Genomic DNA, 57,671 nt, shown 5'->3' on the forward strand with positions numbered 1-57,671 from the left:
GATGAAGAGGGGCTACAATAGTAGTTTGTGTCAAAATGTCAAGATTATTTTAGGAAGATTTCCGATATTTAAGCTAAATTTCGTGGATTTCCTTAGCGATATAATTATGTTAACACTACCTGTTCTGCATCGCACCTAGTGAAGCGCGCTCACCATCGTACAGACCGATGAGCTTGTCCATTGCAGTTATAATCTTTTCCGACTCGCCTGCAGTTGAAAACTTAACCGTGACAACACCAGTAGCTGCGATATTTAAAGCATCAACATTACCATTACCAAGCTTGGAAAGAGCAAAATTCTTCATGGTAAGGTCAATGGTATCACCACTGTTTGCGCCTACCTGGAAAGTAATTTTAGCGTCGTCACCGGCGGCATTCTGCTTACCCCACATAGCATTATCCTGCTGGCCATTAAGAATGGTTTTGCCGCCAAAGGTGGTCTTGGTAACGATGCGCTGGACTTCGTTGAGCAGGGAGTTTGCTTCGGCGCTCAGTGCTTTGCGATCATCAGCTGTGTTAGTACCGTTGTTGGACTGAACAGCCAGAGTACGGACCTTCTGCAGCATGTTGGTGATTTCATCCATAGCGCCTTCAGCTGTCTGAGCAAAAGCTATTCCGTCAGCTGCATTACGGTTGCCCTGGTTAAGGCCATTTATCTGGGTGGTTAAACGGGAACTGATCTGAAGGCCGGCTGCGTCGTCCTTTGCGGAGTTGATTCTTAAGCCAGAAGAGAGTCTTTGATAGGTTGTAGCCAATTGGTTCTGAACATTGTTCAGGTAGCGGCGACCATTAAGTGAGCTGATGTTTGTGTTGACGTAAACTGCCATAGTAAATACCCCATAGATCGCATGACGTTAAGTTCCAGGGGCAGGTGGCAATGCCAGTCTTGCGCCCTTTTTCTCTCATTAATTTCTTAACGTCCCTCAGGTCTGGGTTTTTATGAGCATCAGTACTCAGCTTCTCGTGAATAATAAAGGCGTAACTACAATGTTTTGTAGAGCTTGCTAGATGCATACATGTCGATGTTTCGGTGCTGTAGCAAGTTTTCCTTTAATATTCGTTATTTATCATCTTTGTCTGGAGAAAATGCTTGTATGTAAGTGTTGTTATATAGAGCGACTGCTGATTGTGGGATTGTCTGCTGATGTTGGGGTTATCAGCTGTTATCGGTCGATATTGAGAGTATGGGGGGATGGCAGGCGGGAAAAATAACAGCCTCCGGCTGCTGCTGTTGTTTTGCAGCAGGCCGGAGGCCTGGGAAGGATTTATTGCCATGTGGCAGGGCGTAAGGCAGGGACCAGGAGGCCCTTGCTGTTAGGCCCAGCGGCTGTCAGAGAATGCTGGCAGCGGGATTTCCATGGCTGGACCACTGTAGGCATCTGGATTGACTACGTGGTTGATGAAATAGTTACGGATAAGCTCATCTTCCATGATAACGCCAAGGTTCTCGCCGTTGCCTGAGGCATCAGCCCATGGTGAGCCTGGGGCAGTCAGGAACTGAGTGAAAGCTTCCTGAGTAAATCCGGAGAAATTATCTACAGTCTGATCAATCACGTAAATGATGGCAGGCTGAGTAATTCTCTGCTCCAGAGGGCTCTGGGTATCAGTAAAGTTCAGCTGATGATGCATGTGATCGAAAAGAGCGCGAGGGAAGATTGGACCAGCTTCCCAGGTAATAGGACGCTCGTCGGTAAGGCGCATGTCAAAGAGGGCCATGACGCTGCCATAACTGCAGAAAAGCAGGCGCTGAGCCTTGGCCTGATTGATAGGGTAGTTCTTAAGATAGCATCTCTTTATGATGTAGGTTAAGACCTGTGAGCTGCTGAAGAAAATCTCGCGCATAAAACCTTCCTAAAATACGCCCGGATAAATGGTACTGTCCGCCTCATAAGTGCATGGCACGATACCATACTCTTCGGTAGGGGGATCTTCAGATAGTGCATATATTATGGTGATTTTTCAGGGAAAACAAGCAAAAACATGTCAGCTGGTGATATTGGTCATATTGCAACTAAGATACAGCATGACGTTGTTAATACCCCAAAAGAATGCCCACTGCGACGGTCATTTCCGCTAATACACAAAACAAAAGACCCGTAGTTATGTCCCGTGCCATGGGAGTGACTGGCTTTGCTCTGACAAGATGACAATGCAGTCTTCCCTGGAGGGTTGATATGCATACAGCAAGTAACGCGCCAGGTGTTGCCAGGTTGTTTATAAGCCCCATGGAACCGGCCTTTAAACGGCCTCAGTGTCACGATTATTCATGTTTATGGCTGAAAGTTGGATACTGATTTTGGTGGTTTGCCTGAATGTTGTCTGTTTGAAAATGACGTAAATCTGCAATACAAAGAGCTAAGTAAAGTTGCCTCAAACAGGCGGCTTTGCCCCAGACAGACAGCACGGTCAGTCACAGCTTTTTGTATTGTCAGCGTCTGAACTAATATGCTGCAGCGGCTGTAGCAAAGTGCATATACATGCGCGTTTGCATGACCATTTGAGTGTCCGGAGCATGCATTTGCTGGTCACGCATCAGCTGGACGTGCATTAGCAGGGCGTCATGCATTAGCGGTCGGCCGGGCGGCAGTGCTGCAGGGCTGGGCTGGGCTGAGGTGGCGGCTTACTGCTTTGTGCTGGTACAGTTTGCAGTTTTGTTCCTGGTGATACTTTCAGCTGGATTAAGGACGAATGAGCTCCTGGATTTGAGCAAGGCGTTCGTCCTGGTCTTCAGAGCGCAGGCGCCAGCCTATGGCGCACAGGACAACGAGCAGTACTGCCAGAGGTATATTGCCAAAACGCACGAATGGGGTCATTCCCGATGCCGGAGTAAAGGACATAATCAGGGAGCCCTCGATATTGGTCTCAAGACGCTCTCCAATACTTCCGTCAGACTCAATCAGCGCTGTAATGCCTGAGTTGGTGACACGAATCATTGGCTTTTGCATTTCCATGGATCGCATCTGGGCAATGGCCAGGTGCTCCTGAGGACCACGGGTATCGCCATACCATGAGTCATTGGAAATCATGATGATGCCATTGGTGTTCTCATCATGCAGTGAGCTCATGAGCTCAGGGAAAATGGATTCGTAGCACAGGGCTGGAATCAGATGAAGATTGTTACGCTCGATGTAAATCTGCTTCTGGTTGTACTCTCCACGGGTAAAACTCGACATTGGGAAGTTGAAGATTGAGCCGAGCTGCCTTGTGTACTTTTCAAAAGGAACAACCTCGCCAAAAGGCACCAGCTGACGCTTGTCGTAGTACTGGACCTGATCGATGTCATTGCTCTGACCAAGCAGGAACATGGAGTTAAAGCTGTGCTGATCTTCAGTAACGCGCTGCATGCCGATAATCATTGAGGTTTCACTTTCATTAGCATAGCGGTTCATGTCGCGCAGCAGCGGACGTACCTGCTGGAAGTAGACAGGCATGGCTGATTCAGGCCAGACAATAATGTCGTTTTTGCCAAAGTGATCTACTGACAGAGAGATGTACTTGTCGATGCTTGGCATGGTCTGGGACGGATCCCATTTAACAGCCTGAGGGATATTGCCCTGAATGGCGGCCACTTTAACTGGCTGTTCATCGGTGGTGTACTTAACACCATGCAGGAAAATACCAAAGAAGAAGAGTACACCGGCTACAGGCAGGTAGATGTAGCGTCTTTCAATGGCCAGGGCCAGAGAGCCGGCGCAGATAAAGAGAATAAGGGTCAGACCGCGTACACCAATGAGCGGGACATAAGCTGTAAATGGGCCCTCAAGCACGGTGTAGCCAAAATACATCCATGGGAAGCCGGTAAAGAGCCAGCCTGCAATAAAGTCAGCAATGATAAGCGCTACAGGCAGGAAGCACAGCAGGAAGGCATTTTTGAAAAAGCGGTATTGCTGACCATCTTTCATGGTCAGTACAGGGAAAAGGTAGTTCTGCGTAAAGCCCTGAGGGATCATGCTGCCACCCATGGCAGGCTCTGGCATTTCAACAGCGTCCTCGTCATCTTCAGGTTCTTCCTCGGGCTCCTCAGCCTTTGGCTGATATTTCTGAAATGCCAGACGGAAAGCAAACATGCCCATCAGAGCATGAAAAAGTGCCAGATAGGCACCAAATAGACTTTCTACGCCAAAGGAGAGCAGATATGGCAGTCCGCCAAAGTCAGTCATGACGAAGTTAAGCCACTCAAGAGTGATGGTATTGAGGGCACCAAAGTACATGAGCAGTGACCAGAAGACCTGCTTTCTGGTCTTAAGGCTGGCTACAAAGCAAAACTCAAAGGCCAGGGCTACCAGGCTAACCGGCCACATGTTCCATGGGGCATAACCAAGGGTGGAGATAAGACCAAGGCACACTGAGGTTATGACCAGACCTGATTTTGAGTGCAGTACCTTCTGCCAGAATGAACGATCGCTGAAGATTTGAAGCTTGACAAGCAGGGACGACATGATCACCACCGAATTGAGCCAGATGACACACAAAAAGAGGTCGCTGCCGCATCCCCTGCATCCTTGCACTTATTTGAAGGCTCTCAGGCATGTGGCAGTAAAACCGGGAAAAAACGAAAGTGACATTCTAACAAAAGACCTGCAAATCCGCCTGTATTCCGAAAAATATGTCACTTATGCCCCTGTGCGGCGCAGCAGTAATGATGAAATCTGCGCGCAGCGTGGCCGCAGGTGGAGATTTTACCGGCATTGGCTGTTCTGACGCCTCATTTTTTTATGCTCTCAAAGTTCATGGATCTCTGGCGCTACCGTTCCACGGTATGGTGCTTTTCTGAGGCAGGGTGGATGAGGTGATCTGCAGGGATTAGCTGTTTCATGGCATGCTGTGCAGGGCCGGGTATGAGAATAGGGGGGCAGGTGTGAGGCTGGCAGGTCTGTGGCCTGGGCACAGGCGGCAGCCTTTTGGGGGCGCTGTTTTTTGTGTGTGGAGGGATTGTCCGGCATTTGGCGGACTGTTCATGGATTATGTGGAGGTTATATACCTCGTAACTCCGTGTTTATCAGGATAGTGTCAGTTGTTATTGAAATGTGTCTATGGTCGGTATGGATATTACTGAGGTGCAATTGTGTTGGTGTAATGTTCTCTTTTTACGCTATAGCATTTACATATGTGAGTGAAAAAGCTGATAAATAAGAGATCTTATCCAAACTAATGCATCAGCTGTCCGATCATATACAAGCGCAGTATGTAATAATACGCTAAATATTAAGGGGATACTCCTGCCTGCATTCTCCTTAGAAAGCCTGACTTTGCGTCTGATAAAACCATCGATGCCATAAGACTTGTCCAGCCTGTCCAGATTTTTCTGGCTTTGCAGGGCCTTGTTATGGCTTTTTGTGCTTTGGGCCAGGATCAGAGCCTGTTGGGGAAGTGCAGGATTCATTTGTTCTTATAATCAGAAAGAAATGTCAGATCCACGTCCTGTGATGACTGCGCATTTATGTATGCTCATATTACGCTGCGTTGTTGAGTATTTTCATATGCACGGACCAGCTGACATGAAGTCAGGTTCATTTACATGGCCCAGTCCAGTCAGTACATCACTTTTGTAAATAACCATTCCTGTCCCTTATGCGGCTCACGCGATTATGTAGTTGGAGCTGAGCGCAGGGAAATATTGCAGTCAGTGCCTGTAAAGCCTGAGGAGCTCGATACTCAGGCTGTGGTCAGTTTTACACCGGCTTTGTGCAACAACTGCCAGCTTTCTTTTAACGAAACAGGAATCAGCGATGAAACCAGATCATGGATCTGGGGACGTTACAGGTTCTACAAGGCCTCATCCATGGGCGGAGCTAACTATCAGCCCTACATAGATGAGGTAAGAAAGCGCCTTGATAGCAAAAGTGCACGTGTGCTTGAGGTAGGTGGATATGACGGCTATCTGCTGCGCACCCTGAGTAATGAGGGTTACACCAGTCTGACTCTGATTGACCCGGCTGTGGTTACTGACGGAATCGACCAGTGCCGCAACAGGGTAACAACCGTAAAAGGATTCTTCCCTGAAGATGAGCCTGTATATCGCATGCGCGTGGAAAGAGGTCGCTCATACTGTTGTGAATCCAAATGCCCGTCAGTCCTTGAAAATGGCGATATACATGGCCACAGCTGCGAGCCTGGCAACAGTCATACCATGGCTGAAGGGCTTAGCCTGGATACGGTTGGACTTTACGATGTAGTCGCCTGTAAGGAAGTCCTCAGTGTTGTGCCTGACATCATGCACTTTGTAAAGGGACTTAACGCTGTGCTCAGGATGGGAGGCACCCTGGTGCTGACCACTCCGCCATTTAACAGTATGCATGCCATGCAAATCTGGCACTTTAATGCCAATGCCATTGACTGGATTGTCTCCCGTTGTGGCTTTGAGCTTACAGAGCACAGGGTAACCTCTCAGGTAACTTACGAGATCTATGTCCTGACCAAGATTGCAGATGTGCTCTATGATGCTGAAGTTCATGATGCAGCGGATTTAATTAAGCCCCAGAGGAGTGAAAACTCCGGGGGATACGAAGGAAAAGTTTTTTCGCGTCATATTCAAAAGCAGTGCATTGAGCAGCTCGCTCAGTCATCCACTGTTTCTGCCTCCGCAGCAGCCATGCTTAATGAAAAGCTGCGTACTCACGCTGAGCTGGGGCATACCCTGGTCATCTACGGTACCGGTCTGCAGACTTTCAATATCCTGAGCTGCCTTGATAAGACCAGTGCCAGCATGGAGCTGTTACTGGTTAACTCTCTTAAAGACGACGAGGGATCTTTATTCATGCTTCCTGACGGGTCAGTCAAGGAAGTGCACTGGGCCGTTTCGGCCTTAAAAGACAGACATATTCCAGTTCTGATACTTGGAGTGCTGTCTCCACGTTTTATGGAAGAGATCACCGCAGTGTTGCATGAAATCAACTGCACCTGTGATGAACTTATTTCCATGCAGGATCTTATCTGAACTGGTTAGCATTTTCCGATAACTATGCCTGCATGAGCCAGAGCTCAGTCTGCATATGACTGTAAGCCCTGTTGCGCAGCTGTGTATTAACAGTCATGGACAAAAAGCATAAGGAGTCTGCAGACATGATTTGCAGCATATCCATGAGCATTTCCGGAGTATGACAGCCCATTACATCAGGCTGTTATATAACGCAGTCAGAAACCAGGTGCTCTGGCTCTGGCTGATATCAAAGGTAAAAATATGTCTTCTATCAGTATCACAGGCGGCTCACCTGTATCTGAGCCTGTAATTCTGACCCTGGGCGCAAGTGCCGAGGCTGTTCCTTTTCTTTCTCTGCTCATGGATGAGGGACTGTCAGTCGTATGCATGGATCGCAACCCGACGCTCCCTGAAGAGTTTACCGCCCGCCATAAAGGTCAGCTCAAATGTCTGGCCCGTGACTTTGGTGATATCGGTCAGGCTGAGCGTACCGTTGTCGAGGAGGGTATAACTCATACTCTGGCTCTGCCTGTTGGCCGTTCTCTTACCGCTATGGGTAGAATAAATGACCGCTTTGGTTTTGCAGGTCCGTCCTTTGCTGCCATTGACATCATGACTGACAAGCTGAGCTTTCATAATTTTCAGCTGGCCAACGGGCTTAATGACGCGGGCCATATTGTTATTGAGTCAGGTACCAGAGAGGAAACTGTCTCACGCGTTGAGGAAATTGAGGCAGCCCTTGATTATCCTTTCATTGCCAAGCCAGTATGGGGATCAGGCTCTCAGGGTGTACGTGTCATCAAAAACAGAAATGATTTGCTTGCTTACGAGTTGCCTGAGCGTTTTGCCGGCTGCCGTCTGCTGCTTGAGAAAATGATTGGTGGCATTGAGTTTTCAACCAATGTGTTTGTTGATGAGAGCAGCCGCTGTCATATGATGGGCCTGTTCCGCAAGGAAATTACAGCTGCTCCGTACCGTCAGGAGTCATGCTATTTCAGTGACGAGTTCAGCAAACAAAGCGCTATCATCATCAATTACATGAACAGGATCTGCACTCTGCTCAAGCTCAGCAACTGCTTTATCAATGCTGATGTAATTATTGATGGCAATAACAGACCATACATTGTGGATATATCCCCACGTCTTGGTGGCAACAATCTTCTGCGCCTGCTGCGTTTTAATGGCAATAATCCGCTGAAAATCTTCAATCAGGCTGTGATCAGGGGGAGTAAGGATGTAGCTGTTAACACCAGTCAGAAAACAGCTGTGCTTCGTTTCTTCAACTTCATCCGCAGCTTCTGCTATCACCAGCATACTGACGATTACAGTGCTGAGTTAACTGGCAGCTCATCTGCTGCTAAAGGTCAGATTCCAGGCAGTCTGTATAACGAGCGTGAGCGCCAGTGCATTGTAGAGATAGTCAACAGACTGGAGCCGGGTAAGATGTATGGCCCCATGTTCTCAGGCGCTGATACTGCAAGAGGCCACATCTTTGTCAGCCACGAAAGCATCCGTACCGCAGACGAGCTGACTGTGCGCTATCTCAACTGGCTTATCGACAGCTCCAGTGCCGTCGTAGCCTGCTGATTTCACAGCAGTGAAACATGCATGAAAAAAATGGGGCCAGCAGGGCCCCTTTTTTTCTGTTGCGGCAACTGGCCAGCCATTAAAATCCTGTCCCGACTGCCCGCCTCTGCCATACATAATACGGAACCTCTAACAGGCTCATCCGCCCCGTCTTTCCTGCAATAACGACCCCAGCCTCACCCGGTACTTTCAGTGCTTTCCTGTGGCCAGCAGGAATACTGTGCTCATTGCACTCAGAATATAGTCAACAGGTCCATTAACACGCTCTTACCGGCCTCACTGTGTCCAGATACTGTAACCGCATACTCAGAGTAATCTCTGGCCACACATGGTCTCAGTCTGCCTTGCTGATGATATTCCTTGCCATAATGTTTTGTAAAGCGTTGCATCTTTTGGAACGTGCGCTGCAGCCGGGGAAGTGCAAAGCAGTTCGCGTTTTCCTTTAAGCCGCTGCATACAGTATGGATGAGAGCTGTGTCAGCTCCAGGTGGCGCAATTGCTGCAATTGCACTGCAACTTGCTAAAATGACCTCATATTTGTGCTTTACTCCGCAGGGTGAACTTTCAATGGCCAATGAAGAACTGCTCAAAAAACTTCCTTCCTACAGAACTTTTTCAATAGAAGAGTTAAAGGATGGCTCATGGCGCAACAAGCCAGGTGAAACCTGCCTGCGCTCGAGCTTCAGAACTGATGATATTGAGCGTCATTATGAAATCGAAGCACAGAAACGAGAGCTGATTGCCCGTAAAGAACTGGCCGAACGTCAGAGGGCAGTCTCACGTATGGCACCGACGCCAGCGGCGCCCGCACCCGCATTCGCACAGACACCTGCATATGCACCAGCACCTGCATATGCTCCTGGGCCTTCAATTGCACAGCCGCAGCACCAGGGGCAGACATACGCTCAGCCTCAGGGGCAGGCACAGTCACACGTGCAGGCTCAACCACAGGCTCAGCCACAGTATCAGGCTCAGCCATCAGCTCACACTACAGCACCGGCACTGACAGGGCAGTCATTGCCTGCATATGATGCTATGCCAGATACCGGTCATCTTGCAGAGGATGAGATAGTTGAGTATACCCAGTGGTCAGACAGTTCTGATGATGGCCAGGCCGGGGCTGATATCTGGGATGATTTTGATCCTGAGGCCATCATGGCTCACCAGGCTCAGGCAGCTGCAAGTGCTCAGAGTAACGTCCAGAGCAAGGCAGCAGCTGCTCAACCGGCCGCTTCCGGTCCAAAGGTGCGTTTTGAGTTTGCTGAGCGTCCTGCTTCAGTCAGCAATAGCAGTAATGACAGGCAAAATGTCTTTCAGGGACAGCCTGTAAACTCCAGCCCATATTCTGCACCACCTGCACAGAAAGCGGCAGGCGCCCGCACCAGCAGCAAGGCAGGTGCTGGCAGCCGTACCAGCAATGATGGCAATGCTGGCAGCGGCTCAGGTCATGCAGCGGCTGCAGCTTATGCCGCAGGCCGTGCTCATGAGGGGAATATGGGCAGCGCCCGCGCAGCTGCAGACACCCGCGCCGGCAGCCACAGCCACTCCAGTGCCCCTGAATTTGATGTTCCACCAGAGTTTGCAGATCAGTATCACGACCAGCATCAGGCTGATTATGCTTATATGCCTGAGTCCATGCCTGAACCGGCCCCATCACATAAGGGCGGTCATATGCCTGAGCATATGCATATGGGAGCACCAGAGCCGGTTAATCCTTATGCAGGCGACATGAGCAATATATTTGATGTTATGGAAAGCGCCATTGCCAGCAGTGCCTTTAACAGCACCAGAGCTCAGAGCGTTCCTGCAGTGTCCCCTTACGGACAGAGCGGTGTATCAGCAGCCAGAGCCGCATCTCAGGTTAAGACTCAGGCAGCAGTTAATGATGACCTTCCACCATGGTATATCGGTCCTGATGATACCCGTCTAAACCAGGCGGGCAACTCAGCTGCCAGACAGGGCTTACAAACCGGCAGTACTTCTGGCATGAGTTCAGCTGCTCCCGGTACTGCCTCTGAGACCATGACCGGAGGTAAAGCTGCCAGTAAGGCTGGTAAATATGCCGGCATGGCAGGTAAAGCTGCCAGTAAGGCTGGTAAAGATGCCGGCATGGCCGGTAAGGATGCCGGCATGGCTGGTAAAACCTCCAGTATGGCCGGTAGCGCGGCCAGTATGGCTGCCGACAGTGCCGCAGGTAACGGCGCTGCAGCTGAGGTCGCTGCCGGCGCTGAGGGAGCTGGTGCAAGTCATGCCATGAAGTGGGCTGGGGGGCAGGATGAGGAAGATGACAGCGGCTTTAGTTTTGAGTACATCAGTAAGGTGCTTGATGATTACCGCAATAAAGTAGAGCCAGAGCTGTGTAGTCAGCAAAGAGGCAGGTCGGCGCGTAAAAGCAGCACCAGAGCGGCTGCACAGCCTGCAGGATGGGGCGGTGTTGCCGGTTCATCACAGTCAGCGATGCAGGCTCATAAGTCTAATGAATCAAGGGCTTTTGCTTTTGGCAGCTCTGCTCATGCTCCTGCTCATGCTTCTGCTCCGGCTGCGCCATACAGCACTTATGAGCCCGAAGTGTCTGGCAAGTCGGGAGATGACGAGGTTGATCTTTATGATTTTCGTGAAAGTATGGAGGACCTGGTGGCTCCATATGGCATTACTGTGCTTGATGTTGATAACAGACCTTTTCAGGTACTGTGTTCCATGCTCTCAAGAGAGGATGAGCGCTTCAAGCTAAGTGTTTTCTACAGTAAGCAACGTAAGATCAAATATATCCAGTGCGCCTGTACCAGTACTGAGGTCAAGCTCTGCCTGAAGCATCTTGAGGCTCTCAGGGGCAGCTCCATTGATGACATGAAGCTCAGTGAGCAGGAGCCTGATTTTGTAGCTCAGGGCGTGCGCAATAAGGGCATGGCGGCCCGCAATAAAAACATTGCCCTCGTGTCAGCAGAAGTGGCCTCTCAGGTAGTGCATGGCGACAAAATCGACATCCACAGTGCTGCCCGTGCCGGCATGGGCAAGGTAGTAACTCTCAATGACAGGGTCGAAAATATCCTCAAGCCTCTGGGCTTTAAGATACGCGACTGTCAGGAGAAGAGTTACCAGCGTCAGTTCTCAGTAACTACTCCATCAGGACAGAACATTATGCTCATGGTGTGGTACAAGGGTTCGGGCAAGGTCTCCAACGTTCGCTTTAACCTCACACCAGGCGCCGACAGAGAAGCTATAGGAAAGGCCCTGACCCAGCTTAACAGCAGTGTGGTAAATACCATGCTCGAAGAGCTGGTCAGCGGACGGGGCCGCTGAGAGCAGGCAGCCGCCGCACCGCCTGAGGCGGCGCGCGGCTGCCCCTCGAGGCCTTGCCTTTGGCGGCTGCACCCCCTTGCGTACTTTGACATGTCAGGAGTCAGGACTGGATATTATGGTATTTTCACAACAGCGGTAACAGCAGTGCCTGCTGTTACTGGCAAAGCATCACCTTCAGGTGAGCAAGGAGCATTGTTATGCTGAAGCTGTCTGTACGTGCCGGACTGTGTGCTGCAGCCATGACGCTGGTCAGCGCCTGTAACTCCACAGATCCTCAGACTCAGTCGATGATAGACAGTGTGGTTACTGCCCTGCCATCGGAGGTGGAGGGATGTACCTTCCTTGGTAATGTCGACACTGATTACGGCTCATACTCCATACAGGCTGCCCGTAACCATCTGCGTCTGAAAACGGCTCAGCTCGGGGGCAATCACCTGGTGGAGACTCATCTTGGTGTAAGTGCCGGAACAGTGTTTTACTCCCGTCACTGGGGCGGTCCTTATGCTGACCCTGACACCTACCTTCTCTCAGGACGTGCTTACTTCTGCCCTGAGGGTAAGGGGATTACAGGCCCAATGCGTCCGGCTGCCATACCTCTTGAAAAGAGCCCTGGTATTGCTGACGGTCCGTACCGTCCTGAGGGGCATATTCCCCCTGTACGCGACAGCAGTGCCACCCCTCCTGCAGCTGACGGCTCTTTAAAAGCTGCTCCCGTACCATCTGATGAAAATACTGAGGTTCTGGCCTCAGATTCAGATCAAAGACCAGCACCTCATGGATCAGTTAATCCAGGCCCTGTGAAAACATCAGAATACGGTCAGATAATTGAGACAACAGCATATCCTGAGTCAGGGGCATTATCAGGATCACCAGTGAGCATAGGCGTGGGCATAGGAGTACACCTGTAGCAAGGATAATACGCAGCCGGCCATCGCATCTGCAATGCAGCTGCAGCACCTGCCCTCATGCCTGGCACCGGGACGCAGCACCTGCCCTCATGACCTGGCTCCGGGCTGCAACGGCCTGACCTTGTCGCCCCGTCAGGCATTTAATCTTCTTCAGCCTGAAGCTGCACACTCATGCAGATGATAAAACAAAAGGCCTTATCCTTTGCAGGGATAAGGCCTTTTGTTTACGGTCAATACCAGCCACCAGGGGCACGATATCAGCCGTGCCGCAGAGATAATCAGGCAGGGCACGCAGGCAGCGGTCCTGCTGGAGCAACCTGGGCTTCAGGCTTACTCCTCAGGCTGAGGAGTAACAGTTACCTGGATAGTCTGCACCTTGTGGTGATTGGAGCTGAGAATCTTGAAATTGAACTCGTTGAGGGTTACGGTTTCATCCTTGTGAGGGATGTGACCTAACAGATGGATTACCAGACCGGCAACGGTGTCTACATCAATCTCAGGCAGGCTGGTCTTGAAGAACTCTTCAAACTCTTCAAGAGGAGTGATGCCCAGCAGAGTGTATGTGTTCTCATCTGTGCGGGTGATGTAGTTTTCGATTTCTGCCGGATCGTACTCGTCAGTAATCTCACCTACGATAAGCTCAATAATGTCTTCGATAGTTACCAGACCGCAGACACCGCCATACTCATCAATGGCCATGGCCAGATGCATGCGATCTTTCTGGAAGTCGCGGAGCATGACATTGACGCGCTTGGTCTCTGGGACGAATACCGGCTTGCGCAGCAGGTTTTCAATATCGCAGATACGACGGTCGCCCTCATTGGCAAGAGGCAGCAGATCCTTGGCCAGCAAAATGCCCTGAACATGATCCTTGCCTTCGCTGGTGACAGGGTAGCGTGAGTGTCCATACTGCTTGATTGTATCAATAGCCTGAGCCACAGTACTCTCAGCGTCAATGGCCACAATGCGGCTGCGCGGGATCATGATATCGGCAATACGGCGCTGTGAGATATCAAATACACCACGAATCATATCCTCAGTGTCTTCATTGATAATCTCATCGGCACCGGCCTGCTCGATTACTTCGGCAAGCTCCTGCTGGTTGGATGGAAGTGCACGCTTGAGGATAAGGCGTGCCAGGCGCTCGCGGGTACGGCTTATGAAAGACGGATGCGACGGTAAATCAGATCCCATAGTGAGAATTATAAACTCCATGAAAAAAACACAGCTCATTATAGCGTGTATCATGCCCCCGTCATTAACCTGCCCTTATTTAGCGTGAGCATCCTCAAGAAAATCCCCGGTCATAAGCAGCCCAGGTACCACAAAGCCCTCCCTCATAAGCACGCACCATCACCTGTCTTTACGTCAGCCTGCCCATACCTGATATCAGCGCCGTCAACCTCTGAGTTCTCCCGTGCAGACTCATCCAGTATCAGAGACAGGGCAATACCTGTGGCCCTTGTCCGGGACAGAGCAGGGATATGGCCATATACAGCCAAAAGACATATCCCACAGACATACCCCACAGACATAACCCACGTACATATCCAACGGACACACCATACGGACACAACCGCCAGCCCTCACATGGCAAAGGCAGGTGCAGTGCCATTTGCAGTGCCTTTGGCAGAGGGCAGCCCAAGGGCAAGGGCCATAGCAAGAGTTTTGTGCATGGCAGGAGGCATGTGCATGGCAGAGAGCCAGGGGCATTTCATTGCCCGTCAGCAGCCGCTGGAATTTGCGCTGATGAAAGGTTTTGCCTCACCATGTGCATTATCTCTGTAACACGCAATGCCTGGCACTGAGCGCTGCACATCAGGATATGGACTGTGGCGGCCTGCACATCAGCATATGGCCTGCGGAGGCCAGCACATCAGCATATGGACTGCGGCAGGCTGCACATCAGGATATAGCCTGCGGCGGCCTGCACATCAGTATATGGACTGTGGCGGTCTGCACATAATGGCATGCCTGATTGTTCAGTCACAATTTGTTATGACCGACTGTCAAGTATTTTGTGATTGAGAAGGGCAGGTTGCAGTCGGGGAGCCGTTTTTTTGTACCGCACTGCCAGGTCGCAGACTCGATGATAAATATCTGGTTTGCCATCATTGTTTGTCCGGCTTGTGCGTAATTGTCAGTTGCAAAAATCCCATATATATCGCTATTTACCTGTTATTCTGTCAAATATTTTAAATATTTACATATTTTTAAAATTGTGAGGAATTTCACGGAATGGTGCCAGAGAAATGCAGTATTTTGCAGACAGTTGCCCATAAAAATGTCGACATCTGAGCGGGTTTTTCATGGGGCAATCTGCACTCATTGTGAGTTCATGTCCACAGTTTATCTGGAGGGTATATGGGTTTTCTAAATTCTTTAGGCAAGGGGCTGTTAGTAGCTGGAAAGGCAGTAGCTGAGAAAGGCAAGGAGGTTCAGGAGCTCAAGGCCAGCATGAGTTGTGAATCCGACAGCAGTCTTGCCCGTAAAGCAAAAAGCGGTTCAGTGTGGGAAAAGGGTGCAGCCTTAAGTATTCTTAAAGAGCGCGGCTACACCGTTGAAGATATCAAAAAAATGTAGTTCTGCTCTTCTGGAACTGAGCTGCCAGCAGCTCTTTTTCATGAAGGACCAGAGTACGACACCGGGCCGTACAAGCTTTGATCAGGCATGCCCGCCTCAGTTGCAATAATACTGTGGTGGGCATGTGCTTTTGTGCCATACCTGTTAATCAGGTCGCATGGCGCCCGATAAGCTCCCGGGCAGGTGAAGGTCTGGAGACCATGGCAGGTGCCGGCCTGGGGCCAGCTCAGTGTCAAATCTTCAGGGCAGATGCAGCAGTCCGGGCCGGTGGATGTAAACTTGAGGTTATCTTGTAGTTTCCCGGGAAGTGATGACATGTTTGACTGCGACTGCTGTGGCCTGTGCTGCCAGAATATACGCAATTCCGAAATCTATGCTCATCTTGATCGTGGTGACGGCGTCTGCCGATATTACGATGATGACACCCGTCTGTGCTCCATTTACGAAAATCGTCCCGATATATGCCGTGTGGACCTGTGCTATGAAAAGTACTTCAAGGGCTCCATGACTCTTGAGCAGTACTATGCCATGAACCATGAGGCCTGCAACATGCTCAAGGTGCAGGCAGAGCTCAAGGCAAAAAGCTCTGACACTGATAAGGACAGTGGCCAGGGCCAGGACGTTTAAAGCCCCGGGCAGGCAGGGCTGATACTTGAAAGGGGCTGCCCCTGGCAGGAAGCTAAGCTCATGACTGGCCTCAAATGCCGGCTCAGTATCAGGAACAGTATCAGGATCAGATTCATTCGTACCATGGAACCTTTCGTACCTTCAGAGTCTTGCTAATACGGTTCCATGGCCTGTGCCTGATCACTGGAGCAGACCAGGCCACGGCCCCTGTCTCCTAAGCCCCATGGTGCTGCCTTCATAATTCAGGTCTCTGTCATGCCTGGCTTTATGTATCAGTCTTAAGCGCAGTGCAATGCCCTGCAGAGATTTAACCGGCAGTTTGAATGCACATACTGGTATAAAAGTGTTACATTGCAGGTACCCTGAGAATATCTATGCCCTGCAGTTTGAATGCACATACAGGTATAAAAGTGTTACATTGCTGCTACCCTGAGAATATCTATGCTCAGCCTTGATGAACCCTTTAACTGTGAGCCCGCAGTGCACTGACAGTGCACTAAGAATGCAGTGACAGTGCAGCTTGAACTGCAGCGATGGCTGCAGGGGACGTAACCCCGTTTTTCTCTTTCTCTTTTTCGTCTGGTCAGCTTGAGCCGTGCGCTTCTGCCGTGCATTGCTCATATCCCTGGACAGGATAATCAGCACGCATGCCACTGGTCTTCTCTGCCTGAATACCAGTTTTTCTCTTTCTCTTTTTCGTCTGGTCAGCTTGAGCAGTGCGCTTCTGCCGTGCATTGCTCATATCCCTGGACAGGATAAGCAGCACGCATGCCACTGGTCTTCTCTGCCTGAATACCAGTTTTTCTCCAGGGATGCCATCGTCAGATCAGCTTGAGCAGTGCGCTTCTGCCGTGCATTGCTCATATCCCTGGAGAGGATAATCAGCACGCATGCCACTGGTCTTCTCTGCCTGAATACCAGTTTTTCTCCAGGGATGCCATCGTCAGATCAGCTGCCCGCCTGAGCTTTTGCGCGCTGGCGGAGCTGCGCTGCCTCAGCACAGCTTTGTCTGTGCCTGGCATATGTCTGCTGCCCTGTGTCCCCCCCTGGCGGCAGCTGCAGCTGGAGCGTCCGGCTCAGCGATCAGGGGCACAGCCATGGCCGTGTCATATACAGCCATGGTCGGGTGCGGCACATGGCAGCACAGGTGCGTCACAGGCGCGGCCTGCTGTGATGGTCAGAACTTAACTTTTTTTTTACGTGCTTTATTGCTGGAGGAGTTCAGCATGAATAAAACGCTCACTGCCGGGAGTGTTGATGAAATTTTCGACGACCGCAGTACTTCAGACTCTCTTATTACCATGTACAAGAGGCAGGTATTTGAAAGCCTGGTAACCTCCTTTGGCCTTGATATGTTTATCAGGGATCAGCATGGCGGTGATGTAGATACCGTACACAATGTCCGCAAGATTGGCGACGATCCTGAGATGACCTGGAAAAACCAGGATTATGCCCGCAAATATGAAAATCGTGGTGAGTACGACAGCAGCAAATACCATCAGCACGAAAATTACCGCCGCCGTAACAAAGAGGGATCTGAGGCCCGTAAAAACGGCGGAATTGAAGACGGTTATACAGGACAGACTCTGGGCGCTAACGACAGGGTTGATCTGGACCATGTCAAATCAGCAAAGGAAATTCACGATGACCAGGCCGTGTACTTGACAGACCTTAAAGGCGAGGATCTGGCCAACAGTGATGAAAATCTTGTCCATACCAATGCTCGCACCAACCGCTCCAAGAAAGATAAGAGCATGGACGAGTTTCTGGATAAAAAGGGCGATGAGTATACCCCGGAACAGCAGGAGCGCATGCGCGAGGCTGACCGCAAAGCCCGTAAGGCCATAGACAGAAATATCAATCTTGCCTATTACACCAAACCCCAGTTCATGATTGATACGGCCTATGCCTCGGCTAAAACCGGCGTTCTCATGGGTGCCCGTCAGGCTGTGGGCTTTATTGTTGCCGAAATCTGGTTCAGTGTTTCCGAGCAGGTCTCACGGCAGGGGGATGCCCGCTCTCTGCTCAGCCGTGCTTCCGATGGCTTAAGAAATGGCCTTGAGCGCGCCCGAGACAAATATGCGGTGATCTTCAGCCGTTTTGTCGATGGTGCTGTAGCCGGTGCTCTGTCCTCTCTTGTCACTACTTTAATCAATATCTTTGCTACTACTGCCAAAAGAGTGGTCAATATCCTCAGGCAGACCTTCACCCATATCTGCCAGGCACTGAAGATCCTGGTAACCAACCCTGATAACCTCAGCCCTGAAAGAAAGTACAAGGCAGCGGCCATAGTAATGGCCACCGGTCTTGGCGTGGTGCTGGGCGGTCTTATTAACGAGGCTTTAAACGCCACTGCCCTGGGCACTGTTCCAGTGGTGGGCGAAATTCTTACCACCTTCTGCAGCACTCTGGCAGCAGGCATTATCACCTGCACCCTTATCTATGCCATTGAAAATGTCAACCTGATCGATGACATGCGAAAGCTTATTCTGGACGGCAATCCTGTTCATGAGATTGAAGAAATTTACATGAAACGTCTTGGTCTGATGGATGAGCTGTTAAGCAAGCTCGACAATATGCAGACTGAGGAGTTTGCCCGCGAGTCCCGTCTGGTCAGCACTGAGGTTATGAAACTCAGAAATGCCAAAGACAGCAAAGACCTGGTATCCAGACTCTTTGGCGTCTACAACACGCTGAAGCTTGCCCTTCCTTTTGGCAAATACACCGATCCTGATGAGTTCATGCGCGATGCCAAAGCTGTGCTCAAGTTCAGAAAAGCTCCAGGACGCAAACGCAAATAAGCGCAGCCACACCAGCAATATCAGGCACGTCAGCAACAGCGGGCGCATCAGGCGCAGCAGGCACAGCTCTTTGCCGTAAGGACCATCTGACCTGCGCTCCAGCAGTGTTGTGATCATGGAGCATACAGTCAGTGCTGCCCTTTGGTGCCTGAACATAAGGTTGTACCTGCAGGTGTCTGAGTACGTCACTGCCTGGTGCCTGAGCATATCAGTACCTGCAGTTTGAGCCCTGAGAACAGAGTTTTGTGAGGAGAATGCCCTATGGCTTTCAATCGTTTTGTTAATGCTTTGAATAAGGCAAAGACAGCTGCCACCTCGGCTGTGGCCGCTGCTGCGGACAAGGCTAAAGAAGCTGCTGAAATGGCAAAGGAAGCGGCCGAAAAAGCCCGAGAAACAGCCACTGCAGCAGCCGAAAAAGCCCGAGAAACAGCCACTGCTGCAGCCGAAAAAGCCAGAGAAACAGCCTCAGGCGCTGCTGACAGGGCAAGGGACAGCGCTGCAGTCAATGCCGATAAGGCCAGGGAATCTGCCCTGAGCTTTGTGGAAAGGGCCAGGGAAAAAGTAAGGGAGGCTGCCAGTGCCGCTGCCCAGAAGGCTCAGGATGCCGTTACTGATGTTTCCCGTGTCGTTACGGAACGTATTACCGGGGACTCTGAGCAGGCCCGTGCCGCTCAGGCTGAGATTGATGCCGGTCTTGCTGAGCTTAAGGCAGATATCAGCAATTCCTACAGGGCCCTTGACCGCATGGGTAATGAACAGATGATGTCCCTGTGGGCCCTTAATGATTTCTTTGATGTCTGCAAGGCTGTGCACAATATGCCTGACCTTTTGAGCGAGGCTTCATATGAGGCCCGCAAGGCAGCAGCTGCCGCAGCAGCACAGCATGCTGCCGCAGCCGCCCAGCAGGCAGACGCACACCAGGCAGCCTCTGCCGACTCTGCCAGGCCCGCCCATGTAGCCGCCTCCCAGGTTGCCCCAGGTGAGGTCGCCAGTACAGCTGATGGCGCAGCTGACAATACCGGTGCCGCCCCAGAAAGCGCTGCAGCTGGAACTGACAGTGCCGTACCTGTCGATGCTGCACCAGCAGCTGATGCTGCCCAGTCCGCGCATGATGGGGCACCGGCTCACAGCAGTGCCGTACCTGTCGATGCTGCACCAGCAGCTGCCCCGGCAGCCGATGCTGCCCAGTCCGCGCATGATGGGGCACCGGCTCACAGCAGTGCCGTACCTGCCGATGCTGCACCAGCAGCTGCCCCGGCACCGGCAGCTGCCCCGGCAGCTGATGCTGCCCAGTCCGCGCATGACGGGGCACCGGCTCACAGCAGTGCCGTACCAGCCGATGCTGCACCGGCAGCTGCCCCGGCACCGGCAGCTGCCCCGGCAGCTGATGCTGCCCAGTCTGCGCATGATGGGGCACCGGCTCACAGCAGTGCCGTACCAGCCGATGCTGCACCAGCAGCTGCCCCGGCACCAGCAGCTGCCCCGGCAGCTGATGCTGCCCAGTCCGCACATGATGGGGCACCGGCTCACAGCAGTGACGTACCTGTCAGTGAGGCTGGGAACGCTCAGACAGATGCGCCAGCAGCTGCTCAGCTGCAGGCCGGTGACGGCGCTGATGCCAGTGCTGCCGGCGCCGCAGCCAGCTCCGCTGATGGCGGCCAGGGCGCAGCAGGCGGTGCTGCCGGGGATGGGGCTGATTATGAGGACAGCCTGAATGTCAGGACCTTTACCCTTGATGATCTGCGCAACTCAGTGCGTCAGACTGCGCTGGTGGCTACTGCTCTTGGCAATGATGCAGCAGCAGCTGCCGGTCTTGCCAATATTGCTCAGGCCTGTGGCAAGGCCAGGACAGGCAGGCATATTGAGCAGCTGCTCTTTGTTCGTGACATTGGCATGTGCGGTGCCCCGGGAATTGAGCATCTGTGCGGCGGTGCCGTGACAGTTCTGCTGTGTCTTAAGGTATCTTCATGGGGCCGCAAGGTAAGTGAGGATCTTGAGCTGTACAAAAATATTCTTGAGCGGGCCAGGGTTACTGCCATGGGCACAGCTTCAGCCTGTGATGAGGTCCATCAGATGTTCAGCAACATCAACGCCTCTTTTAAAGTGCTGGTCAGCATGCTCGAATCTCAGGTGGCTTCAGTCATGGGCTTTAAGGGTTATGCTGACTGGAGTGAACTTCCTGAGCAGACCCGCGCCGACTTCAAGACAGCCGTGGTACTGGCCGGCTGCATTTATGACATGATGACTCTGCAGCTTATCTTAAGTGACAGCTCCATTAATGAGACCCGCAGGATCAACGAGGTCAATAATACAGGCCTGTTCCAGTTCCGTGCTGATTATGAGGGAGCCCGCTCCTGTCTTGCCTCATCAGGCCTTGATGAGCGCCTTGCTGCCGCTGCCGCTGCATCTTCGTCAGCAGGCACTGTATCCCTGCGCACCTCCCGTGATCAGCTGATTACCGCAGGTATGCGCATTAAGTCAGCCTTTGATGAAACTGCAGCCGCCCTTTGTGCCCTTGGTCGTGCTGAACTGGATGCAATGATAAAAACTGCCCGGTTATATCCGCTGGTTACAGATTTTCTCAGGGATACAGGTCTCAGGGCAAAAGCCAGACGCTCAGAGACAATTAATGACATATATAAGTCCATGAATCTTGATAAGGCCATTTGCGTAGGCACTGTTGGTCTTAATGTGATACACAGGTTCCAGGGATCTGACATTAAGGACAAGGGCGAATTTGGCAGAATGATCAGTGATGTGATCGACTTTTACAGCAATGGTTATGAGGGCAGACTGGCCGCCTGCGGTGCTTCAGGGGTGGGCTATAAGGACTTTACCAGCCGCAGCAGCTCCTGGCTCTCTTCCTTTAAACGTGGCGACAGCTCTGAGCGCGCCGCCTGGCAGATGGTTGCAGGCTCTGGTCTTACCATCCAGGATCTGGCCGGAGATCACTGGAAAACAGCCATGAGAGCTGCTCTTCTGCCTGAGGAATTTGCCCTTAGAGGAGAAGATCCGGCCCAGGTTCTATTTAATGAAACCCGTTTTATCTGTGATCTTTTTGCAGAAGTCAGAAACATTGCGGCAATGCACCATGAGTCCCTTATGACTGCTCTTGAAGAGTACGAACAGGAGCTGAGCTCCTTTACTGAAGAGCTTGAGAAACTCCGTACTGAATTGAGCTCATCTGATGGAGCCATTGAGGAGACTGACAGTGATAACCTTTCAAGCAGATTCAGATCCATTGTGATGGATGCTGCCAGAGTTGACAATGTCTGCGCTGCAGCCATTGTTGAGGACTTCGGATCGTCTGAGGGTGTTGTGTTCAACTATCGTTCTTTGTATCACAACATGGCGGTTGACTGGAGTTATGGTGAACCCGAGCACCTTAACAGCAGTTATGGAAAATACCATGCCAGAATTGCTGCTTACAGAGATGATTATATTTAGAAGGAGATCTGTTTATGCCTGTACCAATACTTCTGGGCGTTGGCCTGCTGACAGCTCTTGCCGGAACAGCTGCAGCCATCAAAGATGCCGAAGAAAAGAAACAGAAAGCCCGCGAAATATGTGAAGTTATCAAACAGAAGGAGGATGAGCTGCAGAGTGCTCTGAAAACTTCGGGGCGTAACTGCAGCATTGCCTATGAAAAACTTATGGCCAGCCGCCGCGCCGTTGAGCGTAACAAGAGCACTTTTGATGAGCTCTTCGTTATGATTCACAATCCTCCTGAGTATGAGGAGTTCTTTCCCAGTGAATTTACTGCCGACAAGGAGCTCGAAGCAATGCTCAGAAAGCTCTTTAATCGCGATGCTGCCAGTAAGATAAACAGAAATACTTATGCACAGTCGACCCTGGCCGGAGCTGCCGCTGCAGGTGTTTCCGGAGCCGGTGCAGCCATTGCCGGACTGAGTACGGTCGCATCGGTATGTACCGCTGCCGGAGCAGGTATGCTGGTTTTTGGTGTGGTTGAGAATTTAAAGGCACGTGACAGCCTTGAGGCAGCTGTCAGGGCAAGTAATCAAACTGCTGAGCTCATTAAGAAAGGCAACAAAATCATCACCCACATGAACAATCTGACTGCGGGTTTTACCAATTATGCCAGCGCCATGGATGAGACCTCCTTAATCATGGCTGATGTGCTGGTACATATGGGCCGCGCTATCGGCAAGCGCACTGACAGGCATGCTGCGGGTGATCAGAAACCGCACTGGGATGACTTCAGCGATCATCAGAAGACCATTATCATTGCCGCCATGCTGCTCATGGGCCTGTCCTGGTATCTGTACACAGTTGATGTGGCTGTGGTTGATGATGATGAGCGCATAAAGCTGAACACCATGCAGATTGACAAGTCGCTGAGGAGGAAGAAAAAGGTTGACAGTCTCCTCAACAGGATCAATCTCAAGAAAGTGTTCAAAATGGACCGCAGCTATGAGAAAAAGCGCGATCGTTATATCAGGGCATCTGAGGATCTGGGCCTTTACAAAAGTGAGCTTGAAGATGCACTGCGTCGCGCACTGGACAGACTTTCAGAGACGGCTGAAACTCAGCTCTATACTCTGTACCGTCTTGAAGGCCTGGCAGAGGTTCTGGAAACTCTTGGCCATCCTGAGGATATTGATCTCTTTGATTTTGGCAGGGGACCGGTTCATATTCTGGGCGGTGTCGATCTCGAAGAGCTCTCACAGAGAGCTCGCAGCCTTAAGGATCATATGGATGATCTTGGTAAAGAGCTTTATCAGAGGCGTCAGAGTGTCGATGATGGTGAGGGCGGTAACTGTTCTGAGCTGGTTGCGTTTAACAGTGTCAAGTACGGCTTCATTGGATGGAAGGCTGATGTATGCGCATCAGGCACAGCGGGCAATGTCCTTGCCTCCCATGATCGCCTGGTATCTGCACAGGTAGATGATATTGCTCCTGATACTGCTGGAAATATACCGGGATCAGGCTGCCAGATGCTCCTTGAACGTACTGTTGATGCCGATGGCAAATGGTATTTTCTCCAGAACCGTGACAACAGGAGTACTTATGATGCCATGATCAGTCACTGCAAGGAGATAGCAGCTGTTGCCCGTCGCCACAAAAATAAAGTGAGCAATGTGGAATCAAAGTTATCTGATGCCATATATGAGGCCATAGGCATACTGTATGATGACTTTGATGGCAATATCTGGGACTGCCTTAACGACAGTCAGCGCCGCACAGTGCGCTACGCCGTGCTGCTGGCCGGTTTTTGCTACACCCTGTGCCGCCTGCCACTGCTTGTTGATCTGGATGACGATGATGCAGGCCTGCCGGTCAAGACCATCAACTACAAACAGCTGTATCTGGAGGAGAGGGCCTATGAACACCTGCTGCGCTCCTTCAGTACCGTCCCCGGCCATATCTGATCCCCGCATGGAGGCTATCTGACATGTCAGGGCCCGGGGCAGGGCAGTGCGGGGCCGTCCCGGGCGCCGGCCTTGCCCGGCGTTCGCCTTGCCCGGCCTCCTCCATGCCTGGCGTTCGCCATGCCCGGCCTCCGCCATGCCCGGCGTTCGCCATGCCTGGCCTCCGCCATGCCCGGCGTCGGCCTGAGCCTGCGTTCGTTCCACACCTGGTGTACAGGGGAGCAACCATTGATTAAAAGACCGTATGCTGCGGATATCATCCGCAACAGCGGTCTTTTTGCGTTTACGGGCCCCATGCTGCACTCCTGAAGCCATAGAAGAACACCGCCGCCACACAGCCCCATTAATGACGCACAGCATGCCGCCATAAGCAGCAGCCGGCCGTTCCGCCTGCTGTATGCGCAGGAGAACCTGGTTACAGCCATGCACTGTGGGAATGAAGTACAGGTGAGCGGCCTGTCAGGCAGTACCCGGCCCTTACTGAGCAAAGACCTGGGGATGCTCAGCATGGGCACCGCTGCCAGGCACAGTGGGGATGATTCACTGATCGAGCAAGGTCGGGCCGGGACAGTAACAGCGACGTGAGTCTGATCCCCGGGCAGTGGCGGCTGGACAGAGATGGCCGGGCACAGCGATGATGAGCCAGTGGTAAAGCAAGGGTGGGCAGCTACAGCAAAGCACAGCGGGGATGAGTTACATGTTGAGCCAGGTAAGGCCGGAACAACCAGGCCTGGTAATGAGGATGAGCCACAGGGTGGGGCGGCCTGGCATTAGCAGCCAGGAAAATTCATGATGTGCACCGGCCAGGTCGGGCAGGGGAGTGGACGGGCAGGGAGTGGTCGGGCAGGGAGTGGTCGGGTTGCCGGGCACGGTCAGGGGATGATTGCAATACTTGCATTGGTTGTAGTTGATATGTGGAAAGTGCAGTTGAGGTGCTGATCTTTTATTGGTCATTTTGATGCGTAAAATGCTGGGAGATACAGGCAGGGGCACTGTTATTGGGCGTGATATTTAAGATATTTTTACACTTTATTTACATACCTGGGGAAAACCTGGGAACTTTGAAAAAGTGTGATCTTTATCACAATTTAATGGAGGTCAATGCTGTATCTTGTGTTCATCAAATTCTGTCTTACATATCAGTATTTCTGTATGTGTAAGCGTTTACAGCGGCGCCCCATGTTCCATGTCAACACAACAGCAAAGGCGCCCGGGCTGATGGACAGTTCTGCCCTGCCCATCCTGTCTGATGACCTTGATCAGCCTCTGTGCACTCAGGTTCAGGCGTGTACCTGAGGGGGCTTTGCAGGGTCGAACCTTTCTTAAAGGAATTAATTCTGACCTGGCGGGGCGTGCCGCCGGTAAAGATAACTGTGCAATATGAAGAGAATCAGCCGTCTGCTCGACAAACCTGCCCAGATCACCACCTTTTGTCTTGACAGAGTACGTAACTCTCTGAGTGCTGGCATGGCCTGCGAGCATGTTATGCAGGAATACAATGACAGCCTGTCACTTTATGCTCCTCAAAGCATGAATTCCGTCGACTGCAGCCTGTGCAGCCAGCCTTTATCCTCAGAACTCCATACCTCTGCCGCATCCTCTCTGTCTCAGGTCAAGGCCGCCGCTGCAGCCGGCGCAATGGACACCACTTCCAACGGCGCAATGGCCACCGTTGCCACAGCTGGCGCTGCTGCTGGCGCTACTGCTGGCGCTCAAGACCGCCCTGGCCGCCCTGGCCGCCGCCGCCCTTGCTCTGCGGCCGGGCCGCGCCGCGCGCTGCGGTCGCGCGGTCTGGGCACCGTGCTCAGCTTTTAATCTTTACGTGCTGCCGGTTACACGCCATTTCCGGCAGCACCTGCAGCCTGGCAAGTCTCAGGCTGAGGCGTACGGCTTCCGGCTGAAGCCGTACTAAGGCCATGGGCGCTGTTCTGCTCACGCCTGCAGAGCACAGCCTGTGGCCGGCCGCCCATTCATCACGCCCGAATGAGCGGATGTGGGGCGGGCGCTTCCGGCTGGAGCGCCGGCCCTGTATGTGCTTTCAGTGCTGTCCCTGATCACGCTGTCCCGGGGAAGCATGGAATTTTCCTGTCTGACTGGCAGCAGCGCCATGGGCAGCTGCCTCCGCTGTTTTTTCTTTTACATGCTTTGAGGTATGAGTGACCATGTCACAGAGTTTTTTAAGCCGTATTGACGATGATTTTGATCCTGATGGCAATGTCTACGACAGTCTGTTTGTTCAGTACGAAAAGGTAGTGGTACAGAGCCTGATTACCTCATTTGGCCTTGATTTTATTGTTCGTGACCAGCATGGCGGCGATGTCGACACTATTCACAATGTCCGTCAGATCGGCAAAGACAGGGACATGACCTATAAAAATCAGGACAATGCCGCTGCCTGGAATGCCCATGGCAAGTATGACAGCCGTGAATACCACTCCCACAGATCCTATATCGAGACCAACAGAGAGGTCTCACGCAGCAAAAAGGCCGGCACTCTGGTAGACGGCTATACAGGTGAGCGTATTGGCCCGCTTGATAAAAGCGATCTGGACCACATCATCGCAGCCAAGGAAATTCATGATGATCCCGGCCGCGTGCTCTCGGGCCTCAATGGCGCCGATCTGGCCAACAGCCCTGACAATCTTACTGCTACCAGTCCCCGTACCAACAGAACCAAGAAAGCTGATTCCATGGATACCTTTCTTGAGAAGTATGGCGATGAGTACACCCAGGAGCAGAAGGACAATATGCGCCGTAAGGACAGGCAGGCTCGTGAGCAGTATGAAGCCACGCTGGCTTCAGCTTATTACACCAGCCCGGCCTTTTTCCGCGACAGTGCCGCCGCAGCCTGTAAAACAGGTGCGCTGATGGGACTGCGTCAGGCGCTGGGCCTTGTGTTCTCAGAGATGTGGTTTGCAGTAAGAGACAGAATCAGAGCCCGCTCCAGCCGCTCAGAATCGCTCTTTCGTGCCATTGGTGAGGGCTTGAAAGATGGCTATGCCAACGCTCAGCGCCGTTACCGTGAGGTTATGAGGACATTTGTCGACGGCGCCATTTCAGGTGTGCTCTCTTCTGTTACTACCACTTTGTGCAACATTTTCTTTACTACGGCCAAAAACTTTATCCGCATTATCCGCCAGACCTGGGCCTCTCTGGTTGAGGCTGCCCGCATTGTATTTTTCAATCCTGACTGTCTGCCTTTTGGCGAGCGTATGCGTGCTGCTGCCAAGGTTATCGCTGCCGGCGCCTCTGTTGTGGTTGGCACCATGGCAGGCGAAATGATCAGTGCCACAGGCATTGGCTCCATCCCTGTTGTGGGCGAGATTGTCTCCACCTTCTGCAGCACTCTGGTTACCGGCATCATGTGCTGTTCGCTGCTGTATTTCCTCGATCGCAACGCCATTATCAATGGCCTGGTACGTCTGCTCAACAGCATCTCTCCAGTTGGAGAACTTATCGAATGGTTCCGTGAGCAGAGCCGTCTGCTCAGTCTGTACAGTGCTCAGCTCATGCAGATTGATCTGGAGCGCTTTGAGCAGGAGACCGCAGCCTTTAACGGATATGTTCTGGATCTTGAAAAGGCCGGCAGCCAGCGTGAGCTCCATCAGGTACTGACACGTATGCAAAAAGATCTTGGTCTTAACAAGCCTTACAGGCACGAGACCTTTGATGAGTTTATGAAGGACGATGACGCCGTGCTGGTATTTGAATAGTCGTGGCTGTCCTGGCCACTGGACTGCCATGGGCAGTCAAGTGGTCCCTGGCAGCCTGCCATACCGGCAGGCTGCTGCAGTAAGCAGCGGTCGTAAGGGCTGTTGCACTTTGTGATTATTTGGGCGTCCGGCCTTCTGGCCGGAGCGTATCCTGGCCTGCAGGTCAGGTTTCAGTTTTATTGAATGGAGTTTTTCTTATGCCTGTTCCATTGATTCTTGGTGCCGCTGCGGCTATTGCAGGTGCAGCCGGTATTGGTATGGGTGTACGCGGCGCTGCGAAAATGAAAGAGGCCAAAGAAGACATTGAGTGGGCCCGTGAGAAGCACAAAGAGAACCTGGAGCGCCTTGAAAAGAGCAATAAAGAGACCTGCGCTGCCATGGACCGTCTGGGCAGCAATGAAATGGATATCCTTGCCTCATTCAAAGAGTTTGCTGATCTCTTTGCCACTATCAAAAAGCGCCCTGTCTTCAAGGATATTGAGGTAGGTGGAGTCAAAATTCCTGAGTTTAAGAGCTCCGAGATTAAGGATGTGTCGCTTAATGCTGCCGTGCTTTCAGGAGCCCTCAGTGGCGCTGCACTTGGAACTGCCGGTGCCTATGCCGCATCAGGAGCTACCACTGCAGCTGTAGCAGCTTTTGGCACTGCCTCAACAGGCACCCTGATCAGTGGCCTGAGCGGCGCTGCAGCTACCAATGCCACTCTGGCAGCTCTTGGTGGCGGCTCCCTTGCTGCTGGCGGCGGCGGTATGGCCCTGGGCTCCATGGTGCTTGGCGGTGCTACTCTGGGTGTGGGCCTGCTGGTAGGTGGTGCCATTTTCTCAATGGCCGGCAGTAAGATCAGCGATCAGGCTGATGAGGCAAAGCGCCAGATGTGGGATGCTGAGGAGAAAATTGAAAAAATCCGCAAGTATCTCAACAGGCTTGCCAGTACTGCTGACAAATACAACAGCTCGCTTTTGAGAGTGTATGAGGTCTACTGCAGACAGCTAAATGTATTTAGGGCTGTTATTGATGCTCATAGCGGCTGGTTCCGCAGACCTGACTGGGAAAAGTTCAGTGATGAGGAGAGGCTGATCGTACAGAACACCGTGGGCCTGGTTCAGGTGCTTTACTCCATGTGCAAGGTTCAGCTGGTTCTCAAATCAGAGAAAAAAGACGATGAGTCAGAGCAGGAGGCTATCAACAGGATAAACACAGATGAAGTTAACAGCTCCATGTCAAAAGCCTCTTCCTTTGTGGCAAAGCTTGAGCAGCAAAGTCAGAGCACACAGGCAGCTGCAGCAATTACTGCCACAACTACGGCTGCATCTTTAAGAGGGGAGCTGGCACCAGGCTCCATGGCTAATAAGCGCTCTGGCAATGTGCAGCAGCCAGGAGAGGTTGTAAAGTCACTTATTGGCCTTGCAGTTATTATTGCTTTTTATTCCTTATTTGTCCTTTTCAACGGCAGCAGCTTTGTCCTCAAGACCAGCCAGTGGTACAACTGGGCCATGACTCCGGCCACCTCACTGGCCTCTGATGGTAATACAGTAAGACCGATGAAAGTGGTCAACTGCGATGATCCGTACACCTGGAGCCGTAAAACCGGTACCCGCCGCTTCTGCTCCATGGGCTCAAACAATGACATAACCTCTTTTGTCACTGGCGCGCACTGGAGCGGTATCAATTTTTATGAAGGCCACAATAACTGGCTTTCAAGAATTGCTACCCTTGGCAACAGGAGCTCACTTGAGAACCTCAATCTTGCTTACCGTATGGCCAAATTCCAGAGAAACTATTCTCTGTATCTGTTTGACAGCAGAGGCAAGGCTGAATTTATGGCCACAGCTACCGATGGTCCTACAGTGGTAATGTACTCTCTGAGCTGGATAATCAACATTCCTCAGAAGATTGCCCGTCATCTGGCTACAATTATCTTTGACTTCGATACTCTGGCCAAAAATCTGGAGCTGGAGACCTCAAGCTCATTCATGATTTTCATCATGGTTGTCATAGACTTTTTAGTCAGCCTCCTTGGATATTTCTGCGACTTCTGGCTGGCTTTGGGCAATATCTTTGTAGGCGGCATTCTGGGCTGTCTGTTCCATCCTGTTGACAGTATCTGCTCTCTTACCGGACTTGTGTATTTTGCAGTGCCGACAGTATGGTCAGCCTTTGTTGAGTTCATCTATGCTTTCTGGCATATCCTGTTCTGACCCTGACAGGCCCCGGCGAAAGTCACTCCCGGCCTGCAGTCAACTCTGCAGGCCAAAGGCATCCGGGCCTGACTAAGGCAAGGCGTGGCCCTGGGGCCTGACTGAAGCCCACACGCAGATGTTAGCCTGACCAAGGCCAGGCGCGACTGTGGGCCTGACTGAGGCCCAGACGCAGCTGAAAGCCTGACTCAGTCAGTGCGCGACCGTGGGCCGACTGGCCCTTGCTCTGACAGGGCCAGGGACGAATGTCCCTGACTGTGGCCAGCCAGTACGCATATGGAAATTGCCTGGCATTACGCTCAGCTCAGCTCAGCTCAGGTAAGCTTTGCGTGTTTTTTCATGGAGTTTTTCTTATGCCCCTTCCATTGATTGTTGGTGCCATTGCTGCTGTTGCAGGTGCAGCGGGTGTTGGTATGGGTGTTCGCGGCGCAGTAAAAATGAAGGAGGCCAAAGAGGATATTGAGTGGGCAAAGCGCCGCCATGAACGCAATATGGGCAAGCTCCGGGACTGTAATGAGCAGGCCTGCTCCATGATGGACAAGCTGGGCAGCAATGAGCTTGAGACCCTGTCTTCATTCAGGGAATTTGCTGATCTCTTTGAGTGCATCAGGAACCGTCCTGAATTTAAAAATCTGGACATCATGGGCAATGTCATTCCTGACTTCAGGTTTGAGGAGCTAAAGGATGTGTCAGTGGGAGCCTCGGTTCTGGCAGCCGGTATTGGTGGTGCGGCACTGGGGACTGCAGGTGCCATGGCGGCCTCAGGCGCTACTACAGTTGCGGTTATGGCTGCAGGCACAGCCTCAACAGGTGCTGTCATCAGTGGACTTGGCGGTGCAGCTGCAACCAGTGCCGCTCTTGCTGCACCTGGTGGCGGCTCCCTGGCCGCAGGTGGCGTCGGCATGGCGCTTGGTTCCATGGTTCTGGGCGGCGCTACTCTGGGCGTGGGCCTGCTGGTGGGAGGTATGATTTTCTCCATGGCCGGCAGCAGGATCAGCGACCAGGCTGAAGAGGCAAAGGAGCAGATGTATAAGGCAGAAAGCAAGATTGAAAAAATCTGCGACTACCTTACTGAGCTGCGCAACACGGCCCGTAACTACAATGACACTCTGACATCTGTACGCGGTGTCTACAACAGTCAGCTCAATATGATGCGCGATGTCGTGATGAGCAATACTGATGCTCATGGCAAGGCAGAGTGGAGTGATCTTGGCAGTGAGGGACAGCGCATTATCAGCAATACCGTTGCCCTGGTACAGGTTCTCTATGCCATGTGCAAGGTAAAGCTGGTGCTCAAGGATGAAAACAGCTCTCTTGCAGATCAGGTCAACACCATCAATTATGCAGAGGCGAACAAGGCAAGCGATCAGGCCAGATATGCTGTCACCCGCATCGTTAATCAGTAATGGTGCCTTAACACGACCTGCAACAGGAGCTGTAACAGGAGCTGTAACAGGACCTGCAACAGAGCCTGTCTGAACGCAGCAATCTTACACAGTACATCAGATGCTATCTGGCACTGAAGAGCAAAATAAAGGCGCAGCCTCCTGATTTTTCAGGATTGCTGCGCCTTTTGCTTTTGAATGTACAGGTAAGGGCCCGGGTCAGAGCCATGTCCATGGCCGGCCATGCCGTGGCTAAGGCTGCAGCATGGCAGGGCGGCGCCGGGTCAGGGACCGGTCAGGTCCGGTCAGGACATGCGCTCATGAGCTTCCAGATATGGATTGGCATAGCCAAGGCCTGCCAGGATTTTGATCTCCAGGCTCTCCATTTCCTCGGCCTCATCATCTTCAATGTGGTCAAATCCAAGAAGATGCAGGCAGCCGTGGATGATGAGATGAGCGGCATGCTCATCAAGGCTTTTTTCCTGCTCGGCAGCTTCCTTTTTGAGTACTTCCATGGAAATGACCAGGTCTCCAAGGTAGGTGCCCTCAGTCTCGTCTTCATACTCATCACAGCAGGTGGCTGCAGCATCTGCCTTAGCTGAATCCTCGTCATCACCAGCCTCTGCTCCGGCTTCAAGCTGGGCACGCAGCTGAGGGTCAAGGGAGCTGAGCTCATCTGGTTCATCGTAAGGGAAAGAGAGGATATTGGTAGGCCTGTCTACATTGCGGTAGGTGGCATTGAGCTCATGGATTTCCTCATTGGTGACAAAGCGGGCGCTCAGTGAGCAGTCCTCCTGGTAACCGGCACCTTCAAAGGCGGCTCGAGCCCAGACAAGCAGCTTGTCCAGAGAGGGAATATCCGCCGTATCTTCAACGGCTGTCTGTAAATCAATAAAGATCTTCTGCATGGTTCGTCCCGGACGGAGCATTGGTTCCGTTCTGAAAAAGAGGCTGCCCTCGGGCAGCCTCCTTTTGTCTAGGGCCCGCAGGTGCGGGCGCTGTTATGGTATCGCTGCGCAGCCTTATTGGCTGTCAGGAGCTCAGCTGTTTGCTCGCGCATCTGCCCGGGCAGCATCGTCAGCCTGGGCGGTGGTCTTGTCAGCTGCCAGGAGCGCAGCTGTTCCTGCTCTCATCTGCCTGTGCAGCATCGTCAGCCTGGGCGGTGGCCTTGTCGGCTGCCAGGAGCTCAGCTGTTCCTGCTCTCATCAGCCTGGGCAGCATCGTCAGCCTGGGCGGTGGTCTTATCAGCCCCATCGGCGCGGCTCTGTGCGGCAGATTGATCTGATCCCATCAGATCATCCATCAGGGCATCAAAGTCATCGGCTGTGGTAAAAGCCTGCTCCACCTTGAGCTGCTGATCCTTAAGGCGCTCTACATCCTCATCAAGGGAGCGGCGGTACTGATCAGAGCTGTCTGAGTCTGAACGTGAGTAGTGGGATGATGGAAAGAGTTCTACTGCGCCATGATCTGCCTGCGAGTCATTGTGCTCCCTTGAGCTACGACTGTCCTGTGTAGCTGCTGGAATCATTTCGGCCACTTCTCTGCTGCCTGCAGCCTGGCTGTCCTGATTCTCTTCGTCAGACTCTTCGTGATCCTGACGTGGTTCAGAGCCACGGTCAAATCTGCCATAGCGGCGAGGGCCATAGCTGCGGTCATCACGCCAGCGGTCGCGGCCACGGCGCTCAGATCCGTTGCGTTCCTCTTCTTCCTTTTCCTTTTTGTCCCAGGCATCGTAGGCATTAACAATGGCAGCTACTACAGGGTGACGTACCACGTCCTCAGAGAGGAAGTAGGTAAATGAAATAGCCTCAACACGCTCAAGTACTTCCATGGCATGACGCAGACCGGAGCGAACGTTGCGTGGCAGATCCACCTGAGAAGGATCGCCTGTAATAACGGCCTTGGAGTTAAAGCCGATACGGGTCAGGAACATCTTCATCTGCTCGATGGTGGTGTTCTGAGCCTCGTCAAGAATGATGAAGCTGTCATTGAGGGTACGGCCACGCATATAGGCCAGAGGGGCAATTTCAATGACCTGACGCTCAATGAGCTTTTCCACCTTTTCAAAACCGAGCATTTCAAAAAGGGCATCGTACAGAGGGCGCAGATAAGGATCTACTTTCTGAGTAAGATCGCCTGGCAGGAAGCCCAGTTTTTCACCGGCCTCAACGGCAGGACGGGTCAGAATAATGCGGCGCACCTCATTGCGGGTCAGGGCATCAACAGCCGCAGCCACAGCAAGGAAGGTCTTACCGGTACCAGCCGGGCCAATACCAAAGGACACATCGTGGCTGATGATCTGGCTTATATAGCCGGCCTGATTTGGAGTACGGGCCTTGATAACACCACGCTGAGTTTTGAGGGTTGAAGCCTTGTGATAAAGCTCACCGACGCTGCCACGATCGCCCTCGCCCTCACGTACCTGCTTTTTGAGGGTGGCACGGGCGTTTTCAGCCTGCTCAAGACGGCTTTGCTCATCGATATAGTCAAGAGGATCCGGGCTGTCAGCCTTGTCGGCCTCAAGATGGGTATTTTCGATAATAGCCAGATTGACCTTGTCCGGGGTAATGTACTGAGCCTTCTTCTGTTTGCCTACAGGTGCAGTCTCCAGATAAAGCTGTTTAATAATGCGCTCGGCAGCAATGGCTTTCCTGCCCTTGCCCTTGATGGCAAAGGAAGCTCCGCTGTGCAGGATTTCCACACCCAGACGATCGGAAATCTGCCTGATGTTCTCATCCTCAGGCCCAACAAGATTGCCAAGACGGCTGCGGTCAGCCGGCTCCAGGATGAAGCGACGCATATCAACGTCTTTATCAGAATGCTCTCTGGTCATTTACTCTCCAAAGTACAGGCCTTTGATGGCCTTATATACCCATGCTCAAACGGTAATCAGACAGAAAGGCCTCCAGGCCTGACGGTCTGGACTTTAGCCTGACAGACAGGGCAAGGTGTGGCATGCTGCAACAGCCTTATGCAGACTGTCATGATGCAGGCCGTAGGGCTGCAGGCAGCGCTGCAGCATTTGCTCTGCACAACAGGAGCATGGAGAAAAAAATCTGTCGGTAATGATAGATGAAAAATATTAAGTGCGCATCATTTGCAGGCCCCTGAGTATTAAAAAGACTCTGCAGCCCGGTCCCGTGGCGCGCATCGCCACTGCCACAGTCAGGGGCGCGCCGCCATGCTGCGTCAGGGGCGCGCCTGCACGTGCACAGCATGGAGCCTGGCGCAGCCGGGACTGTTCAGGGGCCATAATGAACCGGGGCCGGCAGGCTGTATGTCAGCCTCCGGCCCCGGTGCAGTGCTGCTGGTCAGTCTGCGGCCCTTAAAGCGCGCTTGTTAAGACGACCTGCAGTGTGCTTAATTGCTTAAGTTAAGAGCGCTGTTGATAAGCTGGCCCTTCATGGTGTGGCTCATAACCTTGATGATGTCCACATCAACCATCTGACCTACAAGATCGCGGCTGCCCTCGAATACCACAATGCGGTTGTTGGAGGTACGGGCCTTGAGCTCCTGATCGCTCTTGCGGGAAATACCCTCTACCAGTACACGCTGACGGGTGCCCATAAGGCTCTGAGAGTACATGGTAGCGTAGTCCTCAAGCTTTGCCTGCAGAGCATAAAGGTTCTGGCGCTTGTGCTCCAGAGGGACATTGTCCTCAAGATCGGCTGCAGGAGTGCCTGGGCGCACCGAGTAAATAAAGCTGAAGCTGGCGTCGAATTTAACATCATCTACCAGTTTCATGGTCTGGGCAAAGTCCTCATCAGTCTCGCCTGGGAAGCCCACAATAATGTCAGTGGAGATGAAGATATTTGGACGGGCCTTACGCAGTTTGGCTACCAGCTCACGGTAGGAGTCAGCAGTATAGTCACGGCGCATCAGCTGCAGAATACGGTCAGATCCTGACTGAACAGGAATATGGATGGAATCGGCAATCACAGGCAGATCAGCAATGGCCTGAATGATATCGTCGGTAAACTCCATAGGGTTAGAGGTGGTAAAGCGCAGACGCTCCACACCATCAATGGCAGCAATTTCGTAAAGCAGGGTGGACAGGCGCACTATGGAGCCGTCAGGACCCATGCCACGGTAGGAGTTTACATTCTGACCAAGCAGATGGATTTCCTTGACGCCATTGGCCACATGGGTGATAACCTCGTCAATCACATCCTGCACAGGACGGGAATCCTCACCACCACGGGTGTGAGGCACAATGCAGTAGGTGCAGTTGTTGGAGCAGCCTTCCATAATGGTTACGAAAGCGCTTGGACCACGCTGACCCTGCTCAGGCAGAGAGTCAAACTTTTCCAGAGCTTCGGCTGTTACGTCAACTACAGGCTCACGGGTAGCACGGAACTGAGCCACCATGGCTGGCAGACGGTGAGCGGTACGAGGGCCAAAGACAATGGCAATATCAGGGTCAATTTCAATAATCTGATGGGCAAGCTCAGAGCCTACGCAGCCACCAAAGGCAATAACTGTGTCATCGCTGATAATGCCCTTGTGTCTCCATGAGCCAATCTGATTGAAGACCTTGTCCTCAGCCTTGGCGCGTACGGCACAGGTGACCAGAATGATGACATCAGCGCCATTTGGCTCCTTGAGCTCAACATAGCCTGAAGCAGTCATAAGATCGCGGATACGGTCAGCATCATAGACATTCATCTGACAGCCCCAGACAGCCACATGGAAAGTGCCCATCTGCAGCTTGACATTGCTGTTGAGTCTAATACCGGTAATCTCAGTCATATCTCACCTAATAAAAACGCGCGGAAAGTCTTCAGAAAAGTCATCAGACCGTGAAAAAAATGCGGGCTATTATACAATTTTTTACCCGTCCCCTGCGCTCAAATCCCATCATCTGAACAACATAATCATAACAGCCCATCCATATAACGCGGCACTGAGCCCCAGGCATAAAAATGCCCTCCGGCCATAAGCAGTGCAACAGCGGCGCTATATGCTTTCGAAGAGTCATCGTCACCGAAGCTCCCGTCACTCAGGCGCACCGGCCACACAGGAGCTCCCGCCGCACCTGCTGCTCCCGCCGCGCCCGCCGCATGGACTGCGGCGCGTTGCGCCAGATGGGCAGCAGCACAGGCAGAGGGGCGGCTGCAGCTCATAAGATGGATGTCATGATGCGCTCAGATGGGGTTTTACAGAGCGCTATTGAGATGATATTGGGCTCATAGAACACTAAATCTGGACTTAAAGCGCGTAAAAATCTGAAATTTCTGCCATTTGAGCAGAAACATGCAGGGGCTTGCCGGGATATGTGCATGGGAAATCTGCAGCTTTCATGTCCAGTGGAGTGTAATGGAGCCGGGAGAGCACTCACTCGTAATCAGCAGGGAAGTATGAGGGTAATACAGAGATAAATCTGGTGTTAATGGCTTAACATCGGGCTTTTGGACGTGGCTGTATGTATACATACATGCAGGTATTGCACGGTGACAGAGAGGTACGTAATTGTCTTTTCAAACTTGCCTAAGTAAGGGCTAATTTGCAGTGATTAAGATAGTCTTGTCAAAAATGCAGGCCGTAAGCTTTTATAAATGCCCGTCATCACTGATGGAACAGAGATCTGAGAGACATAAGTCCCTGTCTGCTGACAGGGCCGTGTCTGACACCAGTGAATTTTTACCCCGCCTGTGGGGACTGCAGATCCTGGCCTGCCGGTTATTATGCACAGATGCTTCTGACTGTGCGTCACCTCCTGCCTTTTGTTCTGTCTGACCAGCTGTATTTACAAACCGCTGCCCTGATAACACCTGGGTAATGGTAAACAGCCCCATGGTATGGACAGCAGTCAGCCGGCTCAGGCTGATGTCAGTGCTGCCCTGAATTTACTGAATGCAGGGAATAAGGCAGTTTCAGGCATAACAGTTATGCCATGGCCAGCTGTGGTTTTGAACAGTACGGCCACGTGCTTATCTGGCGGCAGGCTGCCTTTGCCCGCTGCTGCGGGTCTGTCATGCTGATGTGAATCAGGTTGTCAGGCCTTATGACAGGAAGTAAGGTATGTTGAATGTAAAAAATATATTCCCAGGAACTATGCACTTTGCCTTAAGCAGAGCCATGAAAGGCTCAGCTGCTGTGGTACTGAGCACAAGCCTGCTCCTTGCTCCTGCCTGCGTCTGGGCCGGATACAAGTATCACAATGCTCCTCAGGGATTTTCTGATCAACTCAACTCTGTAGCCGTAATTCAGACCCATGGCCGTGATGATGAAGTCGTCAGGCTGCGTGGCCGTCTGACCGGCTTTCTGCACAAGAACAATTACGAATTTACCGATGAACAGGGCAGCTCCATTGAGGTGGAGCTCGATGATGATGTGGACTGGTCATATGTCCACAAGGATCAGCTCATTGAAATTATTGGCGAGGTTGAGCGCAACATGTTCAAGCTCAAGATCGAAGCCAAGAGCTACCGCATTATCGAAACTACCGCTGCAACTGCAGCCACTCAGAGTGCTGCCTCAGGTGAATCAGGCATCATAATCACTCCAGTTCCCGTCCCGTCAATGACAGGTCAGGGCATCCAGCCGGTCACTGAAGTTGCCGCTGCTGTGGTTCCGGCCGCCGTCGTGCCAGCCGTTACCGCCTCAGCTGTAGCCGGTACAGCTGCAGCTACTGTTCATGCCGTACAGGACGGCACCTACAAAAATATTCAGACAGGCCAGGCAAAGACTAATCAGGTCACAGGAGACCAGACACAGCCGCCTGCTGCGCTCAGTGCAGATGCTCCTGCCAAAGACCCACAGCAAAAGAGTGCTGATGAGCAGGGTGAAAACTCTGACAAGGCAGAAAACAGCGACAGGAGCGGCCCGGCCGTTGCCCCACAGGGCGCAGATCAGATCAGCAATGCTGCTGCAGAGGCTGTAAAGAGCATTAAGGACAGCCACAAGGATATAGAGAAATCGGCCCGTGAGATTAATGATGGCGCTGCGGCTATCCGTGATTCAGCATCAGTTTATCTGGTATCTGCCAGCGAGGATTTAACTGCATCTGCAAGTGATACTTTTGACTCTGTAAAGAGTGCAGTAAAGTCAGTAGGCAGTGAAGTTGCCCAGTCAGCCAGTGAGGCTGGAAAAGAGGCTGCTGAAATCAGCCGCCAGATTGGTAAGGAAGCTGTCGAGGCCGGACGCCAGATTGGTAAGGAAGCTGCCGAGGCAGGCCGCGAGGCTGGCAGGGAAGCATCTGAAGCTGGCCGTGCCCTTGGCAAAGAAGCTGCTGAAGCCGGACGCGCCATAAGCGCCGGAGCCGAACGGATGGCAGGCGATGCGGCAGCAGCTATCAGATCCGCCTCTTCTGCCATTGCCACCAAGGTCAAAGACACTGTCAGTGCACCTTCTGTCACCTCGGTAAGCAATGATGCCGGAGTCAATATTCCTGCTGCCAGCTCACAGGAAGGCTCCAGCAGACTTTAATGACTTAAAGCAGCTGCGTCCTTCATAAGCAGGCGGTCGACAGGCATAACGATTTAACGCGCTATTTACAGGGCTCTGGCATTTATTGTCAGGGCCCTTTGTGTGACTATACAGCTGTAAGATCAGCTGCCGTTAAGCCTTTAAAAGGGTCTTTATTTTCCTCATCACAGTTCTTGCAATGTATGGCAAGCCTGTCTGCCTGCACATCATGACTGCCTGCCTGCATGCATGCACGCATGCCTGCACGCCTGCAAGGCCGTCACGGCCCCTGGGTCATACGCCCCGTAAGGACAGTCCGTGTGCTATGGTATGCGGGCTATGTGTTCCATGGCAGCTGTATGATGAGGCCATAACGATCAGCCACAAGCTAACACTCTCAGGAGGTGGTTTATGAGAACAACACCTGCAGCGCTGGTGCTGTCCCTGATGCTCGGTTCCTGTGCCTTTATGACTTCGGCATGGGCGGCGGGCAATGAGGGCGCTCAGGATAATCAGCCTAAAATCAAGGTCTATGGCAACAAGACACCTACCATGATAGGCACTCCTGAAGAGGTGGCTGCCTATCGACAGGAGCTTGCCAAACAGGAGGCCCAGAGCCGTCCAGGCACCTACACCTATGTAGATGAAAACGGCAATACCGTAACTGTGCAGTCGGGCACCAGTAACAGTTTTGGAGTTGGCCTTGATGCCTATTACTATTATGGTGGCAATGGCAACTATCCAGGAGGCCAGTATCCGGGCGGCAATTATCCAGGTCACCGTCCGCCACCTCCACCACCAGGCACCCCGGTACCGCCTGACATGCCTATGCTGCCGGATCCGCCTCCGCCACCAGGCACAGTGATTACTCCGCCACCGCCTCCGGCATGGGCTCCAACATCTCCTAATGTGCCTCTGGAGCCGCCACCAGGTGGTTTCCCAACACCGTCACTGCCTTAGATACGGCAGACTGTCAGGGCACATCAGGCCTGTCAGTAAGCTCATCAGTATGATCCTCAGTAATATCCTGAGGGGGCTTTGAGGACCTTATTCAGCCACAGAAATGGAAAAGCCAGGCATTTGCCTGGCTTTTCCATTTGCGCATTGGGCGATATCAGATCAGGACTGCCGCTCAGTGCTATTTGAATACTTTGGGCTGATAACCCTGGGTAGCCTTACGCACATTGGGCGAAGGATTGTCTGTGGTGTTAAAACGCTGATACCACGGCTCGTAATACACAGGATCAGTGTCGTATGAGTCTGCGCAGTTATGGCAGGGCTCACGACCTGTCTGATAGTAGTTGAGAGTATTACGTATTGATGAGCTGCGCACTGGTTCCCTTACAGGAACAGGGGCATTGTAAACAGCTCCATCCTGCTGCAGGGTATCGGACATTTTCTGAAACTGCAGAGGCTTTGCCGGACGCAGCCCTGATCCTCCCGGTGCCGGTTTTATCTGTGCTGAGGTGGCATTGCTGACCTGTGCACCACCAGCCGAAGCTGACGGCTGTGCATAGCCGCTGTGAGCTGAGGGGCTGACGGAGCCACCAGTTCCGGCAGCAGCCTGGAACATGGCGCTCAGATCAGATTCAGATGAATTATATACTGGGAGCTTCATGAGTATCTTTGCTGTCAGCAGCCCCATCAACTGCCTCGGCGGTTGCATCAGCAGGAGCTGTTCCGGGGGCTGCAACTGTCTGAGATCCTGTATCATCAGGTGCTGACTCATCAGGTTCTGACTCAGCGGATGCTGCCGCATCAGCTGCCTTCTGGTCGGCAGCTTCCTTTGCAAGGGCCTCAAGGCGGGCCTGCTCCATGGCCTCTTTTTGCTCACGGGCCAGACGGATAAAGGTGCGGCTGCTTTCGTCGTAAACGAGATCAGTGTTCTTTAAAGCAATACGGTAGGCGTTCTCATTATCAGGAGTCCATGAAGTCTCACCGTACAGGGAGTCGATTTCCTCACGGGTGTTTTTATGAATACGCTCAATGGCGCGGTTCTGCGAAGCTGTTCGCGCCTCTTTGTCATTGAGCTCTTTGAGCAGGGTGGACATGGACTCACGATTGTCCTGTGAACCTGAACTGCAGGCACTGAGGAAGGCTGCAGCTGCCAGGGCAGAAACAACAGAGAAACGGGAAGTAGACGCATTAACAAAGCCAGTGCGCAGCATGATCTGCTCCTTTAGACAGCTTGCTGATATGAGTAACAGTTCCATAACGCCACAATAACCGGCGGCGGTCCTTTCAGTACGACCGCTTAAGCAATACCCTGGCAGGCACATAAACCGGGGGCGTCAGTCTCATGTAATTATGAGCCAGGAAAGACAGTTTAGCTATAGTACTCCTTAGCTGCAGATAAATCGACTTTTCTAAAACTGCGCAATTCACTGTAGCAGTCTGGTATCACACCACGACAGTATTTCCCATTTATGGACAGCAAAGTGCACTAACGTACTCATGGTCTGCACGCTCATCAGCCGACATAACGTAAGTCAGCAGGCCGCCATCTGGCCCCAATGACCATGCACATGCCTTATGTACGGCAGGAGCTGCGCGCCTGCCGCTTGCGGGGGAGGAGCGTTACTGCAGTTGAGTGCTTAATGGTTGCCGGGAAGTCAGGGGTGTCAGCGATGTCTTGGATGTCAGCGATGTCAGGGATGTCAGGGGGCCATGGGATTCTAGCGGGGCGATGTTACTGCACAGCTGATAAACAGGCCTTTGGAGCTCCTCATATTAAAAAAGTGTGAAATTTTAAAAAAAACTGTTGACTGGGGTTTTATATTCGCTATAATGAGCGCCGTTGTCATAACGACACAGACTCTTAAAGACGGCAAGGTATTAGGGGTATAGCCAAGTGGTAAGGCAACGGGTTTTGATCCCGTCACGCCCTGGTTCGAGCCCAGGTACCCCTGCCATCAGTCTTTAAGAAACCGCCACAGGGGTATCGCCAAGTTGGTAAGGCAACGGATTCTGATTCCGTCATTTCCAAGGTTCGAGTCCTTGTACCCCTGCCATTTAGTGGCTATGTAGCTCAGTTGGTTAGAGCGCGGCACTCATAATGCTGAGGTCACTGGTTCAATTCCAGTCATAGCTACCAGTCTTTTGCGGTTAAGACACTCAATCTGCTCATTCATGAGCTTCTCATGTAGGGGTATCGCCAAGTTGGTAAGGCAACGGATTCTGATTCCGTCATTTCCAAGGTTCGAGTCCTTGTACCCCTGCCACTCAGTGGCTATGTAGCTCAGTTGGTTAGAGCGCGGCACTCATAATGCTGAGGTCACTGGTTCAATTCCAGTCATAGCTACCATCTCATCGACACCAGAAGACATACTTCTTGGTGTTTTTTTGTTTTTGGGCCTCCCAAAAATCCCGCCTTAAGTTCATATCAATATTAATCAATCCAATCTGCAAATCCGTACTGCCACCTGATCATCCTCTGGCAGCATGCAGCACACTTAATCTCGTCACAAGATCTGTCCAAATCCCGTCATCATGCCAGGCTAAGTGTCCTGAACTGCGCTGTGCAGCGCTGCGCTGCACTGAAAGCCTGCATTCACTGCTCCAGTCATAAGAATTTTCACCATGATTCAGACCTGAACCTGTCTGCAATAATCCAGCACTTCTTCACCACTTCTCCAGTCGGGGTCGCTGAGCTAATGAGCACTTCGTGAACATTAAAGGCCGGCCTGGACTGGTGATTCTGGTGTGCCGGGCTGACCGGTGGCCGGGACGGCCGGCATGCTTGCTGACCGGGGGTGTCCGTTCCCGGGGCAGTTTTTCAGCGTGTGAGTTGCAAATGGGGGCAGAAAGCCTGTTGCTGTGCAGATATGCTGCAAACAAAAAAGCCTGACAAATGTCAGGCTTTTTTGGCAAGTGCTCAAAAATTCTTTAGCGGGTGCGTACTGAACGCTCGAGGCTCTGAATTACGTACTCGGAGTTGGCGGCATGACGCTCAAGATTGGAAATGCGGTTGTCGAAATTGGTGAGCTCCTGCTGCAGGAACTGGTAGTCATTACCGGTCTTGCCAACTACGCTCTGCATGGCGCTAACTTCGGCATTGAGACGGGCAAATTCAGCACGGACAGTCTCAAGCTCACGGGAGAACTCTACAATATTGCTCTCCATATTGGCCATACGGTTCTGGATGCTGTGAACATCGGTTGCTGAGGAGAAAGACTGCATGGTGTCCTTCTGGCTCTTTACGGTGATGGAAAGGAAAACCAGCTGGATGGCAATAACGATAATTGCCAGAGTGAGGGCACCAGTAATGATAATTAAAGGCTTGTTACTTTTAAAATCCATATTCTTCGCCTCGGCTAGTTAGACTCGCACATCAGAAAGCTTATTGGTGAGGCATATTCCTGGGAATACTCTCTGCGGCTAAAACCGTCATAATTCCAATGTTTTAGAGTAGTGCTGCAGAAAGTATGAAAGTCAGATTTCCTGTACTTTTCTTATCTGCCAGTTATACGCAGTTATTAATATACCAATATTTGGGCTCATTATTTAGCAAGCCGCAAAATCTTTATAGTTCAGTCACGGCGTGATGCTGCAAGAGAGCCCTCTCCCGGAGGTATACCTGCGGCCCGCCATTGTAACCGTTATCAGGCAACATTTTCTTAATGAGATTCAGAAAACAGAGCTCCTGTCACAAAAATTAATCTGAGCATGTGATTGATTCCATGTTGCGGTTGACTTTACTCATGCCTTCGGATCAACAGACTGCACAGACTGTAATAATTACAGGATTTTTGATCCTTTCAGTCAAACTGGACAGAGGAAAATATCCGGATATGGGGGCTCAGTTCTCCCACAAGGTAATGTGCTTAGCGCACCCTAAATGTAATGGGGGTAGCGCACCACGCAAGTTAAGGGCCTGACGGTCCCAGCAGGGTAAGGGGGTTAGCTGTTCCTGCAAGGTAATGGGTTTAGCTGTTCCAGCAAGGTAAGGGGTTTAGCGCTCCCCGCAAGGTGCGGGGAGGCCGTATGGGTGAGGTACTATTTTGGCTTTACTTTGTCCGTCATGAGTGAGCACAGGCTGTTGCCGGACATAAAATCAGGCACGCATTAAAAAGGTAACAGTTAAGAGGGAGCGGCCCATCAAATTGTATATTTGACAGGTCCTGACAGTGCTAAGTTCCGTACCCAGGTACCAGTAATATGGTCAAATTCAGGTAAAACAGGCCTGTTTTGTGAGCCATGTCTGCTTTGCGCGTCATAAATTGACAGGAATTTATGGCATCAAGATGAACTCAGTACACTACACAGGTGATTCTCAGATTTCTGTATAGCTGAGCTGCTGGCCGGTTCAATTTTGAATGTATAAATGTACATAAATGGCAGAGGTCAGTCTTGTGAGCGGTAGTCTGAACGCAGGTATGCCCTGGCCTGAATTCAGATGTAAGAAAGTATGAGCGTTCAGATGGAGCTAAGATTTGCAATTTCAATGGATGGTCAGATTCAGCTTAGACCGGACAGCTCAGTAGATGGTCAGATTCAGCTTAGACCAGACAGCTCAGTAGATGGACAGATTCAGCCTGGATCGGGCTTTTGCGCAGGAGCAATTAACAGTTGTGAGGAGTTTTCGCAGGGGCGCTGCCTGGGCAGGTTTTAGCATGTGGCATGGCAGTTTGTTGCGGGAGGAAAACAGCCTGGAAAGCAGCCTGGAAAATGCCCTGTTTTTGTGAGTATTCGAACCAGGTAAATAAAATGTAAAAAAAAGCATGAAATTTTTCCGGGGGCATAAATGCGATAGATACGGGCTGTCTACGGCATGGGAGTATTTCTTGTTATTTTTCCTTAGGAAATTGGCAAAAAATGCTAAGTAAGAGCTAAGTACAAAAGCGTTTAATGTATTCAGCGCAGGCTTCCACGCAAATGCAACTGACCGGTTCTGATTCCGGTTGCTCCTGTCCCTGGGCCTTATCTGACAGATCAGGAGAGTATGTCGCGTGGCAGACCTTCAACAGTTAAATACCCATTTCTGGAGAAATATCATGAACAAGTTTTCTGCTCTCTTAGGTGCTGCCGCCATCGCAGCCGCTTCAACCGCCGCTTTTGCCGCCCCAGGTGGTCCTGCAGGTTTTGGTGCTCCAGCTGCTGCCCCAGGTGGTCCAGCCGGCTTCCAGCAGGCTGCTGCTCCTGACACTGTTCAGGCCGTAATTCAGAATGGCTGGGACGATCAGCGTGTTGTTCTGACCGGTAAGCTGACCAACTACCTTGGCAACGACAAGTACGAATTCACCGATAAGACCGGCCGTATCGTAGTTGATCTTGATGATGACCGTGACTGGTCACACATCTCCAAGGATCAGACCATCACCATTTACGGTGAGATCGATCGCAGTCGCAGAGGCATCGAGATCGACGTTAAGGATGCCCGTTAATCTCAAGATTAAGCTGATTAATCTGGCAGGTAAGGACAGCAGATGTCCCCTGAATATGAACGGCCTGTGCTGTATTAAGGCCGTCATTACCGCCTTATGTGCTCAAGTGACAGGATGTACTCCTGATAAAGGGCGGTGTTGTTGAGTTATGGTTCCGAAACCAGCGCCAGAATGGCGCAGGGTCGGGAGGAAATATTATGAATCTTGTAAAGATTTTGCTGGTTTCTGCTGGTCTGTCAGCAGCCGCTCTGGCTTATGCCGGCGGACATTATAACTACGGCAGCCCTCAGGGCTTCAATACTCCAGATATGGGTTCGGTTGCCGCAGTGAAGAAAAATGCCTATGACGATCAGTGGGTTACCATTCGCGGACGTCTCGTAAACTACCTGGGACATGAGCGTTATGAGTTCACTGACGGCAGCGCCACAATTGAGGTTGAGCTTGACGATGATCAGAACTGGTCACATGTCAGAAAGAACGATCTTATCGAGCTGCACGGCAAGGTAGACAGGGACTTCCTTTCAACTACCATTGAAGTAAGCCATATTATTCCTCTTGAGGGACCTGGTGCTCAGCAGGGTGCTGCAGGCTTTGGCGGTCAGTGGCAGCCTGGATACGCTCAGCCGGTACCGGCTGCTGCACCTGCATCAGCAGCTCCTGCAGCTCCAGCTCAGGCACCTGTGCCTGCCGGTGCTCCGGCTCCGGCCAGATAGCCCTGCCAGACAAAGATTTTTTTCCTTGTACAGTTGTATTGCAAAGTCCTTATATCCCCCGGTATAAGGGCTTTTTTGCATTTATTCCGGACAGGAATAATGACATAAATGCTTTTAATCATGCACCAAAATTTTCGGGGAATAAAAAATATTTTTCCGAAAAAATGCCTTATTTCAGGCAAATGCCTTTAACTTTTTCTCAGGCACATTTAAGGTGGTAAAAACACTAAGTAACAGCTAAGTTGCCTGCGCTTTAATGTTCCCGTGCAAACAATTACCAGCTGCGATTATTGACTGAATAGTGCTTCTGGTGATCTGAATATAAGCATGCATTTTGATTTAAAGCCTGGTCTCCTTCCTGAGAAGGAACTGGCTGTGATTTGAATGCATGCACATAATCGGGTATAGACCGAAAATTGCCTTTGTGTGCTGCAGGACCGATAGTTTAAGTCCTGACAAAGGCGTGGTTGTTGAACAGATATATCCCAGGCCCCCTGATGAGCCTGCCAGACTGAGGGATACTCAGAGGTGCTGTCATATGGACAGGCCACAGCACATTCAGACTTGCTGTATAAACGGACTGTCATACGGGCAGATAAACGTACAGGCAGGCGGGAGCGAAAGCTGCCAGGGGCTGGGAGGAGAAAAATATGAAGCTTGTTAACTCTATAATTCTGGGTGCTGCCCTGACTGTTGGTTCCGCTGCTTATGCTGACGGCTATTATGGCGTTGGCCCGCAGGGCTTTAACACCCCTGATGTGGGGTCAGTAGCCGGGGTTAAGAGCCATGCCTATGATGACCAGTGGGTTACTCTGCGTGGCCGTCTGGTGAATTATCTGGGCGAAGACAGGTATGAGTTTTCCGATGGCACCAGCTCTATCGAAGTTGAGCTTGATGATGATCAGAACTGGTCTTTCATTTCCAAAGGTGAACTCATTGAGCTTACAGGTGAGGTAGACAAAGACTTCTTCTTCACCACCATTGATGTCAAGCGCATCGTTTCTCTGGATAAACCGGCTGCTCATCAAAATGCCGGTTTCGGTGGCTACGGACAGCCTGGACAGGCCCAGCAGGGTTATGCCCAGCCTGCAGCACAGCCTGTTAATTCACAGACCTACCCTGCAGGTCAGTTGCAGGCTCCTGTGCAGCAGGTCCAGACTCAGGCTGCATCCCCTGCCGTAAGACAGAATTAACAATTTTTTCTTGTACAGTTGTATTTGCAAGCTCTTTCGTGCCCGGCATGAAAGGGCTTTTTCGTTTCTGGCAGGAAAAAGATTAAGGCGAACATGCTGTAACTTTGAATCATTAGACTTTACAGCTGTCAACGCAGGGCAGGCAGAGGTGCATGCCTGTTCAGCAGGCCTGAGTTGCAGGGGCGCATTTCTGCTCAGCAGGCCTGAGGTGCAGGGGGCGCATGTCTGCTCAGCAGGCCTGAGGTGCAGGGGGCGCATGTCTGCTCAGCTGGCAATACAGGCGGCTGCATCCTGGTTACAGGAAGATTGGGATTAGATGTACTGGCAGTATGCAATGCATACATTGAATCTATGATTGAGTGAAACGCATTTCTCAGTAGTGACGAAGATCATATTTTTTTAATTATTATTATCTGACACTTGTATTTCACTGTGCTCATGGAGCCTATATTTTCGGGCTTTTTGGGGTGATACTGGACTGTATTAGGAAAGTGACAAAATCAGCTAAGTATCAGCTAAGTGCAATGGGTTTAAATGAGCTAACACACACAAACGAACCAAAACTGCCGGGAGCCCTCAGTTCCAAAAAGAACAGCGTATTGTGCGCTGATTTCTCTGAGAAGAGCCTGGTTGAAGTGAACCAAGTCCCGAATCTGGAGAGTCACATGCGTAAGATTTCTGCTCTTGTAAGTGCTGCTGCCCTGGCAGCTGTTTCCTCTGTTGCCTTTGCTGCCGGTCCTGCAGGTTTTGGCGGCGGTCAGGCCGCTTCAGGCCAGGCCGGCGGTCCAGCAGGCTTTGGTCCGGCAACTGCTCTGAACACTGTTCAGGCTGTTACCCAGAGCGGTCTTGATGAGCAGCGCGTAGTGCTCACCGGCAAGCTCACCAACTACCTTGGCAATGACAAGTACGAATTTGCTGACAGCACTGGCCGCATCGTAGTTGAGCTTGATGATGACCGTAACTGGTCTCACATTGGTAAGGATCAGACCATTACCATCTACGGCGAGACTGATGTAACCCCACGCGCCATCGAGATTGATGTAACCGACGCTCAGGTTGTCAAATAATCAGGCCGGCCAATTATATTTTCAGCTGTCTGAGTTACAGATTAATCAAGGGTGGTATACAGGCCACCTGGTAAATAACAGTTTTTAATGTCATGCAGGTAATGCACTTCGATCCTGCAGACATGCCGCAGGGCATTTACATGGCCCTAAGGGCTAGCAAAGGCCACCATGCTTCATCAGATAAGCTGTCGGCCAGGAGAGATCATATGAAGTTTTTAAATGCATTACTGGTTACAACCGCTTTATCTGTAAGTGCAGCTGCTTATGCTGACGGTGGCTACGGCGCCGGTCCACAGGGCTTCAATACCCCGGATACAGGCTCAGTTCAGGCCGTAAAGCAAAATGCTTATGATGATCAGTGGGTTACCCTGCGCGGCCGCCTTGTAGACTACCTGGGCCATGAGCGTTACGAGTTCACTGACGGCACCAACTCCATTGAGGTTGAGCTTGATGACGAGCAGAACTGGTCTCATATTTCCAAGGGCGAGCTTATTGAGCTGTCCGGTACTGTAGATAAGGATTTCTTCAGCACCACCATCGATGTTAAGCGCATTGTTTCCCTCGAGAAGGGAGCTCCAGCAGCACAGGGCGGCGCAGCCGGTTTTGGTGCCCCAGGTCAGCCAGGTGCTGCTCCTGCACCAGCAGCCAGGTAATTAGCAGAATTTTTCCTTGTACAGTTGTATTGCAAAGCTCTTTCACCATGTGAAAGGGCTTTTTTGCTTTTCAGGCTCTTATCTGCGGTATGCATCAGACTGTCGATCTCCGCCGGCAGAGCGTGATCTGGCCCAGAGCAGCCCCTGTCACTGGCAGGCAGCTGCTCTGGAGCTTTGATGCCCATGCCTGGTATTATCAGATAGTGGGTGCACCACAGAGCAGGCTTTCAGGTAGTCCGATACTGAGGGCGTCCATACTGTTGCTGTGTGGAAAATGCCATATTCAATGCATGATCATTGACTGCGCCTTATTCATGTTTTACAGAGCGTCTGGCAGCTGCAGGTGGTCTTTCCTGGAATCGGGAGGCATGGCTGTAAGATGGGACTTTTTTGGTGCACAGGCAGGCCCACTATGGTGAAAGAAGGCGCCCTGTAAGGGCAGGGCTGCAAAAATATAGCATTGCCAGGTGCTTTTGCAGGCGTGTTCTCCTGGAAGCTTTGCCATGGCTGTGGCCGCTTAAACCGGCCGTGAATGAGCGCTGCTGCGCTTCTTTCAGAGGGCTTTGCATGCAATTGTTGTCAGCCGTAGTGAGCTTTGCCCGCCTGAAGCTAACCAGGGATAATATGCGGCGTATATTGCTGATCTGCTGTGGAATTATTGGCTCATATGATGAGGTATTGAGCCGGATAAAAGGCTCTTGATGCAGGGCCGTGGCATTCTTGATCTTGTACAGATATGGGCGTATCTTATCGGCTTTCCCATGCCGTTTCATCGCTGTTATACAGGTCCCTTATGGCAAGTCATGAGTATGGCCGGCAATGACTGAGGACTGACGGATAGCCAGCCATAAGGATGGCCTGATGTAAGGATGGCCAGCCATGAGTTTGCTCAGTCACAATGATGGGCAGCCATAAGAGTGGCATGCTATGAGTGTGGCCTGACGTAAGAATAGCCTGTCATCATAAAGCCGGGCTTCATGAGATGAGGTGAAAGGGTGGGAAGTGGCTGTTGAGAAGTGCACGTGGGGGAGTACCGCCTTTTTGGGCGGGCTGCTCAGGGATTTTTGCATATTGCGGGTGTCGTATGACTTTGATTATTCCTCAGATTGTTAATGTATCCAAAGTGGATAATGATCATGCCAGGTTTCTTGAGGCGCTGGCAAGAAACGGTTTTGCCGGTGAAATTGAAGATCGTTATGCGGCCCGTCTGCTGGTGGCTACAGATAATTCTGTCTATCAGAAAATGCCTCAGGCTGTGGTTTTCCCAAAGAGCAAGCAAGATGTGGTTACCCTCTTTAAAACAGCCTCAGCTCCTGAGTTTAAAAAAATCCGTATTACCCCACGTGGCGGCGGTACCGGTACCAATGGTCAGTCACTCAATCATGGTGTGATTGTCGACATGTCCCGTCACATGAAGAGTTTCAGTGACTTCAGACCGGACGAGCGCAGCATCGTGGTCGAGCCAGGTGTAATCAAAGATGAGCTCAACGAGCATGTTGCCAGCGAGCAGCTGTTTTTCTCTCCTGAGCTGTCAACCTCATCGCGTGCCACTATTGGCGGCATGATTGCCAATGATGCAGCCGGCCAGGGATCGCTTGTTTACGGCCGCACCTCTGAGCATGTACTCGAGGCTGAGGTAGTGCTGCGTGACGGTACCTTATGTACTTTCAGACCGGTAAAGGGTGAGGAGCTCAAAAATTGTCTTGACCGCCCAGGCCTTGAGGGTGAGATTTACCGCAGATGTTATGAGCTGCTCAAATGGCACAGCGCAGAGGTCAAAGAACACTTTCCAAAACTTAACCGTTTCCTTACCGGTTATGACCTGATGCATGCCTATGATGCAGATACTGATACTCTCAATCTGGCCCGCCTGATCTGCGGTGCTGAGGGTACGCTTGCTACTCTGGTCGGTGCCCGTATTGATCTGACCTTAAAGCCATCCTTCCGTGCTCTGTGCGTCATCAAGTATGAGAACTTTGACTCAGCCCTGCGTCATGCCAATGTCCTGATCAAGGCTGGCGCCTTCTCTGTTGAAACCGTTGATTCCAGAGTGCTTGATCTGGCCAGAAAGGATCCTGTCTGGCTGAGCGTAAAGAATTACATTACTGATGTTCCCGGCGCTGAAATCAGCGGCGTAAACATTGTTGAGTTCAACGGTCATGACGAAGAAAAAGACCGCGCCTTCATGATGTCTCTTTATGAGCAGACTCAAAAGGATGCCTCTGAGCGCCGCAGAGGTATTCTGGGCGCTCAGGTTGTTGATACCAAAGAGGGTATCGCTGCTGTCTATGGCATGCGCAAGAAGGCCGTAGGTCTGCTCGGATCTGCTGCCGGTGCCAAGAAGCTGGTGGCTTTTACTGAAGATACAGTAGTGCCTCCGGAGAATCTTGCTGACTATATTCTGGAGTTCCGTGCTCTGCTTGACAGCATGTATGTAACCTATGGCATGTTCGGTCACGTCGACTGCGGTCTGATGCACGTACGCCCGGCTCTTGATCTGACTACCGATGAGGATCGTCAGAAGCTGGTCGACATCTCCAATGGCGTGGTCGAGCTGGTTAAGAAGTATGGCGGTCAGATGTGGGGTGAGCATGGTCGCGGCTACCGCTCCTGCTATGGCGAAGTCTTCTTTGGCAAGCTCTATCCTCTGGCCCGTAAGATCAAGGCCATTTTCGACCCTGACAACAGACTCAATCCGGGCAAAATCTGTGTGCCATGGGGCAATGAGACTGACAGTCTGGTAGCTCTTGATGACCCTATGCGCGGCGATCTGGATCGCACCATCGATATCAGGGTTCGTGAGAACTTTGAGCCTGCCCTTAACTGTAATGGTAATGGTCAGTGCTTCAGCTACTCACGTGCCTCACTTATGTGCCCAAGCTACCGTTTCTCCAAAGACCATGTGAAGTCACCAAAGGGCTACTCAGGTCTGATGCGTGAGTGGCTGCGCCTTATGAGTGAGCGTCAGGTTGATGTTAATGCCGTAGAGCAGCAGCTGCTGGCCGAGGCAAACAATCCTCTTGGTGACTTTGTGGCTCAGGCCAAATCATGGCTTTCCTGGCTTGGCAATCTGTGCACCCGCACCCGCAATACCATTTTTGACCGTGAGGATTTCAATCACGAGTATCTGGGCCATGTGGCTACCTGTCTGTCCTGCAAGTCCTGCAAGACCCAGTGTCCGGCTCACGTAAACTCAGCTGAGATGAACTCCCGCTTCCTCAACTTCTACTACAGCCGTTATCTGCGTCCATCCATGGACTTGCTGTGCATGAATGCCGAACGTTCCAATCCGGTGCTGGCAAAGATGCCTAAGCTGGCCAATGCCCTGATTCAGTCGGATTTAAACAAGGCAATCATGGAGCACTTCTTCAACTTTGTTGATCTGCCAGTGTTCAATGAGCGCACCATGTGGCAGCAGAGCGCTGAGTTCTCAATTCCGGTACTCAGTGCTGAGGAAGCTGAAAACCGTGCTTCTGAGTTTGATGTCATTGTTATTTCCAATGCCTTTACTGCCAGCCATGAGGCTGACTCACTGGTAGAGCTGGCACGTCTTGTCAGGGTAATGGGCTTCAGGGTTGCCATATTAAAGCCATATATCAATGGCAAGCTCTTCATTATTCGTGGTGCCCGCGCCAAATTTATCAAGTATGGCCGCATGCAGGCCCAGCGCCTTGCCCGTCTGCACAGCCGTGGACTTACCATGGTAGGCTTTGATCCGGCACTTACTATCTGCTATCGCGATGAATATCCGGCTCTTATTCCTGACTGTCCTGAGTTTAAGGTGCTGCTGCCTGAAGAGTGGCTTAAGGATGCTCTGGTATCTTCTCAGTACCGCGCTGTTGAGCAGCGTCTGGGCGCTGAGATCAAAAATGTCATCGCAGCCTCCCGTGGCGCTGCCGGATCAGCAGCCGCTGCCGCTCAGGGCGCTGCAGGCGCAGGCAGTACCGATGCAGATTCTTTACATGACAGCGCCATTGGCCCATGCTCATTTGCTGATGACTTCTATCTCTTCTGTCACTGCACCGAGCAGGCTCTGGTACCTCTGTCAGTAAGAATGTGGCAGGATGTGCTGGCCCACTTTGGTCTGCGTGCTCTGCCATTGCCGGTTGCATGCTGCGGTATGGCCGGTCTGTTTGGTCATATGAAGAGCAATCAGGAAGAGACCCGTACTGTCTATGAGCAGAACTGGAAGGAGCATCTGGCCAGCCGTCCATTCACTCAGTGCCTGATCACCGGCTTCTCCTGCCGCTCTCAGGTTGAGCGTATGGAGCATAAGCGCGCCAACCATCCGGTACACGTTCTGACCATGCTCCTTGAGCAGGCCTCTGCTGCAGCCGCAGCCGCAGCCAACAGGTCTGCCGCCGGCTAAGCCAACAGGTCTGCCGCCGGCTAAGCTGGCCCTGACAGGTAGTTCATATACTGCAGCGCTGATGACCTGGTCTGCGCGGCATACGATCGTGTGGATCGTATTGCAGGCCAGGCTGCATGTGCCTGGATGAGCTGATTTGCCCCGCATCAGTGCCCTTACGGGTCAGTGATGCGGGGCTTTATCATTTTTGCCAGGTATTGTCTTATTGCTGATAGACTGTACTGAGGATGCTCCCGAACTGGACCTTTGCTCCTGTCTCGAGCCAGATACTGAATAAAGAGCTGTCGCACTGTGCCGTGTTTCACTGTCTGCAGGCTGCTCTTCAGTTATATTTACTGAAAGTTACATAACTCAGAAAACCTTGAACGGTGCCGTACAGTCGCTGGCCTGCGCCCTGTGGCAGTATGATGCAGTCAGTGACTGAGACCATGGCCATGGTTTCAGTCCATGCAGGTTGTGATGCTGTCAGAGCATTCTGAGAAAAGGAGTTACAAATGTTCAGTTTTAGAGAGAAAGCTATTTATGCTGTTGGCTTTTTCGCCTTTATCTTTGTCGGTCCGACAGTGATGTATCTCATCAGCATTGCAGTTCCGGCCACCTTCCTTGCTCAAAGCTCCACCAATGTCTATCTTGGCAGTCTCAGCTCTGCCGTAGGTCTGTTCTTTGCCATCTGGTCCAATGTGGCCCTGGTAAAGAAAGGCGAGGGCGGTGCAGGTAACCTGGGCAAGGTCAAAATGATGAAGGAGACCACCCATCTGGTAACAACAGGTCCTTATGCCGTGTGTCGCAATCCTATGCACGTAGGCGTTTTCCTGTACTATATGGGCTTTGCCTGTTCGCTCAACTCCCTTGCCAGCCTCGTGGTACCGGTTGCCATTCTGTGCTTTGCCTGGTTTGCTGCCGTATTCCTCGATGAGCCACGTCTTGAAAAGGAATTTCCTGAGGAGTGGGCCGACTATAAGAGCCGTGTGCCTCGCTTCTTCCCGCGTGTCTGGCCACGCAAGGCTTGATTGAGGTCAGCCTTTTCTTAAGGGCAGCCGCCGGTCCTGATATTATCTGAACTGCCATAAGCAGGCGCTTATGGCAGCAGATAAGAGCACAAAGTTGCTCTCAGGGCTGAGGCTGCCTTAATTATGCATGCACGCTACGCCCAGCCGGTGCCCGCATCGTGAGCACAGCCATGATGAAAGGTGGCCTGGTCATGCATGGCCGGGCACCCGGCCACACCAGGTCGGCGCCAGGGCATTGCTGGCGCCGCAGCTGCCCTGTTGCCTTACCATTGTGGTGCCTGGTTATGGGGCTTGTGAGCTGCAGATAATATGGATACTTATCATATGCCGGTGAGATGGCATTGCTTCATGCACTTTTAGATGGAGATTTTTGTGATGGAAAATGTTGATAAGGCAAATCTTGTAAAGCAGGTTGCCGAGCTTTATGAGGCTGATTCATTTGGTGGCATTATCGAGCTGCTTGAGCCTCATCTGGCTGACCTCGACTATGACCTTGCCCTGGAGCTGGCCCGTGCCTATATCAATGCTGCCAATGTTCAGGATTCCAATCCTCAGGTGCTGGCCACCAGTGAGCAGCTCTATCTCAACGCCAATGCTCTGCTCGACAAGTACGGCATGCAGGGTAAGGATCATGCCACCTATCTGTTCTACAAGGGCTATGCTCTGTTCAAGCTCGGTCTTACCAACGACGCTCAGATCCGTCTGCAGCGCGCTCTGAAGTTCATAAAATTCGGCTCCGAAGACAAGCTGCTGCCAACTATCAACCGTATGCTGGCTCTGTGTCAGTCCTACGATCCTGATAACACCTCATTGAGCCTGTCAAAGGAAGATGAGCAGCGTCTTGATGAACACATCCGTCATCATTTTGGAAAGTATCAGATTATCTTTAAGACCGACCGTTATGAGCTGGTCAATGTGCCTCCATCAGAGGATCGTCCTTTCAATCTCATCATGACCCGTGGTGTCTCAGGCCGCAGGCTCAACGTACCAGGCGGTGTTGATCCTCTGACCAACAGCCGTATTGAGCTGGCTGTATGCCTGCCAAAGGAGTGGGAATTTTCCAACAGTGAGTCTTACAATCTGTGGCCGGTAAACACCCTGTGTGACCTTATCAACTATGTGCTGACCACAGATGAGTTCATTGGCTTTGGCTATGCCTTCTCCAAGGGCAAGCCTGTCCACTCCACCACCGACTTTACCGGTGGCATGCTCACTGCCCTTGGTGCCTACGACAAGGAATGTCAGGAGCTGACCCTGACCGACGGCTCTGTGGTGCGCTTCTTTGAGCTGGTCTTCCTTTTCCCAGCTGAGCTTGAGTACCGCAGCAAGCACTCAGCTCCGGCTCTGCTTGAGCTCTTCGATCTCAAGAAGGTGATTCCAAGCCCTGTCCGCAAGCGTATGGATGTCTGCATTCAGTCCGTCCCGGTAAACAAGATCTAAAGCCGTCACTGGCTCCAGGCATGCGCCACTGGCCCCGGCCTGCGCCACTGGTCCCTGGGCTGCGCTGCAGGCGCATTGGCCAGGTCTCATGCACTGCAGGCGCAGTGACCAGGTGAGCTTTGCTCAGGATATGGCTATATGCCGTCGCTGAGGATATGGCTCTGCCTGAGAGGCCGGGTCCCAAATAAAAATGCCCTGAGAAATAAATCTCAGGGCATTTTTATTGCCAGCTGCTCAGGTCATCTTTGACAGCTGTGTGCGCTGCAGATTGTCCAGCTATTCAAGAATGTCGGACTCGGCCTCACTGTCGAGCAGCTCACTTTGAGTAAAGGTGCTCTTGCGTGCAGTTCTTGGTTTGGTGGTTCGGGTACGGCCAGTTCTGGCGGTGCTGCGGCTGCGGGAGCGTGCAGGAGCAGGCTCGTCGCTGTCCTGGGCAGCATCACTGACAATTTCAGATGCTATGGCGGCAGCCTCATTAACATCGTCAGCAGACTCTGAGCTGTCACCATCAGACTCGGCAGCAGGGACAGCTGGTGTTGCTGCGGCAGCAGAGCTGCTGGTGGCGTCGCTGCTGTCTGATTGACTGTCTGCCTCTGCCGGGCTGAGCTGTGCCTGGTCGTCGGCGCTGCTCCAGCTGTCCTGGGCCGCTGGCAGCGCTGCTGAGACCGGCTGTGTTGCAGTGGCTGCTGCAGTGGCTGGAGTGCGCTCGATGAGCAGAGCGCCGGTGGCTGATCCTGAGGCTGCTGCAGTGGCGGCTGCAGTGGCTGATGCGGCTGTGGCAGGGGCGCTGTCGGCGTTCAGGGCGCGCTCAAAGCTTTCGACGGCTTCCATGGTAAGAGCAGGGGCGTCAGCTGCAAACTTCTGCAGAATGTTTTTGAGATTGCCCTGGCCCGTGCATAAGGACACAGCCATGGCATCGATATTTTTGTTGAGGCTGTCGCGAATCTTGAGAATGGCCTCAAAGTCGTTACAGACCTTGGAGCACTTCTGGTAAATACGCTCAGCGCTGCGGGCAAGCATGCGGAACTTGTCACCCTGATTGGCCAGCACCCACAGATTGCCCACAATGCGCAGGGCAGGGAGCAGGGATGATGGAGATACCAGGTAGACATTCTTGCTCTGGGCATAACCATAAAGGCGATCGTCATGGCGCAGGGCAGTACCAAGGGCATGATCTACAGGAACAAACATGAAGACAAAGCCAGGGCTGCCGTAACTGTCGTAGCCCGGATAATCCTTCTTGCTCAGCTCATCAATGTGCTTGCGAATAGAGTCAATGTGACGTGACAGGGCAGCTTCACAGGCCTTCCTGTCGTTTTCTTTTTCAGCATTGCACAGCTCGGTGTAGGCTGTTAATGAGCACTTGGAGTCGATAATCAGACCACGGCCCTGAGGCAGGCGAATCAGTACATCTGCTCTGCCCTTGTCACCATGGTCATTAACAGCATAGGCCTCACGAACATAGCTTTCCTCACCATTAAGACCTGAGGCATCAAGCACCAGAGCCAGCTGCTGCTCGCCCCAGATGCCCTGGCTCTTGCTGCCCTGCAGCAGAGCGCGGGAGAGGTTTTCGGCTTTCTCACCAAGGCTGATCTGAGCCTCATGCAGATGCTTGAGCTCATTTTGCAGCTGGCCGGCCTGTTCAGAATTGGTTTTCTGAGTGGCTGCAATGAGAGTGCGGAAAGTATTAAGCTCATTTTGCAGAGGGTTGATAATCTGCACCATGTGCTCACTGTTGAGTTTCTGCAGGGATTCGGAGCGATCCTTGAGCAGCTTTTCACCCATGGTGTTCAGGCGGTGCTCAAGCTCGCTTTGTGACTGGGCAAAACGCTTGCTGTCCTCAACACGCAGCTGCTCCACGGCCTCCTTCTCACTGCGGGTCTGAGCTAGAGCCTCACTGCGCTCCATGATTTCCTCCTGGGCCTTTTTGAGGGCCTCCTTAAGGGAGGTGTTTTCCTGCTCAAGCTTGTTCAGAGCTTCCTGGTTGGCAGTCTTGAGGTTGATGAGCAGGCGTTCATTGGCTGATTTG

General features: G+C 52.0%; 37 protein-coding genes, 5 tRNA genes and 1 pseudogene (1 of these 43 running past the window's edge). 30 read left to right on the forward strand and 13 right to left on the reverse strand.

Annotated features, from left to right (window positions below; translation table 11 throughout):
* Positions 1-115 precede the first annotated feature (115 nt).
* The 3 genes from MXE41_RS07875 to lnt all read right to left on the reverse strand — a co-directional run bounded on the left by MXE41_RS07875 (position 116) and on the right by lnt (position 4,438).
* Positions 116-826 carry a flagellin gene (locus MXE41_RS07875; RefSeq protein ID WP_247100104.1) on the reverse strand — a complete coding sequence of 237 codons (711 nt, stop codon included), beginning with the start codon at positions 824-826 and terminating at the stop codon, positions 116-118.
* A 487-nt stretch (positions 827-1,313) separates the two neighbouring features.
* Entirely contained in the window at positions 1,314-1,841 is a 528-nt protein-coding gene (locus MXE41_RS07880; RefSeq protein ID WP_246977955.1) for a hypothetical protein, read from the reverse strand.
* Positions 1,842-2,677: 836 nt separating this feature from the next.
* Positions 2,678-4,438 (reverse strand): apolipoprotein N-acyltransferase, encoded by a 1,761-nt coding sequence (lnt, locus tag MXE41_RS07885; protein ID WP_247100105.1) that lies wholly within the window; start codon positions 4,436-4,438, stop codon positions 2,678-2,680.
* On the opposite strand from lnt, the gene MXE41_RS07890 reads away from it, so the two are divergent.
* The gene (locus tag MXE41_RS07890) at positions 4,437-4,700 is read left to right on the forward strand and encodes a hypothetical protein (protein ID WP_247100106.1); all 264 of its coding nucleotides are present in this window, start codon (positions 4,437-4,439) and stop codon (positions 4,698-4,700) included. The two genes, lnt and MXE41_RS07890, sit on opposite strands and share 2 nt — an antisense overlap.
* A 400-nt stretch (positions 4,701-5,100) precedes the next feature.
* Here MXE41_RS07890 and MXE41_RS07895 read toward each other — a convergent pair whose 3' ends face one another.
* A complete protein-coding gene (locus MXE41_RS07895) occupies positions 5,101-5,382 on the reverse strand; it encodes a hypothetical protein (RefSeq protein WP_247100107.1) in 282 nt (93 codons plus the stop codon).
* Between the two features lie 135 nt (positions 5,383-5,517).
* Here MXE41_RS07895 and MXE41_RS07900 point away from each other — a divergent pair, with 135 nt between their 5' ends.
* The 4 genes from MXE41_RS07900 (at position 5,518) to MXE41_RS07915 (ending at position 12,713) form a co-directional block, all read left to right on the forward strand.
* Positions 5,518-6,936, forward strand: coding sequence for a methyltransferase domain-containing protein (locus MXE41_RS07900; protein ID WP_247100108.1), 1,419 nt, complete (start codon positions 5,518-5,520; stop codon positions 6,934-6,936).
* Between the two features lie 243 nt (positions 6,937-7,179).
* Positions 7,180-8,505, forward strand: coding sequence for an ATP-grasp domain-containing protein (locus MXE41_RS07905; RefSeq protein WP_247100109.1), 1,326 nt, complete (start codon positions 7,180-7,182; stop codon positions 8,503-8,505).
* Positions 8,506-9,540: 1,035 nt separating this feature from the next.
* Positions 9,541-11,805, forward strand: a complete 2,265-nt coding sequence (locus MXE41_RS07910; protein WP_247100110.1) for a hypothetical protein — start codon at positions 9,541-9,543, stop codon at positions 11,803-11,805.
* Positions 11,806-12,002: 197 nt separating this feature from the next.
* Entirely contained in the window at positions 12,003-12,713 is a 711-nt protein-coding gene (locus MXE41_RS07915; protein ID WP_247100111.1) for a DUF4156 domain-containing protein, read from the forward strand.
* 330 nt (positions 12,714-13,043) lie between these two features.
* Here MXE41_RS07915 and MXE41_RS07920 read toward each other — a convergent pair whose 3' ends face one another.
* Positions 13,044-13,907 (reverse strand): transporter associated domain-containing protein, encoded by an 864-nt coding sequence (locus MXE41_RS07920; RefSeq protein ID WP_247100112.1) that lies wholly within the window; start codon positions 13,905-13,907, stop codon positions 13,044-13,046.
* A 1,170-nt stretch (positions 13,908-15,077) separates the two neighbouring features.
* On the opposite strand from MXE41_RS07920, the gene MXE41_RS07925 reads away from it, so the two are divergent.
* The 5 genes from MXE41_RS07925 to MXE41_RS07945 all read left to right on the forward strand — a co-directional run bounded on the left by MXE41_RS07925 (position 15,078) and on the right by MXE41_RS07945 (position 24,114).
* Positions 15,078-15,296, forward strand: coding sequence for a hypothetical protein (locus MXE41_RS07925; RefSeq protein ID WP_247100113.1), 219 nt, complete (start codon positions 15,078-15,080; stop codon positions 15,294-15,296).
* A 315-nt stretch (positions 15,297-15,611) separates the two neighbouring features.
* A complete protein-coding gene (locus MXE41_RS07930; protein ID WP_247100114.1) occupies positions 15,612-15,923 on the forward strand; it encodes a YkgJ family cysteine cluster protein in 312 nt (103 codons plus the stop codon).
* Between the two features lie 1,226 nt (positions 15,924-17,149).
* Positions 17,150-18,724, forward strand: coding sequence for a hypothetical protein (locus MXE41_RS07935; protein ID WP_247100115.1), 1,575 nt, complete (start codon positions 17,150-17,152; stop codon positions 18,722-18,724).
* A 261-nt stretch (positions 18,725-18,985) separates the two neighbouring features.
* Positions 18,986-22,171 (forward strand): hypothetical protein, encoded by a 3,186-nt coding sequence (locus tag MXE41_RS07940; protein ID WP_247100116.1) that lies wholly within the window; start codon positions 18,986-18,988, stop codon positions 22,169-22,171.
* A gap of 14 nt (positions 22,172-22,185) precedes the next feature.
* Positions 22,186-24,114, forward strand: a complete 1,929-nt coding sequence (locus tag MXE41_RS07945) for a hypothetical protein (RefSeq protein ID WP_247100117.1) — start codon at positions 22,186-22,188, stop codon at positions 24,112-24,114.
* Positions 24,115-24,807: 693 nt separating this feature from the next.
* Here the strand turns inward: MXE41_RS07945 and MXE41_RS07950 are convergent.
* Entirely contained in the window at positions 24,808-25,068 is a 261-nt protein-coding gene (locus MXE41_RS07950) for a hypothetical protein (protein WP_247100118.1), read from the reverse strand.
* A 426-nt stretch (positions 25,069-25,494) separates the two neighbouring features.
* On the opposite strand from MXE41_RS07950, the gene MXE41_RS07955 reads away from it, so the two are divergent.
* The 4 genes from MXE41_RS07955 (at position 25,495) to MXE41_RS07970 (ending at position 31,428) form a co-directional block, all read left to right on the forward strand.
* On the forward strand, positions 25,495-25,929 hold the full coding sequence (locus tag MXE41_RS07955; RefSeq protein ID WP_247100119.1) for a hypothetical protein: 435 nt from the start codon (positions 25,495-25,497) through the stop codon (positions 25,927-25,929).
* Between the two features lie 347 nt (positions 25,930-26,276).
* The gene (locus MXE41_RS07960; protein ID WP_247100120.1) at positions 26,277-27,827 is read left to right on the forward strand and encodes a hypothetical protein; all 1,551 of its coding nucleotides are present in this window, start codon (positions 26,277-26,279) and stop codon (positions 27,825-27,827) included.
* Positions 27,828-28,024: 197 nt separating this feature from the next.
* Positions 28,025-30,022, forward strand: a complete 1,998-nt coding sequence (locus MXE41_RS07965; RefSeq protein ID WP_247100121.1) for a hypothetical protein — start codon at positions 28,025-28,027, stop codon at positions 30,020-30,022.
* A 353-nt stretch (positions 30,023-30,375) separates the two neighbouring features.
* Positions 30,376-31,428, forward strand: coding sequence for a hypothetical protein (locus MXE41_RS07970; protein WP_247100122.1), 1,053 nt, complete (start codon positions 30,376-30,378; stop codon positions 31,426-31,428).
* A 284-nt stretch (positions 31,429-31,712) separates the two neighbouring features.
* Here MXE41_RS07970 and ybeY read toward each other — a convergent pair whose 3' ends face one another.
* The 3 genes and pseudogenes from ybeY to miaB form a co-directional block, all read right to left on the reverse strand.
* The gene (gene ybeY / locus MXE41_RS07975) at positions 31,713-32,315 is read right to left on the reverse strand and encodes an rRNA maturation RNase YbeY (protein ID WP_246977944.1); all 603 of its coding nucleotides are present in this window, start codon (positions 32,313-32,315) and stop codon (positions 31,713-31,715) included.
* A gap of 791 nt (positions 32,316-33,106) precedes the next feature.
* Positions 33,107-34,207, reverse strand: a pseudogene (locus tag MXE41_RS07980) (PhoH family protein); the annotation flags it as partial.
* Positions 34,208-34,767: 560 nt separating this feature from the next.
* Complete coding sequence (gene miaB, locus MXE41_RS07985) at positions 34,768-36,156, reverse strand: tRNA (N6-isopentenyl adenosine(37)-C2)-methylthiotransferase MiaB (RefSeq protein ID WP_247100123.1); 1,389 nt, start codon at positions 36,154-36,156, stop codon at positions 34,768-34,770.
* 1,272 nt (positions 36,157-37,428) lie between these two features.
* Between miaB and MXE41_RS07990 the strand changes: the two genes are divergently transcribed.
* Both MXE41_RS07990 and MXE41_RS07995 read left to right on the forward strand, forming a co-directional pair.
* A complete protein-coding gene (locus MXE41_RS07990) occupies positions 37,429-38,835 on the forward strand; it encodes a NirD/YgiW/YdeI family stress tolerance protein (RefSeq protein ID WP_247100124.1) in 1,407 nt (468 codons plus the stop codon).
* Between the two features lie 390 nt (positions 38,836-39,225).
* On the forward strand, positions 39,226-39,774 hold the full coding sequence (locus MXE41_RS07995; RefSeq protein ID WP_247100136.1) for a hypothetical protein: 549 nt from the start codon (positions 39,226-39,228) through the stop codon (positions 39,772-39,774).
* A 178-nt stretch (positions 39,775-39,952) separates the two neighbouring features.
* Here MXE41_RS07995 and MXE41_RS08000 read toward each other — a convergent pair whose 3' ends face one another.
* Both MXE41_RS08000 and MXE41_RS08005 read right to left on the reverse strand, forming a co-directional pair.
* Positions 39,953-40,432 (reverse strand): hypothetical protein, encoded by a 480-nt coding sequence (locus MXE41_RS08000; protein ID WP_247100125.1) that lies wholly within the window; start codon positions 40,430-40,432, stop codon positions 39,953-39,955.
* Complete coding sequence (locus tag MXE41_RS08005) at positions 40,413-41,027, reverse strand: hypothetical protein (RefSeq protein ID WP_247100126.1); 615 nt, start codon at positions 41,025-41,027, stop codon at positions 40,413-40,415. Before MXE41_RS08005 ends, MXE41_RS08000 begins: the two co-directional genes overlap by 20 nt.
* A gap of 624 nt (positions 41,028-41,651) precedes the next feature.
* Here MXE41_RS08005 and MXE41_RS08010 point away from each other — a divergent pair.
* The 5 genes from MXE41_RS08010 to MXE41_RS08030 all read left to right on the forward strand — a co-directional run bounded on the left by MXE41_RS08010 (position 41,652) and on the right by MXE41_RS08030 (position 42,118).
* Positions 41,652-41,726 (forward strand) — tRNA-Gln (locus MXE41_RS08010).
* Positions 41,727-41,748: 22 nt separating this feature from the next.
* Positions 41,749-41,825: transfer RNA gene (locus MXE41_RS08015), tRNA-Gln, on the forward strand.
* A gap of 6 nt (positions 41,826-41,831) precedes the next feature.
* Positions 41,832-41,908, forward strand: a tRNA-Met gene (locus tag MXE41_RS08020).
* Between the two features lie 50 nt (positions 41,909-41,958).
* Positions 41,959-42,035: transfer RNA gene (locus MXE41_RS08025), tRNA-Gln, on the forward strand.
* Positions 42,036-42,041: 6 nt separating this feature from the next.
* Positions 42,042-42,118: transfer RNA gene (locus tag MXE41_RS08030), tRNA-Met, on the forward strand.
* A 581-nt stretch (positions 42,119-42,699) separates the two neighbouring features.
* Here MXE41_RS08030 and MXE41_RS08035 read toward each other — a convergent pair.
* Positions 42,700-43,113 (reverse strand): hypothetical protein, encoded by a 414-nt coding sequence (locus MXE41_RS08035; RefSeq protein ID WP_246977939.1) that lies wholly within the window; start codon positions 43,111-43,113, stop codon positions 42,700-42,702.
* Positions 43,114-44,333: 1,220 nt separating this feature from the next.
* Here MXE41_RS08035 and MXE41_RS08040 point away from each other — a divergent pair.
* The 9 genes from MXE41_RS08040 (at position 44,334) to MXE41_RS08080 (ending at position 55,642) form a co-directional block, all read left to right on the forward strand.
* Entirely contained in the window at positions 44,334-44,498 is a 165-nt protein-coding gene (locus MXE41_RS08040; protein WP_247100127.1) for a hypothetical protein, read from the forward strand.
* A 309-nt stretch (positions 44,499-44,807) separates the two neighbouring features.
* Entirely contained in the window at positions 44,808-45,197 is a 390-nt protein-coding gene (locus MXE41_RS08045) for a NirD/YgiW/YdeI family stress tolerance protein (RefSeq protein ID WP_246977938.1), read from the forward strand.
* A 197-nt stretch (positions 45,198-45,394) separates the two neighbouring features.
* Positions 45,395-45,910, forward strand: coding sequence for a NirD/YgiW/YdeI family stress tolerance protein (locus tag MXE41_RS08050; RefSeq protein ID WP_246977937.1), 516 nt, complete (start codon positions 45,395-45,397; stop codon positions 45,908-45,910).
* A gap of 650 nt (positions 45,911-46,560) precedes the next feature.
* Complete coding sequence (locus MXE41_RS08055; protein WP_247100128.1) at positions 46,561-47,103, forward strand: NirD/YgiW/YdeI family stress tolerance protein; 543 nt, start codon at positions 46,561-46,563, stop codon at positions 47,101-47,103.
* A gap of 665 nt (positions 47,104-47,768) precedes the next feature.
* Positions 47,769-48,170 carry a NirD/YgiW/YdeI family stress tolerance protein gene (locus MXE41_RS08060; protein ID WP_246977935.1) on the forward strand — a complete coding sequence of 134 codons (402 nt, stop codon included), beginning with the start codon at positions 47,769-47,771 and terminating at the stop codon, positions 48,168-48,170.
* 206 nt (positions 48,171-48,376) lie between these two features.
* The gene (locus tag MXE41_RS08065; protein WP_246977934.1) at positions 48,377-48,823 is read left to right on the forward strand and encodes a NirD/YgiW/YdeI family stress tolerance protein; all 447 of its coding nucleotides are present in this window, start codon (positions 48,377-48,379) and stop codon (positions 48,821-48,823) included.
* Positions 48,824-49,907: 1,084 nt separating this feature from the next.
* Positions 49,908-53,192 (forward strand): FAD-binding and (Fe-S)-binding domain-containing protein, encoded by a 3,285-nt coding sequence (locus tag MXE41_RS08070; RefSeq protein ID WP_247100129.1) that lies wholly within the window; start codon positions 49,908-49,910, stop codon positions 53,190-53,192.
* 494 nt (positions 53,193-53,686) lie between these two features.
* Positions 53,687-54,202, forward strand: a complete 516-nt coding sequence (locus MXE41_RS08075) for an isoprenylcysteine carboxylmethyltransferase family protein (RefSeq protein ID WP_246977932.1) — start codon at positions 53,687-53,689, stop codon at positions 54,200-54,202.
* 375 nt (positions 54,203-54,577) lie between these two features.
* The gene (locus MXE41_RS08080) at positions 54,578-55,642 is read left to right on the forward strand and encodes a suppressor of fused domain protein (RefSeq protein WP_246977978.1); all 1,065 of its coding nucleotides are present in this window, start codon (positions 54,578-54,580) and stop codon (positions 55,640-55,642) included.
* Positions 55,643-55,918: 276 nt separating this feature from the next.
* Here the strand turns inward: MXE41_RS08080 and rmuC are convergent, their stop codons facing one another.
* Positions 55,919-57,671 carry the 3' portion of a DNA recombination protein RmuC gene (rmuC, locus tag MXE41_RS08085; RefSeq protein WP_247100130.1) on the reverse strand. 494 nt of this gene lie beyond the right edge of the window, so the window shows 1,753 of its 2,247 coding nt (coding positions 495-2,247); its start codon lies off the right edge, out of view; the stop codon is at positions 55,919-55,921.

Source organism: Anaerobiospirillum sp. NML120449, from assembly GCF_023051105.1.
Classification (GTDB): Bacteria; Pseudomonadota; Gammaproteobacteria; order Enterobacterales; family Succinivibrionaceae; genus Anaerobiospirillum.

What these genes read in the sequence shown, in the direction of transcription:
- MXE41_RS07900 (WP_247100108.1), top strand. Translation starts at nt 5,518, where the DNA reads ATGGCCCAGTCCAGTCAGTACATCACTTTTGTAAATAACCATTCCTGT.
- MXE41_RS08040 (WP_247100127.1), top strand. Translation starts at nt 44,334, where the DNA reads ATGGACAGATTCAGCCTGGATCGGGCTTTTGCGCAGGAGCAATTAACA.
- MXE41_RS08045 (WP_246977938.1), top strand. Translation starts at nt 44,808, where the DNA reads ATGAACAAGTTTTCTGCTCTCTTAGGTGCTGCCGCCATCGCAGCCGCT.
- lnt (WP_247100105.1), bottom strand. Translation starts at nt 4,438, where the DNA reads ATGTCGTCCCTGCTTGTCAAGCTTCAAATCTTCAGCGATCGTTCATTC.
- MXE41_RS07960 (WP_247100120.1), top strand. Translation starts at nt 26,277, where the DNA reads ATGTCACAGAGTTTTTTAAGCCGTATTGACGATGATTTTGATCCTGAT.
- MXE41_RS07955 (WP_247100119.1), top strand. Translation starts at nt 25,495, where the DNA reads ATGAAGAGAATCAGCCGTCTGCTCGACAAACCTGCCCAGATCACCACC.
- MXE41_RS07915 (WP_247100111.1), top strand. Translation starts at nt 12,003, where the DNA reads ATGCTGAAGCTGTCTGTACGTGCCGGACTGTGTGCTGCAGCCATGACG.
- MXE41_RS07990 (WP_247100124.1), top strand. Translation starts at nt 37,429, where the DNA reads ATGTTGAATGTAAAAAATATATTCCCAGGAACTATGCACTTTGCCTTA.
- MXE41_RS08050 (WP_246977937.1), top strand. Translation starts at nt 45,395, where the DNA reads ATGAATCTTGTAAAGATTTTGCTGGTTTCTGCTGGTCTGTCAGCAGCC.
- MXE41_RS08065 (WP_246977934.1), top strand. Translation starts at nt 48,377, where the DNA reads ATGAAGTTTTTAAATGCATTACTGGTTACAACCGCTTTATCTGTAAGT.
- MXE41_RS08060 (WP_246977935.1), top strand. Translation starts at nt 47,769, where the DNA reads ATGCGTAAGATTTCTGCTCTTGTAAGTGCTGCTGCCCTGGCAGCTGTT.
- MXE41_RS07905 (WP_247100109.1), top strand. Translation starts at nt 7,180, where the DNA reads ATGTCTTCTATCAGTATCACAGGCGGCTCACCTGTATCTGAGCCTGTA.
- MXE41_RS08075 (WP_246977932.1), top strand. Translation starts at nt 53,687, where the DNA reads ATGTTCAGTTTTAGAGAGAAAGCTATTTATGCTGTTGGCTTTTTCGCC.
- MXE41_RS07970 (WP_247100122.1), top strand. Translation starts at nt 30,376, where the DNA reads ATGCCCCTTCCATTGATTGTTGGTGCCATTGCTGCTGTTGCAGGTGCA.
- MXE41_RS07925 (WP_247100113.1), top strand. Translation starts at nt 15,078, where the DNA reads ATGGGTTTTCTAAATTCTTTAGGCAAGGGGCTGTTAGTAGCTGGAAAG.
- ybeY (WP_246977944.1), bottom strand. Translation starts at nt 32,315, where the DNA reads ATGCAGAAGATCTTTATTGATTTACAGACAGCCGTTGAAGATACGGCG.
- MXE41_RS07930 (WP_247100114.1), top strand. Translation starts at nt 15,612, where the DNA reads ATGTTTGACTGCGACTGCTGTGGCCTGTGCTGCCAGAATATACGCAAT.
- MXE41_RS07920 (WP_247100112.1), bottom strand. Translation starts at nt 13,907, where the DNA reads ATGGGATCTGATTTACCGTCGCATCCGTCTTTCATAAGCCGTACCCGC.
- MXE41_RS07965 (WP_247100121.1), top strand. Translation starts at nt 28,025, where the DNA reads ATGCCTGTTCCATTGATTCTTGGTGCCGCTGCGGCTATTGCAGGTGCA.
- MXE41_RS07880 (WP_246977955.1), bottom strand. Translation starts at nt 1,841, where the DNA reads ATGCGCGAGATTTTCTTCAGCAGCTCACAGGTCTTAACCTACATCATA.
- miaB (WP_247100123.1), bottom strand. Translation starts at nt 36,156, where the DNA reads ATGACTGAGATTACCGGTATTAGACTCAACAGCAATGTCAAGCTGCAG.
- MXE41_RS07875 (WP_247100104.1), bottom strand. Translation starts at nt 826, where the DNA reads ATGGCAGTTTACGTCAACACAAACATCAGCTCACTTAATGGTCGCCGC.
- MXE41_RS07950 (WP_247100118.1), bottom strand. Translation starts at nt 25,068, where the DNA reads ATGACCAATAAAAGATCAGCACCTCAACTGCACTTTCCACATATCAAC.
- MXE41_RS07945 (WP_247100117.1), top strand. Translation starts at nt 22,186, where the DNA reads ATGCCTGTACCAATACTTCTGGGCGTTGGCCTGCTGACAGCTCTTGCC.
- MXE41_RS08035 (WP_246977939.1), bottom strand. Translation starts at nt 43,113, where the DNA reads ATGGATTTTAAAAGTAACAAGCCTTTAATTATCATTACTGGTGCCCTC.
- MXE41_RS07895 (WP_247100107.1), bottom strand. Translation starts at nt 5,382, where the DNA reads ATGAATCCTGCACTTCCCCAACAGGCTCTGATCCTGGCCCAAAGCACA.
- MXE41_RS08000 (WP_247100125.1), bottom strand. Translation starts at nt 40,432, where the DNA reads ATGAAGCTCCCAGTATATAATTCATCTGAATCTGATCTGAGCGCCATG.
- MXE41_RS07935 (WP_247100115.1), top strand. Translation starts at nt 17,150, where the DNA reads ATGAATAAAACGCTCACTGCCGGGAGTGTTGATGAAATTTTCGACGAC.
- MXE41_RS08070 (WP_247100129.1), top strand. Translation starts at nt 49,908, where the DNA reads ATGACTTTGATTATTCCTCAGATTGTTAATGTATCCAAAGTGGATAAT.
- MXE41_RS08005 (WP_247100126.1), bottom strand. Translation starts at nt 41,027, where the DNA reads ATGGAACTGTTACTCATATCAGCAAGCTGTCTAAAGGAGCAGATCATG.
- MXE41_RS07890 (WP_247100106.1), top strand. Translation starts at nt 4,437, where the DNA reads ATGATCACCACCGAATTGAGCCAGATGACACACAAAAAGAGGTCGCTG.
- MXE41_RS07995 (WP_247100136.1), top strand. Translation starts at nt 39,226, where the DNA reads ATGAGAACAACACCTGCAGCGCTGGTGCTGTCCCTGATGCTCGGTTCC.
- MXE41_RS07910 (WP_247100110.1), top strand. Translation starts at nt 9,541, where the DNA reads ATGCCAGATACCGGTCATCTTGCAGAGGATGAGATAGTTGAGTATACC.
- MXE41_RS07940 (WP_247100116.1), top strand. Translation starts at nt 18,986, where the DNA reads ATGGCTTTCAATCGTTTTGTTAATGCTTTGAATAAGGCAAAGACAGCT.
- MXE41_RS08055 (WP_247100128.1), top strand. Translation starts at nt 46,561, where the DNA reads ATGAAGCTTGTTAACTCTATAATTCTGGGTGCTGCCCTGACTGTTGGT.
- MXE41_RS08080 (WP_246977978.1), top strand. Translation starts at nt 54,578, where the DNA reads ATGGAAAATGTTGATAAGGCAAATCTTGTAAAGCAGGTTGCCGAGCTT.